42 protein-coding genes are annotated in these 57,671 nt (G+C 71.1%); 15 read left to right on the forward strand and 27 right to left on the reverse strand.

What is annotated here, in order from left to right; all coding sequences use genetic code 11:
* Positions 1-102: 102 nt before the first annotated feature.
* The 3 genes from ACFW0G_RS04690 to ACFW0G_RS04700 all read right to left on the reverse strand — a co-directional run bounded on the left by ACFW0G_RS04690 (position 103) and on the right by ACFW0G_RS04700 (position 3,900).
* Entirely contained in the window at positions 103-2,154 is a 2,052-nt protein-coding gene (locus ACFW0G_RS04690) for a M3 family metallopeptidase (protein WP_378323371.1), read from the reverse strand.
* A 93-nt stretch (positions 2,155-2,247) separates the two neighbouring features.
* Positions 2,248-2,961, reverse strand: a complete 714-nt coding sequence (locus tag ACFW0G_RS04695) for a histidine phosphatase family protein (RefSeq protein ID WP_378323372.1) — start codon at positions 2,959-2,961, stop codon at positions 2,248-2,250.
* Between the two features lie 96 nt (positions 2,962-3,057).
* On the reverse strand, positions 3,058-3,900 hold the full coding sequence (locus ACFW0G_RS04700) for an undecaprenyl-diphosphate phosphatase (RefSeq protein WP_378323374.1): 843 nt from the start codon (positions 3,898-3,900) through the stop codon (positions 3,058-3,060).
* Between the two features lie 149 nt (positions 3,901-4,049).
* Between ACFW0G_RS04700 and ACFW0G_RS04705 the strand changes: the two genes are divergently transcribed.
* The 3 genes from ACFW0G_RS04705 (at position 4,050) to ACFW0G_RS04715 (ending at position 6,373) form a co-directional block, all read left to right on the forward strand.
* On the forward strand, positions 4,050-5,018 hold the full coding sequence (locus ACFW0G_RS04705; RefSeq protein ID WP_378323376.1) for an aldo/keto reductase: 969 nt from the start codon (positions 4,050-4,052) through the stop codon (positions 5,016-5,018).
* A gap of 120 nt (positions 5,019-5,138) precedes the next feature.
* A complete protein-coding gene (locus ACFW0G_RS04710) occupies positions 5,139-6,152 on the forward strand; it encodes a YncE family protein (protein ID WP_378323377.1) in 1,014 nt (337 codons plus the stop codon).
* A complete protein-coding gene (locus tag ACFW0G_RS04715; RefSeq protein ID WP_378323378.1) occupies positions 6,149-6,373 on the forward strand; it encodes a DUF5703 family protein in 225 nt (74 codons plus the stop codon). Before ACFW0G_RS04710 ends, ACFW0G_RS04715 begins: the two co-directional genes overlap by 4 nt.
* A gap of 59 nt (positions 6,374-6,432) precedes the next feature.
* Here ACFW0G_RS04715 and ACFW0G_RS04720 read toward each other — a convergent pair whose 3' ends face one another.
* From ACFW0G_RS04720 to ACFW0G_RS04735, 4 genes are read right to left on the reverse strand one after another with little or no spacing between them, the layout of a single operon-like run.
* Positions 6,433-7,179, reverse strand: coding sequence for an SRPBCC domain-containing protein (locus ACFW0G_RS04720; RefSeq protein WP_378323380.1), 747 nt, complete (start codon positions 7,177-7,179; stop codon positions 6,433-6,435).
* The gene (locus ACFW0G_RS04725) at positions 7,179-7,787 is read right to left on the reverse strand and encodes an ArsR/SmtB family transcription factor (RefSeq protein WP_378323382.1); all 609 of its coding nucleotides are present in this window, start codon (positions 7,785-7,787) and stop codon (positions 7,179-7,181) included. The genes ACFW0G_RS04720 and ACFW0G_RS04725 overlap by 1 nt, the downstream gene beginning before the upstream one ends.
* Before the next feature lie 40 nt (positions 7,788-7,827).
* Positions 7,828-8,712 (reverse strand): alpha/beta fold hydrolase, encoded by an 885-nt coding sequence (locus ACFW0G_RS04730; RefSeq protein ID WP_378323383.1) that lies wholly within the window; start codon positions 8,710-8,712, stop codon positions 7,828-7,830.
* A 21-nt stretch (positions 8,713-8,733) separates the two neighbouring features.
* Complete coding sequence (locus tag ACFW0G_RS04735; protein ID WP_378323384.1) at positions 8,734-10,056, reverse strand: M20/M25/M40 family metallo-hydrolase; 1,323 nt, start codon at positions 10,054-10,056, stop codon at positions 8,734-8,736.
* 141 nt (positions 10,057-10,197) lie between these two features.
* Here ACFW0G_RS04735 and ACFW0G_RS04740 point away from each other — a divergent pair, with 141 nt between their 5' ends.
* Together ACFW0G_RS04740 and ACFW0G_RS04745 are read left to right on the forward strand one after the other, a co-directional pair.
* Entirely contained in the window at positions 10,198-10,953 is a 756-nt protein-coding gene (locus ACFW0G_RS04740) for a cyclase family protein (RefSeq protein WP_378323385.1), read from the forward strand.
* An 8-nt stretch (positions 10,954-10,961) separates the two neighbouring features.
* Positions 10,962-11,657: a methyltransferase gene (locus tag ACFW0G_RS04745; protein WP_378323386.1), complete on the forward strand. Its 696-nt coding sequence runs from the start codon at positions 10,962-10,964 to the stop codon at positions 11,655-11,657.
* Between the two features lie 68 nt (positions 11,658-11,725).
* Here ACFW0G_RS04745 and ACFW0G_RS04750 read toward each other — a convergent pair whose 3' ends face one another.
* Genes ACFW0G_RS04750 through ACFW0G_RS04760 form a run of 3 tightly spaced genes read right to left on the reverse strand, consistent with a single transcriptional unit; the run spans position 11,726 to position 13,103 of the window.
* Positions 11,726-12,175: a GNAT family N-acetyltransferase gene (locus ACFW0G_RS04750; protein ID WP_378323387.1), complete on the reverse strand. Its 450-nt coding sequence runs from the start codon at positions 12,173-12,175 to the stop codon at positions 11,726-11,728.
* Positions 12,172-12,726 (reverse strand): AAA family ATPase, encoded by a 555-nt coding sequence (locus tag ACFW0G_RS04755; protein WP_378323388.1) that lies wholly within the window; start codon positions 12,724-12,726, stop codon positions 12,172-12,174. Before ACFW0G_RS04755 ends, ACFW0G_RS04750 begins: the two co-directional genes overlap by 4 nt.
* Before the next feature lie 29 nt (positions 12,727-12,755).
* Positions 12,756-13,103, reverse strand: coding sequence for an ArsR/SmtB family transcription factor (locus ACFW0G_RS04760; protein ID WP_378323390.1), 348 nt, complete (start codon positions 13,101-13,103; stop codon positions 12,756-12,758).
* 293 nt (positions 13,104-13,396) lie between these two features.
* Between ACFW0G_RS04760 and mgtA the strand changes: the two genes are divergently transcribed.
* The 3 genes from mgtA to ACFW0G_RS04775 all read left to right on the forward strand — a co-directional run bounded on the left by mgtA (position 13,397) and on the right by ACFW0G_RS04775 (position 19,262).
* Positions 13,397-16,036 (forward strand): magnesium-translocating P-type ATPase, encoded by a 2,640-nt coding sequence (gene mgtA / locus ACFW0G_RS04765; RefSeq protein WP_378323391.1) that lies wholly within the window; start codon positions 13,397-13,399, stop codon positions 16,034-16,036.
* A gap of 119 nt (positions 16,037-16,155) precedes the next feature.
* Entirely contained in the window at positions 16,156-17,895 is a 1,740-nt protein-coding gene (locus ACFW0G_RS04770; RefSeq protein WP_378323392.1) for an ABC transporter permease, read from the forward strand.
* Positions 17,896-17,921: 26 nt separating this feature from the next.
* Entirely contained in the window at positions 17,922-19,262 is a 1,341-nt protein-coding gene (locus ACFW0G_RS04775) for a nitrate/sulfonate/bicarbonate ABC transporter ATP-binding protein (RefSeq protein WP_378323393.1), read from the forward strand.
* A gap of 121 nt (positions 19,263-19,383) precedes the next feature.
* Here ACFW0G_RS04775 and ACFW0G_RS04780 read toward each other — a convergent pair whose 3' ends face one another.
* The gene (locus tag ACFW0G_RS04780) at positions 19,384-20,952 is read right to left on the reverse strand and encodes a Na+/H+ antiporter (RefSeq protein ID WP_378323394.1); all 1,569 of its coding nucleotides are present in this window, start codon (positions 20,950-20,952) and stop codon (positions 19,384-19,386) included.
* Positions 20,953-21,151: 199 nt separating this feature from the next.
* Between ACFW0G_RS04780 and ACFW0G_RS04785 the strand changes: the two genes are divergently transcribed.
* Positions 21,152-22,009 (forward strand): class I SAM-dependent methyltransferase, encoded by an 858-nt coding sequence (locus ACFW0G_RS04785; protein ID WP_378323395.1) that lies wholly within the window; start codon positions 21,152-21,154, stop codon positions 22,007-22,009.
* Here ACFW0G_RS04785 and ACFW0G_RS04790 read toward each other — a convergent pair.
* Both ACFW0G_RS04790 and ACFW0G_RS04795 read right to left on the reverse strand, forming a co-directional pair.
* The gene (locus tag ACFW0G_RS04790) at positions 21,987-22,577 is read right to left on the reverse strand and encodes a GrpB family protein (protein WP_378323396.1); all 591 of its coding nucleotides are present in this window, start codon (positions 22,575-22,577) and stop codon (positions 21,987-21,989) included. The genes ACFW0G_RS04785 and ACFW0G_RS04790 overlap by 23 nt on opposite strands.
* A 17-nt stretch (positions 22,578-22,594) precedes the next feature.
* Complete coding sequence (locus tag ACFW0G_RS04795; protein WP_378323398.1) at positions 22,595-23,032, reverse strand: winged helix-turn-helix transcriptional regulator; 438 nt, start codon at positions 23,030-23,032, stop codon at positions 22,595-22,597.
* A 146-nt stretch (positions 23,033-23,178) separates the two neighbouring features.
* Here ACFW0G_RS04795 and ACFW0G_RS04800 point away from each other — a divergent pair, with 146 nt between their 5' ends.
* A complete protein-coding gene (locus tag ACFW0G_RS04800; protein ID WP_378323399.1) occupies positions 23,179-24,372 on the forward strand; it encodes a thiolase family protein in 1,194 nt (397 codons plus the stop codon).
* A gap of 106 nt (positions 24,373-24,478) precedes the next feature.
* On the opposite strand, the gene ACFW0G_RS04805 is transcribed toward ACFW0G_RS04800, so the two are convergent.
* Positions 24,479-24,940 carry a cobalamin-dependent protein gene (locus ACFW0G_RS04805; protein ID WP_378323401.1) on the reverse strand — a complete coding sequence of 154 codons (462 nt, stop codon included), beginning with the start codon at positions 24,938-24,940 and terminating at the stop codon, positions 24,479-24,481.
* A 335-nt stretch (positions 24,941-25,275) separates the two neighbouring features.
* Here ACFW0G_RS04805 and ACFW0G_RS04810 point away from each other — a divergent pair, with 335 nt between their 5' ends.
* From ACFW0G_RS04810 to ACFW0G_RS04825, 4 genes are all read left to right on the forward strand, one after another.
* Entirely contained in the window at positions 25,276-28,176 is a 2,901-nt protein-coding gene (locus ACFW0G_RS04810) for a type 2 lanthipeptide synthetase LanM family protein (RefSeq protein ID WP_378323402.1), read from the forward strand.
* Positions 28,151-28,333: a hypothetical protein gene (locus tag ACFW0G_RS04815; RefSeq protein WP_378323404.1), complete on the forward strand. Its 183-nt coding sequence runs from the start codon at positions 28,151-28,153 to the stop codon at positions 28,331-28,333. Before ACFW0G_RS04810 ends, ACFW0G_RS04815 begins: the two co-directional genes overlap by 26 nt.
* Positions 28,334-28,365: 32 nt before the next feature.
* Positions 28,366-28,563 carry a hypothetical protein gene (locus tag ACFW0G_RS04820; protein ID WP_378323406.1) on the forward strand — a complete coding sequence of 66 codons (198 nt, stop codon included), beginning with the start codon at positions 28,366-28,368 and terminating at the stop codon, positions 28,561-28,563.
* 286 nt (positions 28,564-28,849) lie between these two features.
* Positions 28,850-29,896: a hypothetical protein gene (locus tag ACFW0G_RS04825; protein WP_378323407.1), complete on the forward strand. Its 1,047-nt coding sequence runs from the start codon at positions 28,850-28,852 to the stop codon at positions 29,894-29,896.
* 8 nt (positions 29,897-29,904) lie between these two features.
* Here ACFW0G_RS04825 and ACFW0G_RS04830 read toward each other — a convergent pair whose 3' ends face one another.
* The 4 genes from ACFW0G_RS04830 to ACFW0G_RS04845 form a co-directional block, all read right to left on the reverse strand.
* A complete protein-coding gene (locus ACFW0G_RS04830) occupies positions 29,905-30,906 on the reverse strand; it encodes an agmatine/peptidylarginine deiminase (RefSeq protein WP_378323409.1) in 1,002 nt (333 codons plus the stop codon).
* On the reverse strand, positions 30,903-32,723 hold the full coding sequence (locus tag ACFW0G_RS04835) for an ABC transporter ATP-binding protein (protein WP_378323410.1): 1,821 nt from the start codon (positions 32,721-32,723) through the stop codon (positions 30,903-30,905). Before ACFW0G_RS04835 ends, ACFW0G_RS04830 begins: the two co-directional genes overlap by 4 nt.
* Before the next feature lie 140 nt (positions 32,724-32,863).
* Entirely contained in the window at positions 32,864-33,844 is a 981-nt protein-coding gene (locus tag ACFW0G_RS04840) for a dimethylarginine dimethylaminohydrolase family protein (RefSeq protein ID WP_378323412.1), read from the reverse strand.
* On the reverse strand, positions 33,841-34,590 hold the full coding sequence (locus ACFW0G_RS04845) for a phosphatidylserine decarboxylase (RefSeq protein WP_378323413.1): 750 nt from the start codon (positions 34,588-34,590) through the stop codon (positions 33,841-33,843). Before ACFW0G_RS04845 ends, ACFW0G_RS04840 begins: the two co-directional genes overlap by 4 nt.
* 598 nt (positions 34,591-35,188) lie before the next feature.
* Here ACFW0G_RS04845 and ACFW0G_RS04850 point away from each other — a divergent pair.
* The gene (locus tag ACFW0G_RS04850; protein WP_378323414.1) at positions 35,189-38,086 is read left to right on the forward strand and encodes an ATP-binding protein; all 2,898 of its coding nucleotides are present in this window, start codon (positions 35,189-35,191) and stop codon (positions 38,084-38,086) included.
* 90 nt (positions 38,087-38,176) lie between these two features.
* Here the strand turns inward: ACFW0G_RS04850 and ACFW0G_RS04855 are convergent, their stop codons facing one another.
* The 9 genes from ACFW0G_RS04855 to ACFW0G_RS04895 all read right to left on the reverse strand — a co-directional run bounded on the left by ACFW0G_RS04855 (position 38,177) and on the right by ACFW0G_RS04895 (position 56,968).
* A complete protein-coding gene (locus ACFW0G_RS04855; RefSeq protein ID WP_378323416.1) occupies positions 38,177-39,397 on the reverse strand; it encodes a sulfite oxidase in 1,221 nt (406 codons plus the stop codon).
* 63 nt (positions 39,398-39,460) lie between these two features.
* Positions 39,461-40,405, reverse strand: a complete 945-nt coding sequence (gene ligD / locus ACFW0G_RS04860; protein ID WP_378323417.1) for a non-homologous end-joining DNA ligase — start codon at positions 40,403-40,405, stop codon at positions 39,461-39,463.
* Between the two features lie 44 nt (positions 40,406-40,449).
* Entirely contained in the window at positions 40,450-42,495 is a 2,046-nt protein-coding gene (locus ACFW0G_RS04865) for an MDR family MFS transporter (protein WP_378323418.1), read from the reverse strand.
* Positions 42,496-42,536: 41 nt separating this feature from the next.
* The gene (locus ACFW0G_RS04870) at positions 42,537-43,433 is read right to left on the reverse strand and encodes an SDR family NAD(P)-dependent oxidoreductase (protein WP_378323419.1); all 897 of its coding nucleotides are present in this window, start codon (positions 43,431-43,433) and stop codon (positions 42,537-42,539) included.
* Positions 43,434-43,449: 16 nt separating this feature from the next.
* Entirely contained in the window at positions 43,450-44,640 is a 1,191-nt protein-coding gene (locus tag ACFW0G_RS04875) for a glycosyltransferase (protein WP_378323420.1), read from the reverse strand.
* Positions 44,640-45,434, reverse strand: coding sequence for an alpha/beta fold hydrolase (locus tag ACFW0G_RS04880; protein ID WP_378323421.1), 795 nt, complete (start codon positions 45,432-45,434; stop codon positions 44,640-44,642). The genes ACFW0G_RS04875 and ACFW0G_RS04880 overlap by 1 nt, the downstream gene beginning before the upstream one ends.
* Complete coding sequence (locus ACFW0G_RS04885; RefSeq protein WP_378323422.1) at positions 45,431-45,754, reverse strand: acyl carrier protein; 324 nt, start codon at positions 45,752-45,754, stop codon at positions 45,431-45,433. Before ACFW0G_RS04885 ends, ACFW0G_RS04880 begins: the two co-directional genes overlap by 4 nt.
* Entirely contained in the window at positions 45,751-50,058 is a 4,308-nt protein-coding gene (locus tag ACFW0G_RS04890; RefSeq protein ID WP_378323438.1) for a beta-ketoacyl synthase N-terminal-like domain-containing protein, read from the reverse strand. Before ACFW0G_RS04890 ends, ACFW0G_RS04885 begins: the two co-directional genes overlap by 4 nt.
* A gap of 28 nt (positions 50,059-50,086) precedes the next feature.
* Entirely contained in the window at positions 50,087-56,968 is a 6,882-nt protein-coding gene (locus ACFW0G_RS04895; RefSeq protein ID WP_378323423.1) for an SDR family NAD(P)-dependent oxidoreductase, read from the reverse strand.
* Positions 56,969-57,671: the final 703 nt, after the last annotated feature.

A 57,671-nucleotide genomic window follows, 5' to 3' on the forward strand; every position in this document is an offset into this window, starting at 1 on the left:
CGCTTGTGGGCGCTCTGTTTATGTGCAAGTGGGTCGGGATCTCTGGGGCGCGGTCCCGTTGGTGCGGCACGCTCCTTTGGGGGCAACCACAACGGGACGTGCTCAGGCGCCGGTCAGGCCACGGCGCTTCAGCAGCGGCTCGATCTCCGGATCGCGGCCGCGGAACGCGCGGAAGGCGGCCATCGGGTCGACGCTGCCGCCACGGCCCAGCAGCTCACGCCGGAAGTGGTCGCCGTTCGCCCTGCTCAGGCCGCCGTTCTCGGTGAACCACTGGACGGTGTCGGCGTCCAGCACCTCGCTCCAGATGTAGGAGTAGTACCCGGCGCTGTAGCCGCCGCCGAACACGTGGTTGAAGTACGTGGTGCGATACCGCGGCGGCACGCTCTCCAGCGCCACGCCCGCCTTCACCAGCGCGTCGGTCTCGAACCGCTGGACGTCCTCGACCTGATCGTCGACGCCGAGCCCGTGCCACGCCTGGTCGAGCAGCGACGCGGCCAGGTACTCGGTGGTCGCGAAGCCCTCGCCGTACTGCTGCGAGGCGAGCAGCTTTTCCACCTGCTCGCTGGGCAGGGCCTCACCGGTCTCGTAGTGCTTGGCGTAGTTCGCCAGCACCTCGGGCCACAGCATCCACATCTCGTTGACCTGCGAGGGATATTCGACGAAGTCGCGCGGCACGTTCGTCCCGGAGAACGTCGGGTAGGTCACCGACGACAGCAGCGAATGCAGCGCGTGGCCGAACTCGTGGAACGCCGTCACGACCTCGTCGAAGGTGAGCAGCGTCGGCTCCCCCGCCGGCGGCTTGCCGACGTTGAGCACGTTCACCACGACCGTCTTGCGTTCCAGCAGCCCCGACTGGTCGACGAAGTTGTTCATCCAGGCGCCACCGCGTTTGGACTCGCGCGTGTAGTAGTCCATCAGGAACAGGCCGAGCGCGCTGCCGTCGGCGTCGAAGACCTCGAAGATCCGGACCTCCGGGTGGTACTTCGGCAGGTCTTCCCGCTCGGTGAAGCTCAGGCCGTACAGCTTGCCCGCGGCGTGGAAGACGCCGTCGATCAGCACCCGGTTCAGCTCGAAGTACGGGCGCAGCGCCTCGGTGTCGACCTGGAACCGGCTCCGCCGCACCTTCGCGGCGTAGAACGCCCAATCCCAGGGCCGCAACGTCGCGCCCGGCTCGTCGGCCTCCAGCAGTTCCTGGAGTTCGGCCGCTTCGGTGCGGGCGTTGGCCACGGCCACCGGCGCCAGCCGTTCGAGCAGGCCCACCGCAGCCTCGGCCGTCTTCGCGGTTTCGTCGGCGATGATGTACGCCGCGTGGTTCGGATACCCCAGCAGCGCGGCCTTTTCCGCGCGCAGCCGGACCACCTCCGCGACGACGGCGTTGTTGTCGAACTCGTTGCCCCGGTTGCCGCGCGAGACCGACGCGGTGAAGATCCGCTCTCGCACCGCGCGGTTCTCCAGTGATTCCAGCGCGGCCTGCGCCGTCGGCAGGGTCAGGGTGAGGACGTACTTGCCGTCCTCACCCCGCGCCGTCGCGGCCTCGGCCGCCGTCGCGATCGCGCCCTCGCCGAGCCCGGCCAGCTCGGCGACGTCGTCGATGACGACCGCGAGTTCGTTGGTGTCCTTGAGCAAATGCTGCTGGAACCGCGTCTGCAGCGTCGACAGCTGTTCGTTCAGCTCGCGCAGCCGGGCCTGCTCGGCCTCCGGCAGCCCGGCGCCCGCGCGGGTGAAGTCGGTGTGCCGTCGTTCGAGCAACCGGACGGACTCAGCGTCGAGCCCGAGGTCGTCACGGTGCTCGTGGAGCGCGTTGATCCGCGCGAACAGGCGCGGATCGAGGTGGATCGCGTCGGCGTGCGCGGCGAGCTTCGGCGCCATCTCCGCCTGGATGGCCTGGATCTCGTCGGTGGCGTTCGACCCGGCCAGGTTGTAGAACACGCTCGACACGCGGTTCAGCAACTCCCCCGCGCGTTCGAGGGCGACGATCGTGTTCTCGAAGGTCGGTTCGTCCGGATTGCCCGCGATCGCGGCGATCTCCGCGGTGTGCTCGGCCAGCCCCTCCTCGAACGCGGGGCGGTAGTGCTCGTCCGTGATGCGGTCGAACGGCGGCAGGGCGTAGGGCAGTTCGCTCGCGGTGGCGAACGGATTGTCCGGCGAAATCATCGGGTGCGCTCCTGGTCGAATCGGCGTTGCCGCCACCCTACGGGGTTTCCGGCACCCACCGGCACGGCTTTCCGTAGGGGATCACGCGATCCGTCACCGTCCGGTGGAACCCCCGACGACGGCGTCACTGGCCCCGGACGCCCGCTTCGCCTTGCCCTTCTTGGCCTTCGGCGCGGGCGGCACGATGCCCGTGAGGTCGCTGCCGTGCTCGTTGACGCGGAGCACGAACGGGCGTGTCTCGGTGTAGCTGATCGCCGAAACGGACGCCGGGTCCACGACGATCCGCTGGAACGCGTCGAGGTGCTGGCCGAGCGCGTCGGCGAGGATCGCCTTGATCACGTCGGCGTGACTGCACAGCAGCCAGACCGCGTGCTCGCCGTGCGCCGCGGTGATCCGCGCGTCGTGTGCCCGGACCGCGGCGACCGCGCGGGCCTGCATCGCGGCGAGCCCCTCCCCGCCCGGGAACACCGCTGCCGAGGCGTGCGCCTGCACGACCCGCCACAGCGGTTCCTTGTACAGGGTCTTCAGCTCGCGGCCGGTCCACTCGCCGTAGTCCACTTCGGACAGACCGGGCTCGACGTTCCTGGTCAGGTCCCGCGCGGCGGCCAGCGGCGCCAGCGTCTGCTTGCAGCGCAGCATCGGCGAGGTCACCAGCTCGGCCAGCGGCACGCCGTCGAGCCGCTCGACCAGCTTGTCCGCCTGCGACCGTCCGGTCTCGTCGAGCCCGACCTTCGGCGTCCGCCCGGCCAGGATGCCCGAGCCGTTCGCCGTCGACCGGCCGTGCCGCACCAATATCACCGTACCCACGAGCCCTACCCTACGTGCCGATCACAGGGACGTACGCCGTGAAGGCCTCCTTACCGGCCCCCAGCGCCGGTAAGGAGGCCTTCACGGACCATCGGATCAGGTGTGGGCGGGACCGGCGTTCGGGTCGAGGACGCCGGTGAAGATCAGCAGGAACAGGATGAGGCCGAGCGCGACGCGGTACACCACGAAGGGCACGAAGCTGCGCTTCTTGATGTAGGCCATCAGCCAGGCGATCACGAGGTACCCCACGCCGAACGCGACCAGTGTCGCGAGGATCGTCGGCCCCCACTGCGCCGTCTCGCCGTTCTTGCCGATGTCGGTCAGCTTGTACAGCCCCGAGCCGAACACCGCGGGCACCGCGAGCAGGAACGAGTACTCGGCGGCGTCCGCGCGGGTGTAGCCCATCAACAGTCCGGCGCTGGTCGTCCCACCGGAGCGCGACACGCCGGGGATCAGCGCCAGCGCCTGCGCGAACCCGAAGCCGAGGCCGTGCGGCACGGTGAGGTGGTCGAGGTTCCGCCGCTGTTTCGCCACCCGGTCGGCGACCAGCAGGATGAGGCCGAACACGATCAGTGTCGTCGCGGTGATGCGCAGGTCGCGGAACGAGCGGTCGATGGCGTCCTGCAGCAGCAGGCCGAGCACCACGATCGGCAGCGAGCCCACGATGATCAGCCAGCCCAGCCGCGCGTCCGGGTCCTGCCGCCATTCCTTCTTGTACAGCGAGAAGAACCAGGCCATCAGGATCCGGCCGATCTTCTTCCCGAAGTACAGGATGACCGCGAGCTCCGTGCCGATCTGGGTGACCGCGGTGAACGCCGCGCCGGGGTCGTCCCAGCCCGCGAGCGCCGCGGTGATGCGCAGGTGCGCGCTGGAGGAGATCGGCAGGAACTCGGTCAGCCCCTGGACGAGGCCGAGTACGAGCGCCTCGAACCACCCCATCAGCCCACCCCCGCCAGTTCGATCGCCTGTTCCGCCGGTGCCAGGTTTCGTCCGATTCGCACGAGCGCAGACCCTAACGGGCGCACGTGGGGCGACACGTGCTCACCTTGGTCAAGTAACGGGAGGCCCTGCGGCTAGGCTCGCGGGTCGTGGAAAAGCGACAGCTCGGCCGTTCGGGACTGCGTGTCTCGCGGATGGCCCTCGGCACGATGACCTGGGGCGGTGACACCGACGCCGAGGAGGCGGCCAGCCAGCTGGTGGCCTTCGTCGACGCGGGCGGCACGCTGGTGGACACCGCGGACATCTACAGCGAGGGCGAGGGCGAACGGATACTCGGTTCGCTGCTGGGCGATCTCGTCCCGCGTGAGGACGTCGTCGTGGCCACGAAGGCCGTCGCCCGGCGCACCGAAGGCCCGTTCGGCGGCGGCGCGTCCCGTGGCGCGCTGCTGACCGCGCTCGACGGTTCGCTGCGCCGCCTCGGCACCGACCACCTCGACCTGTGGCAGCTCCACGCCTGGGACGCCACGGTCCCGATCGAGGAGACCCTCGCGGCCCTCGAGTACGCCGTCACCAGCGGCAAGGCCCGCTACGTCGGGGTCTCGAACTACGCGGGCTGGCAGCTGGCCACCGCCGCGGCGCGGGCGGGCACGATCGCGCCGATCGTGTCCACCCAGGTGGAGTACTCGCTGCTGGAACGCGGTGTCGAGCGCGAGGTCGTGCCCGCCGCCGAGCACCACGGCATCGGGCTGCTCGCCTGGGCCCCGCTGGGCCGTGGCGTGCTGACCGGCAAGTACCGCACCGGCACGCCCGCCGACTCGCGCGGGGCGTCCAGCGTTTTCGCCGGGTATGTCGAGCACCACCGGACCGACCGCGCGGCGCGGATCGTGCAGGCGGTCGCCACCGCGGCGGACGGGCTCGGGACGTCTCCGCTGGCCGTCGCGCTGGCCTGGGTCCGCGACCGGCCCGGCATGGTCGCGCCGGTCGTCGGCGCCCGCGACACCGGGCAGCTCACCGGCTCGCTCGCGGCCGAGGAGATCACCCTGCCGCCCGCGATCCGGTCGGCGCTCGACGACGTCAGCACGCTCGAATTCGGTTACCCGGAGCGCTGGCCGCGGTGACCCCGGGTGTCGATCAGGTTGTGGCTTGGATGACCGTTGGGTGACGCGCACGTGACGCACAGGGCAAGGTGGAGCATGCTGGACGGAACCGTCCGCCGAGGAACAGCTGGAGGCACCAACGTGAGTCGGCGCGCCGCCGTGTCACGGATCGCGATCCCGCTCGCCGGTGTCCTCGTGCTGACCGGATGTTCCTCGGGCAAGCAGCAGGCCGACAGCCTCCAGGTCGTCGCGAACCCGGTGGCCGCCACGGCCGCGCCGTCCCCGGCGGTGACCGCCAAACCCGCGGGTCAGGTCCTGGCGGCGCCGGCGGTCTCGGCCATGGCCGCCGACGCGTCCAGCCACAGCCTGGTCGTCGCGTTCGCGCAGCCGCCCTCGCTGAAGATCTTCGACGTCGGCGCTGCGCCGGTCGAGAAGGCCACGATCGCGCTGCCCGGGCCCGCCGAGCGGCTCACCACCTCGCCCGGTCAGGTCCTGGCGAGCATTCCGGCGAAGGGCCTGCTCGCCCGTGTCGCGCTGCCCAGCGGACAGCTGACCACGACGCCGATCACCGGGCAGCCCGCCGCGGGCGTCGCCGACGGGCCGCAGACGCTGGTCGCGGTGCGTGATCGCAAGGCGATCGACGTGCTCGTCGACGGCAAGGTCACCAAGACCATCACCGGCGACCTCTACAGCGCCGACGACGTCGTGCCCACCGGCACCGGCGTCGTCGTGCTGGACCGCCTGCGGACCGCGCTGCTCTCGGTCGACGTCGGCGCGGGCAAGCTCGGTGCCGGCCTGCGGGCCGGGGACGGCGCCGCCAACGCCGTCGCCGACGACTACGGCCGCGTGCTGGTCACCGACGCGCGGGCCGGGGCGCTGCTCGCGTTCTCGGCGGACCCGCTGCTGCTGCGGCAGCGCTATCCGGTGCCCGGCGGGATCTACGGCATCACTTACGACGGCAAGCGTCACCTCGCATGGGTCACGCTCACCGGCCGCAACGAGGTGGTCGGGTTCGACGTCCGCGGCGGCGAACCGGTGGAGAAGTTCCGGTTCCCGACCGTGCGCCAGCCCGACTCGGTCAGTGTCGACGACCAGGACGGCCGTGTGTTCGTCGGTTCGGCCGCCGGAGAAGGGATACAGGTGATCCAGCCATGACGACGGTCGACGAGGCGGTGGTCGAAGGGGACTGGGAGTACCGCCGCCTGCGCCTGCCCCCCGGGGTCTCCCGGCGCGCGGCGGCTACCCAGCTCTCGATCCACGCGGAGTTCGCCGGGTGGGAGCTGTCCACGGTCCGGCTCTACGCCGACGGCTCCCGCCGCATCTGGCTCCGGCGCAAGCGCCAGCCCGCGCTGGCCGGACTCCCCCTGATCACGTGACCTGGGCTGAAGGGGACTTTCCTCGCATCGGATGCGACGAAAGCGCCCTTCAGCGCGTGTTACGAGAGGAAAGTCCCCTTCAGCCAGTCCTGCCAGAGCGTCTCGGCGGCTGAGGCGTCCGTACCGGGTGCGAACACGTGGTGCGAGGCGACCATCGGGCCCCGAAAGCCTTCCAGGAAGCGGTAAAGCGCGTCGGAGGTCCGGACGCCGACGTTGTGCGTGTCCACCGCGTAGACGACGCCCTCGACCGGTTTCCCGCCGATCTCGAACCGCACGGCGTCCCCGGCCGACGGCCGCGTGGCGAGCCCGAGCGCCGCGCCCAGCCTCGTCCACGCGGCTTCCCAGTCCGGCACCGGTGGCCCGAAAGCCGTGACCGGCACGGCATGCCGTCCGGCGAAGTGCGTGAGGTATTCGGCCAGCGTGCGGAAGAAGAACGCCCCGCCCACCGACATCATCTCGAACTCGTCCTCCCAGTCGTCGCCCGGCAGGAACCCGCTCGTGACACAGCGGACGACCGAGCTGCCGCCCTCGCGCCCCTCGATCAGGAACTCGTAGGCGACGAACCGGCCGTCCGGAGCGGGTTCTCCGCCGTAGACCAGCCTTTCCAGCGGGTCCCAGCCGGTGATGCGGTGCTCGGGCCGGTACGCCGCGAACGCCGTCCGGACCGTGCCGCCCTCCCCCGCGTCGACCTCGTTGCGGCCCATGAACCACGAGTCGATCCCCGGCCCGGTCGCGATCGCGTCCCACACCTGCTCGGGGGTCGCGTCGACCTCGGCCTGTTCGGTCAGCTCGAATTCGTGGCCCATCAGGATTCCTCACCCGTGGTCTCGGGAGCATCGGGGACGCTGGGATGCACCGCGACGACGACGCGGTGACTCCGGCCCTTCTCGGCCTTTTCGTCGTGGTATTTGCTCACCAGTGCGGTGACGGCGGTGGTGAGCTCCTCGGCGAACGCCGCGCGGTCGGCCGCCGAAGCGAAGCGGACTTCGCCGTCCAGCGCGAAAGTCGCGACACGTTTGCGGGCCTTCGCCGCCCCGGTGATCAGGATCCCGACGTCGCGTACCAGGCGTCCGGCCACGGCCAGTAGCCAGCGCGCGGAAAGCCGGTCCGGGGACTGCGCCGGGTCCGGCTGGACGGCGGCCAGCGCGGTCGGCGAAATGACGTACGAGGACGCCGTCGCGCGCATCATCCGCTCGGTGACGTTGCCCTTGCGCCGCTCCTCCACCAGCTCGACGAGCCCGTGCTTTTCAAGCGCGCGCAGGTGGTAGTTGACCTTCTGGCGGGGCAGGTCGACCCGCGCCGCCAGCATCGTCGCCGACGCGGGCTGGGCCAGTTCGGCCAGCAGCCGCGCACGCACCGGGTCCAGCGACACCTCGGCCGCCGCCGCGTCTTCGATCACCGCCACGGGAAACATGGCACCATCGTCGAGCCGAACAGAGAAGTTGTCAAGAAGGCTAGAGTTGTCGGTAGGTCTCGTGCACCAGCGCGGCGATCCGGGGCAGCACCTGCGCCGACGCCTCCAGCGGGAGGACGTGCCCCGCGCCGGGAAGCACGATCGCCGAGCCGTTTTCCAAGCCCCGCACCAGATCCTCGACATCGGAAGCGGACACGATCCGGTCCCGCTCGCCCACCATCGCGATCACCGGGAGGTCGCCGACGAGCGCGAGCGCCGCTTCCCGCGCGTACGCGTCGAGCGCCGGCCGGAACAGCGACACGGTGTGCGGCCAGTTGCCGCGGATCATCTTCACGGTCAGCTCGACCTGTTCCGGGTCGGGGTCGTCGCCGAACAGCCACCAGCGCAGCCCGGCACTGACCGCGCGGCTGGTGTGGTCCCGGACCAGCCCGAAGATCTTCGAACCCAGCACCATTTCCAGATCACGCGCGAGCCTGCCCAGCGCGTTCGGCCAGGCGGCGGACGCCTCCGTCGCCAGCCCGCCCGACGAGGTGCCCAGCAGCACCACTCCCGCCACGCGTTCGGCGAACAGGGCGTGGTGGCGCTGGGTCAGCGACATGATCGCCAGCCCGCCCATGTCGTGCCCGGCCAGGATCACCCTGCCCTCGGGCACGGCCCGTTCGACGATCTCGGCCAGATCGTCGCCGAGCTGCGCCATCGTGGCGGTCGCGCGCGTCGCGCGGCCCGATTCGCCGTGGCCGCGGTGGTCGTAGGTCAGCACCGCGACCGGCTGCTCGACGGCGTCCGGGAGCACCGGCGCGATCCGGCCCCAGCACCGCTGGTCCAGCGCGTACCCGTGCGCCAGCACGACGGTGACCGGCGCGACGGGATCGCCCCTGCGCACGAGGCTCAGCGGCGTCCCGTCGGCCAGCACGAAATCGGCCATCGCGGCGGTTTCCCGTGTCCCTCAGGAAGAACGGAGGAACCGGTCGAGCACGCGCGTGCCGAACTTCAGCGCGTCCACCGGCACCCGCTCGTCGACACCGTGGAACAGCGCCGAGAAGTCCAGATCGGCGGGCAGCTGCAGCGGCGCGAACCCGAAGTTCCGGATCCCCAGCTTCTGGAACGACTTCGCGTCCGTACCGCCGGAAAGCATGTACGGCAGCGTGCGCGCGCCGGGGTCCTCGGCCAGCACCGCGGCGGTCATCGCGTCGACCAGCGCGCCGTCGAACGTCGTCTCGACCGGCGGCAGCTCCAGCCACTCCTTCTCGATGTCCGGGCCGAGGATCTCGTCGAGCTCACGATTGAACGCGTCCAGCCTGCCGGGCAGGATCCGGCAGTCCACCGCTGCCTCGGCGACCGACGGGATGACGTTCGACTTGTAGCCCGCGGTGAGCATGGTCGGGTTCGCCGTGTCCCGCAGGGTCGCGCCGATCATGCGGGAGATGTTGCCCAGCTTCGCCACCGAGCCCTCGAGGTCGTCCTCGGGGAAGTCCCAGCCGGTGATCTCGGTGACGCCCGCCAGGAACTCCTTCACGGAATCGGTGAGCACCAACGGGAACCGGTGGTTGCCCAGCCGCGCGACCGCCTCCGACAACTTCGTGACGGCGTTGTCGCGGTGGATCATCGAGCCGTGCCCCGCCGTGCCACGCACCCGCAGCTTCATCCAGCGGATGCCCTTTTCCGCGGTCTCGATCAGGTAGGTGCGGACGTTGTCCTTGAGCGTGATGGAGAACCCGCCGACCTCGCTGATCGCCTCCGTGACGCCCTCGAACAGCTCCGGCCGGTTGTCCACCAGCCACTGCGCGCCGTAGGTGCCGCCCGCCTCCTCGTCGGCGAGGAACGCGAACACGAGGTCACGCGGCGGCACGATGTTGTTGATCTTGTAGTGCCGGGCGAGCGCGAGGGACATGCCGACCATGTCCTTCATGTCGACCGCGCCGCGGCCCCAGACGTAGTCGTCCTGCACCGCGCCGGAGAACGGGTGGACCGACCATTCCGACGGATCGGCGGGCACGACGTCGAGGTGCCCGTGGATGAGCAGCGCGCCGCGGCTCGGGTCCGCGCCGGGCAGCCGGACGAAGACGTTGTGCCGGTTCTTGCCGCCGGACTCGACGTAGGTGATCTCGTATCCGGCGTCGGTGAGCTTCTCCGCGACGTACTCGGCGGCGGCGCGCTCGCCGACCAGGGTCTCCGGGTCGCCGGTGTTGGTGGTGTCGATGCGGAGGAGCTCGCTGGTCAGCGTGACGGCCTCGTCCGCGGCGGCTTCGATCAGATTCGGTTCACTCACCTCGCATTCCTATCATTCCCGCAGGGGTGCGGCGCGGCGGTCGCACCGGCCGGGACACCCGCCCCGAACGCCACCCCTCCGGCCCTGGACCACGCGGGGAGTTCCCGACATGCTCGGTGCGGGCGAGCGAAGGGGCGGCGGATGGCGATACTCGGCGAACTGGTGGCGGGACTGGCGAGCGGGACGGTCGAGGTGGTCGATCTCACCACCCCGCTGTCCGAACGGACACCGGTCATCCAGCTGCCACCCGAATGGGGGCAGCCGTGGTCGTTCAGCCGCGAGGTCATCAGCCGCTACGACGAGGCGGGCCCCGCGTTCTACTGGAACAACCTGCGGCTGTCCGAACACACCGGCACGCATTTCGACGCCCCGGCGCACTGGCTGTCCGGCAAGGATCTCGACGACGTCGCCAGTGTCCCGCCCGGTCGGCTCGCCGGTCCCGCCGTGGTGCTCGACTTCACCTCGCAGGTGGCGGCCGATCCCGATTTCCTGCTCCGGCGCGAAGACGTCGAAGACTGGATGGACGAACACGGACCGCTGCCGGAGAACGGCTGGCTGCTGTACCGGACAGGCTGGGCGGAACGCGCACCCGAGGAGTTCCACAACGACGGCAGCTCGCCCGGCGTCGACGTCGACTGCGCGAAATGGCTTGCCGAGGAAACGCCGGTGCTCGGCATCGGCGTCGAGACCATCGGCACCGACGCGGGCGCCGCCGCGCTGTTCGAGCCGCCGTTCCCGTGTCACTGGTACTTCCACGGCGCCGGGAAGTACGGCCTGACCCAGCTGCGCAATCTCGACCGCCTGCCCGCGACGGGTGCGGTCGTGGTGGCCGCGCCGCTGCCGATCGTGGGCGGCTCGGGCAGCCCGGCTCGGGTTCTCGCGCTGATCGAACGCTAATGTGCATTGTGGACGATTTCGAGACGGAGCGGACGCGCCGGCGCGTCGAGGAACTCTTCCGGCGCAACACCGAGGACCCCGACAGGCAGGGTTCCTTCACCCTGTTGGAAAAGGAATGGGTGCTGCTGGACGGCGTCTTCTCCCCCGCCGTCACGCCGGCCACGCGGATTTTCACGACGTGGCTCCCCTACCCCGCGGGCGGTCGTTTCCTGGAAATCGGTTGCGGCGCCGGAGTCACCGCCGTCCTCGCGGCACGTTCGGGCTGCGCGTCGGTGACCGCCGTCGACATCTCTCGCGCCGCCGTGGAAAACACCCGCCGCAACGCCGAACTCCACGGTGTCGCCGGGATCGTCACCGCCCGCCACGGGGACCTGTTCGACGCGCTGGACGAATCCGACCGGTTCGACCTGATCTTCTGGAACTCCAATTTCGTGGAGACCGCGCCCGACGCGGTGAATGAGACCGAACTGCACCACGCGTTCTACGATCCGGGTTTCCGGGCACACCGGCGTTTCCTGGCCGAAGCGCCCGGCAGGCTCGCCGCGGGTGGACGTCTCCTGCTCGGCTTCAGCGACATCGGCAGCTGGAAGTCGTTGCGGCGCCTGTGTTCGGAACTCGGCCTCGCCATCGAAGTCCTGCGCACCGAACGCCTGGATCTCGACGACCCGGTGACCCTCCAGCTCCTGGAGCTGCACCCCGCCTGATCACGCGAGATCTCCTTCCCATCACACGAGATCTCCCGCTGATCACGCGAGATCTTCCGCCGCGCACGTCAGCCGTGGCGCAAGCGGATCTTGTGCTCAGCAGGCCGTCCGATCTCGACGAAGCCGAGCCGCTCGTAGAACGCCTTCGCCCGGACGTTGACCGCCAGCACATCGAGGACGACCGGAAGGCCACGCTCCGTCGCCTGCGCCACCAGCGTCCGGACGACGTGCCCGCCGATTCCCCGCGACTGGTAGTCCGGATGGATCTCGATCCGTCCGAGGTAGATCTCCTCCGGCCGGGTTTCGACGATCAACGAACCGGCGTCGATCCCGTCCGCGGTGATGATCTGCGTCCTCGCCGCGCTGAACGCGAACCGGGCGCGCTGCTCGGCCTCGTCCCAGCCCCAGATCCGGTCAACGTACGGGCCGAGTGTGTCCTCGTGCAGGCGAAAACAGTATTCGGCGTCGGCGACGGTGGTCTGCCGCAGCGCGACCCGCACTCCCCCGGCGTCGCTCACGACACCCTCGCCTCCGTCCACGCTCGACCCAGAATCTCGTCCACGGTCTCCTCCGGGGTCTGGTCCGAGGTGTCCAGCCACAGCCCGAGCCGCGGCGTCTCGTCCCGCAAAGCCTTGTCCAGCGCGACAATCGACCATTCGTCGTAGGCGTCCTTCGACCGGGCCCGCTCGCGCGCGGCGACCGCCTCGACGGCCGGGGCGAGCACCACGACCAGCAACGGCCGCGCGGTGATCAGGGCCGCGGTCTCCGCGAGGTGCTCGCCGAGGACCACGTCCTGGGCGACGACGGTGAACCCGTCGCGGAAGTACTCGTCGCAGGCCATGGCCGTCAGCCGATGACGAAGCCGCAGCTGCCGCACCGCTTCCCCGGACGGCTCGGGCGTCATCTCGGCGCGCCCGCCGACCACCATGCGCCGGAACAGATCACCCCGTACGTGCGCGGACCGCGTCAGCCGTTCGGCGAGCAGCTGGGCCACGGTCGACTTCCCCGAGGCCTGAATCCCGGTCAGGAGCACGACGGCTTGCTCGTGGGGAGAACGCGAGGAACTCACGCGTTAGCAGTACCACATCCGGGAAACGCTCAGCCCAGCGCTCCGAGCCCGCCGTCCGCCTCCACGCCGTGGTGCGCCACGGCGAGCTTCACCAACTCGACGACGCGGGGATCGTCGACGAGGTAGACCTGCCGCTTGCCTTCCCGCCGCGACCGCACGAGGCCGGCGAGCTTGAGTTTCGCGAGGTGGTGGCTGACCGTCGGCACGCTCTGCCCGACCTCCCCGGCCAGCGTCCCGACGTCGCGCTCTCCCGAGGCCAGCAGCCACACCAGCTGCAGGCGTACGGTCGCCGAGAGCAGGCCGAACGTGGCCGCGGCGTCCTGGAGTACCCCGGGCGGCAGCGCGCCCGGCGGGTCGGGCAGGGATCGGACTGGCAAAGGACATCCTTTCGAGTGACGCTCCCAGGGTGACCTAGCACCCAACACTTGCGCAAGTGTTTGACTGAGAGGTCGTGGTCCGGTCTACTGTTACCGGTCGCGCCCACCGGGGCCGCGATCGGGTTGCGCGTCGAGCGCGGAAGGAGGTGAGCCGGGTGACCGGCGAAGGAAGTAGTCCCAGCGGCCACGCGGAACACCGGCCGGAACCGGGAGCATCCCGGTAACCGCACACGGTCCGCGTGGAAGACAACGTTGTCAGCACGGCAGCCACCTCCACCGACAGGACCGTTCTCATGGTGCGTACCTCCCCCGCCCCCGTGACCCGCCCCCACGGCGACGCGCGGCTGGCCGACCTCGCCGACGCACCGGTGCTGACCGTGTTCCAGAGCCTCGAAAGCTCTCCGAAGGGTCTCACCGAAACCGAAGCCGAGGAACGGCTGAGCCGCCACGGTGACAACACCGAGCCCACGACCGCAGGACACGGTCTCGCCGCGCACGTGCTCGACGCCGTCCGCAGCCCGTTCGTCGCACTGCTGACCGGACTTGGCGTCGTCTTCGTCGTCCTCGGCGACCTGCGCGGCACGATCACCGTCGCGATCATGGTCACGCTCAGCGTGGTGCTGCGGTTCTGGCAGCACACCCGCTCCGACCGCGCCGTCCGCGCGCTGCTCGGGCAGGTCGGCACCACCGTCACCGTCCGCCGCCGCGGTGACGCGACGCTCCCGCCCCTCGACCGCGAGGTACCGCCGTCGGACCTCGTTCCCGGCGACGTCGTCCGGCTCGGCCCCGGCGACATCGTGCCGGCCGACCTGCGTGTCGTGGCGGCATCCGACCTCGTCGTGGACCAGTCCGCGCTCTCCGGCGAGGGCCTGCCGGTCGCCAAGCGTGTCCCCTCACCGCGTCCGCGCCGGCTCCGCGCGGTGGACCGGCCCGGCCTCGTCGACGCGCCGTCGCTGTGCTTCGCCGGGACGTCGGTGGTGTCCGGCAGCGCCACCGCCGTCGTGATCGCCACCGGGGCGCACACCTACTCCGGCTCACTCGCCCGCGCGACGGCGACACCGCGCGCGGTGTCGAGCTTCGACCTCGGCGTCCGCGCGGTCGGGTGGACGCTGATCCGCTTCATGCTCGTCATGGTCCCGATCGTGCTGGTGATCAGCGGGACGGTCTCCGGGGACTGGCCGCAGGCCGTGATGTTCGCCGCCGCGGTCGCGGTCGGCCTCACCCCGGAGATGCTGCCGGTCATCGTCACCACGAACCTCGCGCGCGGCGCGTCCCGGCTGTCCCGGCGCAAGGTCATCGTCAAGCGGCTCAACGCCATCCAGGACCTCGGCGCGATGGACGTGCTGTGCGTCGACAAGACCGGAACCCTCACCGAGGACCGCGTCGCCTACGCACACAGCGTCGATCTCGCCGGGCGGCCGGACGGCGAGGCCGCCGAGTACGCCTGCCTTGCCGTGCAGTTCCAGGACTTCCCGCACAACCGCCTCGACGAGGCCATCCTCGAACAGCTCGCCGATCCCGAGGACGCCCTGCTCGCCGACGCGATGTTCTCGCCCGTCGACGAGATCGCGTTCGACCCGGCCCGGCGCCGCTCCACGGTCATCCTGCGCGGCCCGGAGGACGGGCACCTGCTGATCACCAAGGGCGACCCCGACGACGTCCTGTCCCGCTGCACGCACGCGCGGGAATCGGGCGCGATCGTGGAACTCGGCAAGGCCGAACGCGCGCAGGCCGCCGACGTCGTCCGCGGTTACGCCCAGAACGGGATGCGCGTCCTCGCGGTCGCCGCGAAACAGGGCGAGGCCCGGTTCGTCCCGTACACCGAGGAGGACGAACAGAACCTCGTCCTCGTCGGGTTCGTGGGGTTCGTCGACCCGGTCCGTGACGACGCCGCCGACGCGGTGCGTTCGCTCCAGCGGCACGGCGTCGCGCTCAAGCTCCTCACCGGGGACAACCGGTACGTCGCCGCGCAGGTGGCGGCGCTGGCCGGGATCCCGGTCGGGGAAATCGTGCTGGGCCACGAGATCGACGAGGCCGACGACGCCGCGCTGCGCGAACTCGTCGCGAAGACCACGGTGTTCGCGAAGCTCACCCCGGCGCACAAGGCCAGGATCGTGGCCGCGCTCAAGACCGCCGGGCACGCCGTCGGCTTCCTCGGCGACGGCGTCAACGACGGGCCCGCACTGCGCACCGCCGACGTCGGCATCGCCCCGGACACCGCCACCGCGGTGGCGAAGGACGCCGCCGACCTGATCCTGCTCGACCGCGATCTCGGCGTGCTCGCGCGCGGTGTGGTCGAGGGCAGGCGGACGCTCGGCAACACGCTCAAGTACGTCCACATCACCGCCGGGCAGAACTTCGGCAACGTGCTGACCGTCGTCCTGGCCGCGTTGTTCCTGCCGTTCCTGCCCATCCTGCCGATCCAGCTCGTGGTGCAGAACCTGCTCTACGACGGGGCGCAGCTCGCGCTGCCGTGGGACCGCGTCGATCGCGGGTACCTCGCGAAGCCCCGTCGCTGGGACGCCAAGGGCATGGTCCGGTTCATGCTGGTGTTCGGTCCGCTCAGCTCGCTGTTCGACCTCACCACGTTCGCCGTGCTGTGGTGGGTGTTCGACGCGGGCGGGCATCCGGCGGTGTTCCAGACCGGCTGGTTCGTCGAGGGCCTGCTCACCCAGCTGCTCGTGGTCCTCGTGCTCCGGACCGCGGCCCCGCTGCGCGGCACGCCGCCCGCCACCGCCGTGGTGTGGGCGACCGCGGCCGCCGCACTGACCGGGATCGCGCTCACCCTGCCGCCGCTCGCCGACGCGCTGCGCCTGACCCCGCCACCCGCCGGGTACCTGCTCTGGCTGTTCCCGCTGGTTCTCGGCTACCTGCTCGCCGCGCACCTGGTCAAACGGATCTGGCTGCGCCGATCGTCGGGCACGTGGTGGTAACGCCGCCCGGCTGACCACTCCCTCCACACCGAACAGTCCACATCGGATCGTCCATACCGGACGATTCGCGGCCTGACGCTGCCCTTTCACGCCCTCTGAAGAGAAGAACGAGTTCTCCCATGTCCCTGCTTCGCACCTTTCCCAGCCGTGGCGCGCTGACCCGGCCACGCCGCCGTACCGCCGCCGATGTCGTCGTGTTCCTCGGCGCGGCCGTCCTGTTGTGGGCCCTGATCCGGCTCACCCACGGCGCCGCCGTGCCGTGGGACCAGGCGACCGCACCGTCCACTGTGTCCACCGATCCCGCCGAACTCCCTTACTACGCGGCACGTTCGCTGCTGCGGATGTTCCTCGCCCTCGCCGCATCGACGGTGTTCACCTTCGTCTACGCCACCGCCGCCGCCCGCTCACGCCGCGCGGCGAAGGTACTCCTCCCACTGCTCGACATCCTCCAGTCGGTGCCGATCCTCGGGTTCCTCTCGGTGACGATCACCGGGTTCATCGCACTGTTCCCCGGTTCGCAGCTGGGTTTGGAAGGCGCGGCGGTGTTCGCGATCTTCACCTCGCAGGCGTGGAACATGACGTTCTCCTTCTATCACTCGCTCGTCACCCAGCCCCGCGAGCTGGACGAGGCCGCACGGCTGCTCCGGCTCTCGCGCTGGCAGCGGTTCTGGCGGCTCGACGCGCCCAGCGGGATGATCGGACTGGTCTGGAACGGGATGATGAGCTTCGGCGGCGGGTGGTTCTTCCTGGTCGCGGCGGAGGCGCTCAGCGTCGACAACCACACCTACGCACTGCCCGGTATCGGCGCCTACGTGAAGACCGCGAGCGACGCCGGGGAGCTGGACCACGTCCTGCTCTCGATCGTGGCCATGATCGTCATGGTCGTCGGCGTCAACGTGCTCTTCTGGCGGCCGCTCACCGCGTGGGCCGAGCGGTTCCGCAACGAGGAGGCCGAGGCCGCCGAGGCGCCGCGCAGCCTGGTGCTGATGCTGCTGCGCCGGTCCCGCGTCCCCGCGTTCCTCTCCCGGTTCCTCGGCAAGCTCGTGTTCCCGCTGGACCGGGCCATGGCGGTGTTCGGGCTGGGCGAGCATCCGCTGCGGACCTCGGCGTTCCGGCGGCGGATCGGCGACGTCGTGTTCGCGGTCATCGTCACCGCGGCGATCGCCTGCGGCCTGTTCTTCATGATCGGCTTCATCGACCGCACGGCGGGTTTCGGCGAGATCGGCCACGCGCTGCTGCTCGGCCTCGTCACCTTCGGCAGGGTCGTGCTGCTCGTCGTGGTGGCGACGGTGATCTGGGTGCCGGTCGGAGTCTGGATCGGGATGAACCCGAAGGTGTCGCGGCTGGCGCAGCCGCTGGTCCAGATCCTCGCCAGCTTCCCGGCCAACTTCCTGTTCCCGCTCGTCACCGCGGTGCTCGTGGCGACCGGGATCAGCCTGAACTGGGGCGGGATCCTGCTGATGGCGCTCGGCGCGCAGTGGTACATCCTCTTCAACGTCATCGCCGGGGCGTCGGCGATCCCGCACGACCTGCGTGAGGCCTCGGCCAACCTGCGGCTGCCGTGCGCGTTGTGGTGGCGGCGGCTCGTGCTGCCCGGGATCTTCCCCAGCTACGTCACCGGCGGGATCACCGCGGCGGGCGGCGCGTGGAACGCCTCCATCGTCTCCGAGATCGTGAGCTACAACGGCACCACGCTGCACGCCACCGGGCTCGGCGCGTACATCAAGGACGCCACCGAGTCCGGTGACTACGGGCGCCTGCTCATCGGCGTCGTCGTGATGAGCGTCTTCGTCGTCAGCCTCAACCGCTTGTTCTGGCGCAGGCTTTCCACCCTCGCCGAGCAGCGCTACTCGCTCTGACCATCCACTGTAGACGGAGGTTTCCCATGACCACGACCACCACCCCGGCCACCCGCACCGGTGAAGTCCTGATCAGCGTCGACGCGGTGAGCAAGAGCTTCACCGGCGCGGCGGGCGACGAGTTGCGGGTGCTCGAGGACATCCGGCTCGACCTGCGCGCGGGCGAGATCGTCGCGCTGCTGGGCCGCTCCGGCTCCGGCAAGTCGACGCTGCTGCGGACCATCGCCGGGCTCATCGCCCCGACCCGCGGCGGCGTCCGGTATCGCGGTGACGAACTACGCGGCGCCAATCCCGGGACCGCCATGGTGTTCCAGTCCTTCGCGCTGATGCCGTGGCTGACCGTCCAGGACAACGTCGAACTGGGTCTCGCGGCACAGGGCGTCCCGCCACGGGAACGTCGTGAGCGCGCGTTGGCGGCTATCGACCTCATCGGCCTCGACGGCTTCCAGTCGGCGTACCCCAAGGAACTCTCCGGCGGGATGCGGCAGCGCGTCGGTTTCGCGCGGGCCCTGGTGCTCGAACCGGACGTGCTGCTGATGGACGAGCCGTTCTCGGCGCTCGACGTGCTCACCGCGGAGAACCTGCGCGGCGAGCTGATGGACCTGTGGGAGACCACGAACTTCCCGACGAAGGCCATCTGCATCGTCACGCACAACATCGAGGAGGCGGTCCAACTCGCCGACCGCGTCATCGTGCTGGGCGCGAACCCCGGCCACATCCGGGCCGAGGTGGACGTCACGCTCGCCCGGCCCCGGGATCGCCGCACGCCGAAGTTCGCCGCCGTCGTCGACCACCTCTACGGCCTGCTCACCGGCCGCGATCCGAACAACCTGGCCGCGGAACCCGCCGAAGCGACGCCGATTTCGCAGCCGCTGCCCTCGGCGTCGGTCGGCGGGCTCGCCGGGCTGGTCGAGATCGTCCACGCCCGCGGCGGCCGTGTCGACCTGCCCGACGTCGCGGCCGAGCTCACCTTCGAGATCGACGACCTGCTCCCCCTCGTCGACGCCGCCGCGATGCTGGACCTGCTGCTCGTGGTCGGCGCCGACCTGTGCTGCACGCCGGTGGGCGATGCGTTCACGACCGCGGACATCCTGCGCAGCAAGGAGATCTTCGCCGAGCAGGTCCGGCAACGGGCGCCGCTGGTCCGCACGATCTCGACGGCGCTGGCGGCCAGCTCGACCGGGAAGATGCGTGCCGACTTCTTCCTCGACCTGTTGCGGCGCGGCTTCTCCGCCGAGGACGCCGAACAGCAGCTCGACATCGCCGTCGACTGGGGCCGCTACGCCGAGCTGTTCGACTACAACACCGACGACCGCCAACTGGTCACGATCCCGGCGCCCTCCATCGTCCACAGTGGATCCCGCTGACGGAGATCTCGCGTGATCAGCCGGAGATCTCGCGTGATTGGGCGGTGCTCCCCGTCAATCACGCGAGATCTCCCCTCAATCACGCCGATGCGCCGTTCGGTCACGCGGACGTGCCGCTGGATCACGCGGCCGGGTCGTCGCCGAGGCCTGCTGTTTCGAGGTCGAGGAGGCGCTGGATCCGGCGGCGGGTCGAGTCGGTGATCACGCCCTGCTCGAACAGGCGCGTCAGCTCGGCGCCTTCCACCGCGAGGACTTCGCGGCGCAGCACCCGGTACGCGGCGAAGCGGGACATCCCGTCCGGGTCCTCGCTGTCGTCGGTCCGGATGCGGTCGATGCGGGCCCGCCAGCTCTGCCGGAGCTGATCGACCACGAACTCCGGCGCCGATTCGGTTTCCGCGAGGTGCTCCAGGTGCGAGAGCCCGGCTTCGGCGATCCGCAGGCGGGCGTCGAAGTGCTCGTGGCGGATGTCGGCCGGGTCGAGCGCGATGCCGGTGCGCCGGACCAGCGGCGCGAGCGTGAAGCCCTGCACCACCAGCGTCACCACGATGACCGCGGTCGTCAGCAGCAGCACCAGGTCGCGGGAGGGCAGCGGTGTCCCGTCGAGCGCGGTGAGCGGCAGCGACAACGCGGCGGCCAGCGGCACGACCCCGCGCGCCCCCGCCCACGAGATCACCGCCGGCGCCTGCCACGACACGCGCCCGCCGCCCCGGCGCTGCCGGATCGTGCTCAGCACGAACACCAGCAGCAGCCGTGCCAGCACCAGGGTCACGGCGATCGCGAGGGCCTGCAGCGGCCACCACGCGGTGGTCCCGGTGAGCCGCCGCACCAGCGTCGGCAACTGCAGCCCGATCAGGCCGAAAACCACGCTTTCCAGGAGGAACACCACGGTCTGGTACACCGCGCCGACCTGCAACCGGATGCGGGCGGTGGTCAGCCGCTCCGCCTGCGTCCCGAGGATCACGCTCGCCACGACCACCGCGGTCACCCCGGAGGCACCGACCGACTCGGCCAGCACGTATCCGGCGTACGGCGTCACCAGCGCCACGACGGTCTCCACCATCGGATCCTCGGTGTGCCGCCGGATCACGAAGGCACCCGCCGCGATGATCGCGCCGACGAGCAGACCACCGCCCGCGAGCACGGCGAACTCCGACAGCGTCCGTCCCCACGACGCCGCACCGCCCGCGATGGCGAGGAACAGCGCGACGCGGAACAGCAGGAGGCTCGTCGCGTCGTTGAACAGGCTCTCGGCCTGGATCAGCGCCTGGACCCGGGGCGGCAGCGAAAGACGGCGCGCCAGCGCGGTGACCGCGACCGGGTCGGTGCTCGCCAGCACGGCACCGAGCACGAACGCCATCCCGACCGGCATCGGCGTCACCGCGACCGCGACCCCCACGACCGCCGCCGCCGAAAGCAGCACCAGCCCGACGGCCAGCGTCGCCACCGGCCTGGCGACCGCGTGCAGATCCCGCCACGGCAGTTCCTCGCCCGCGGCGAACAGCAGCGGGGGCAGCACGACGAGGCTGATGATCTCCGGGGTGATCTCGACCGAGGGCACGCCCGGCAGCAGCCCGACGACCACGCCCGCGACGACGAGCAGCGACGGCGCCGGGACCCGCAGGCGATTCGCGAAGGTGGCCACCACCGTCGCGACCACCACGAGGAACAGCACCGTCTCGACACCGCGCATGACCGGGTCCTTTCGTCGTCCAGTCCCGAATGCCGACCAGACTTCCCGGCGCGCCGGGACCACCCTACGTCAAGAACACGTCAAGACCGGACGCAGGTGCGGCCGTCATGTCAGCACGAAACCGCCCGGCACACCCGTCGGCGGATCACCCGAACGGAGACCCGCCGCTGCCGTACGGTGAGGACCGGGAGGTGGATCAATGACCGCGTCACCGGACTCGCTGCCCGCCGTCAGCAGGACCGCCCTCGGGGTGGCCGGCCTGCGCGCGCTCGAAAGCAACCGGCCGGACAAGCTGTTCGACGATCCCTACGCGCGAGCGTTCTTCGAAGCGGGCCGGGCCCTGTTCCCCGAGGCACCGGATTCCGCCGAGGAGCTGACCCCGTCGAATCCGACGAACCGGCTGGGCACGGTGTTCTACGCGCACGTGGTCGTCCGTACCCGGTTCTACGACGAGTACCTGCTCGCCGCCACGGCCGCCGGGTGCGCGCAGGTCGTGCTCCTCGCGGCGGGGCTCGACACCCGTGCGTACCGGCTCGGCTGGCCCGACGGGCTGCGACTGTTCGAACTGGACCTGCCCGACGTCCTCGCGTTCAAGGACGACGTGCTGGCGCGGGAGTCCGCGGCCCCGCGGTGCGCCAGGACCGTGGTCCCGGCCGACCTGCGCGAGGACTGGCCGAGCGAACTCCGCGCGGCGGGTTTCGATCCCACGCTCCCCACCGCCTGGCTTGCCGAAGGGCTGCTGGTCTACCTGTCCTACGACGAGGCCACCCGAATGCTCACGACCGTCGGCGAGCTGTCCGCGGCGGGCAGCAGACTGGCCTGTGAGCACCGTCCCGACGGCGACCAGGACGGGCTCCTCACCCAGGCCCGGGCGCTCCGCGGCGCCGAGAACGTGACCGCGTTGTGGAAGGGCGGGCTCGGCACCCGCGCGACGGACTGGTTCTCCGATCACGGCTGGCAACCGCAGACCTACAGCCGTTCCTCCCTCGCCGTCGCGTACGGCCGCGAAGCCGACGAGACCACCGGCGGCTTCCTCATCGCCGTCCGGGAGCGCTGAAGGGCGACCGCCAGCCGGTGTCCGCGGCCCATCGTTCGGCCGCGGCCATCAGGACCTCGGTGGCGGGCGCCTTGATCTGGCCGTAGTCCGCCCAGTCCGGCACGCTCTCCGCCAGCCGCAGCTTGAACGCTCCCCACGCGTCGCGCGCGGTTTTGTCGGCCCGCAGGTAATCCCGGAACAGCAGCGCGAAGCGCGCGTTGGGACCGGAGTGCTCCCGGATGTGGACGTTGCACCGGCGCGCACCGGGCGGCGGCGCGAAGACGAGTTTCCGGCACCGCGTCCCGGCCGAGGTCTCGACGCGGTTCCACGGCTCCGGGCGGCACCGGAAACCGATGGCACCGAACAGGGAAACCAGGCGTTCCTCGTCGATCGCCGCGACCCGGACCTGGATGTCGACGCAGTCCTTGGCCGCGAGGCCGGGCACCGAGGTCGAGCCGACGTGGTCGATCGCGACGGCGACCTCGCCGAGCGCGTCCCCGACCAGCTTCGCCAGCCGGTCGAACTCGCGGGGCCATTCCGGCCGGTGGCCGACCACCGCCACGGGCGCGATCTCGTCGGGAAACGGCACGGACACGACGGTACCGGTCAGCGCACGGCGCCGATCCGCAGCGGCTTCGTCCCAGGCGCGTCGATCGGCTCGCCGCACGACGCGCACACCGTCTCCGGCTTCAGTTCGGCGCCGCACGCGTGCTGCCACACGGTCGGCGGAGGTCCATTGTGGACGTACTGGTCGCCCCAGGCCATCAGCCCGAGCAGGATCGGCTGGAGCGCGCGGCCCGCCTCGGTCGGCAGGTAGTCATAGCGGGGCGGATGGTCCTCGTACTGGCGCTTTTCGAGCACGCCCGCCTCGACGAGCTTGCGCAGCCGGGCGGCGAGGATGTCGCGGCTCGCGCCGGTGTTCTCGGCGATCTGGTTGAAGCGCCGCTCCCCCAGCATGATCTCCCGCAGCGCGAGCAGGCTCCAGCGTTCGCCGATCACCTCCAGCGCGTCCGCGATCGAGCAGTCCCGCCCGCGCGCCGCCATCCCGGACCTCCTTCGGTCGTCAAATCCAACCTAGCACGTGGACCCGCTGTTGTGACTCCGGCAACACGGGAACCTTCAGCGGGTTGTGGAATCCAACTCACTGGGCGTATACCGGATTTCCTCAGGCACAGAAGGAGGAACGGGCCATGACGGACGCAGTGATCATCGACGCGGTACGCACCCCGATCGGCAAGGGCAAGCCGAACGGCACCCTCGCCGGGGTGCATCCGGTCGACCTGCACGCGCACGCGATCCGGTCGCTGGTGGAGCGGACCGGGATCGACCCCGCGCGGGTCGACGACGTCATCAGCGGCGCGGTCGGCCAGATCGGCGAGCAGAGCATGAACACCGCGCGCTGGGCCGCGCTCGCCGCCGGGCTGCCCGAATCGGTGCCGGCGGTGACGGTCGACCGCCAGTGCGGCAGCAGCCAGCAGGCCGTGCACTTCGCCGCGCAGGGCGTCATCAGCGGGGCCTACGACGTCGTGATCGCCTCGGGCGTCGAGTCGATGAGCCGGGTGCCGATGGGCAGCCAGTCCGCCGGGCAGGACCCGTTCGGCAGCGGTGTCGCGGCGCGGTACCCGGAAGGGCTGGTACCGCAGGGAATCAGCGCCGAGCTGATCGCCGCGAAATGGGGGTTCTCGCGTGAACGCCTCGACGTGTACGCCACCGAAAGCCACCGCCGCGCCGCCGCGGCGTGGGCCGAAGGGCGCTTCGCCCGCGAGGTCGCCCCGCTCAAGGCGCCCCGCCCGGACGGGACGCTCGCCGACGTCACCACCGACGAGACCGTCCGCCCCGGCACGACCCCGGAGATCCTCGCCGGGCTGCGGCCCGCCTACCGCGCGGACGTCTGGGAACAGCGGTTCCCCGAACTCGACTGGCGGGTCACCGCGGGCAACGCGTCGCCGATCAACGACGGCGCCGCCGCCGTGCTGATCACCAGCAGCGAGACCGCGGCGAAGCTCGGGCTGCGTCCCCGCGCGCGGCTGCACAGCTTCGCCGTCGCGGGCGACGACCCGATCTACATGCTCACCGGGATCATCCCGGCCACCCGCAAGGTGCTCGACCGGGCCGGACTGTCCCTTTCGGACATCGACGCCTTCGAGGTGAACGAGGCGTTCGCGAGCGTCGTGCTGGCGTGGCAGGCCGAGCTCGGCGCCGACCTGGCGAAGGTGAACGTCAACGGCGGCGCGATCGCGCTCGGCCACCCGCTCGGCGGCAGCGGCGCGCGGCTGCTCACCACGCTGCTGTCCGTGCTGGAGCAGACCGGCGGCCGCTACGGCCTGCAGACGATGTGCGAGGCGGGCGGACTGGCCAACGCGACCATCGTCGAACGCCTCTGATCATCCGCAGGGGCCTCGTTGAGCGACTCTGCGTCCCTCAACGAGGCCCCTGCGGGCCGCTGCCGAGACGCACCGGGGGCGTCCCCTCGGTGCGTACCCCCAATTCTCAGCACGCGCGCGTGGAAACGAACTCCCGCAACGAGGCCACCGCCTTCCCGGTGTCGGCGGAATCGACATGGAACACCTCGTCGAAGCCGAGCCCCAGCAGCTCGGCGCGGGGATCGCCGCCCGCACCGAGCCTGCCGCCGAGCACGGCGGTGAGACCGCTGAGCGCGGGATCGGCCCGTACCTTCGAGATCACCCGCGCGGCCTCCGCCTGGCCCCGGCCGGTGACCGTGCTCAGTACCAGGCAGTCCGGCCGTTCCCGGCGGCAGGCGGCGAGGACCCGCGCCACGTCCGCACCGGCGCCGAGGTTCACCACCTCGTGCCCCATGCCCTCCATGATCAGCTGCAGTGCCACCAGGTTCCACGCGTGTGTTTCCGACGGAAGACCGGAGAGCACGATCTTCAGCGAGCGGCAGGCCCGCGGGCGGCGCCGCGTGGCGCGGGAGTATCGGAACGTGGTCATGGTTCGTTGCGCCCCCTGAGTTCGACGCGGCGAAGAACGTGCACCGGCACCTCCCTGCCACCAGCGGCCCCCCAGCCGACCACCAGATCGTGACGCCTTCCCCACGCGCGCACATGGGGGCGCGGACCCCAAATTCCGCTCCCGCCCCCGGCCCGCCGCGTACCGGGCGCGCGCGGAACGCGGGCGGACACCCCCGCGTTCGCTGCCCCAACGGGCGGACCTGGCGCCGCTAGCCGACGATCCTCGCAGGTCAGGACGTCGTGGCGGACGCGAGCCGGAAAATACGCGTCTCGCCCCCATGTGCCCGCCCTGTCCCCGCTGGCACCATCATCGGAGTGATTCCCGAGCGGCCCACCACGGCCCTGCCACCGGGCTGGTGGACCCCCGGCCACACGGCGCGCGAACGGCGCGCCGACGAAACCCGCCCGGACTGGGCGGCCTTCATCGCCGAAGCCCTCAGCACGAACGTGACGAGTGCTCCTCAGGCGCCCGAGGACTGGCGGGCGACGTTCGCCGGTGTGTTCCACCCGCTCGTCGACGTCGTCCGCCACCGCCTCGGCCAGGCCGCCGCGGATCTGGCGCGCGTCGACGAGAGCACCCTCACCGAGCGGGTGGCGGCCGAGGTCGGGGACCGGCTCGTCACGATCGCCGTACGGACACTGGTGCGTGAGCTCAACCGGGCCAGGACGGCGGGCACGCTCGACGGCTCGACCCCCGAGGAACGGTTCGCCGACTTCGCCCGCCGCACCGGCACCCGGGAGGGGCTCACCGGCCTCTTCACGACGTATCCCGTGCTCGCCCGGCTGCTCGGGCAGCTGTGCCTCCAGGCTGTCGAGTCCACTGTGGAGCTTCTCGACCGCTTCACCACCGATCGCGCGCGCATCGCCGAAAGCTTCGCCGACGGCGATCTCGGGACCTTGCTGCGGGTGTATGGCGGCGCCGGGGACTCGCACCAGCGCGGCCGGTCCGTCCGGCTGCTCGAATTCTCCAGCGGGCACAAGGTGATCTACAAACCGCGTCCGCTGAGCCTGCACACCCGGTTCTCCGGCATCGTGGGCTGGCTCAACGCGCGGGTTCCCGGCCTCGAACTCCGCACCGTGGACGCGCTGGCGCGGCCGGGTTACGGCTGGCTCCGGTTCGTCGAGCACCGGCCGTGCGCGTCCCTCGACGACGTCGACCGGTTCTACCGGCGGCAAGGGGTCCTGCTGGCCCTGCTGCACGCGCTCGACGCCACCGACGTCCACTACGAGAACGTCATCGCCTGCGGAGACCAGCCCGTGCTCGTCGACGTCGAAACGTTGCTCCAACCGGCGCTGCCCACGCCGGGGCGCCAGCCGGATCCCGCCGCGGACGTGCTTTCCCGCTCCGTGCAGCGCACCATGCTGCTCCCCCAGCTCCTCGTCGGCGAACGGGGCGCCATCGACGTCTCCGGGCTCGGCGGGCGCGGCGGTCAGCTGCCGAGCGACCAGGTCCGCTGGCTCGACGCGGGCACCGACCGGATGCGGCTCGGGCGGATCCCCGGGATCCTGCCCGGCGCGCTCAACCGGCCCCGCCTCGACGGGCGCGACGTCGATCCCGCCGAGCACACCGCCGCCCTGTTGAGCGGATTCCGGACCGGTTACGACACGATCGCGGACGCCCACGACGAGCTGGCCCGGCTGGTGCGCGAGGGCGGGGGCGACACGATCCGCGTGCTGATCCGGCCGACCAACTTCTACGCCCGGATCCTCGACGAAACCACCCATCCTGACCTGCTGCGCGATGCGCAGGACCGGGACGGCGCCTTCGATCTGCTGGCCACCGACTCTGCGGGCGACCTCGTCCGCGAGCAGCTGGTCCCGGCCGAACGCGAAGATCTCTGGGCCGGGGACGTGCCGATGTTCACCACGCGCCCGACGTCGTCCGCGCTCTGGGATTCGGGAGGGAACCGGATCGACGGCATGCTCGCCTCGCCCGCGCTCGACGCCGTGCTCGGGAAGCTCGGCGCGATGAGCACGGTGGACCAGCGCGATCAGGAATGGCTGATCTCCGCCGCGGTCGCGAGCGGCGCGGCCGAGGTCACGCATCGCTGCGCGGACATCGTCGCCGACGCCGCGCCCAGCAACGCGCCGGGCACCGCGCAGCTGCTCGTCACCGCGTGCGGGATCGCCGACCGGATCCTCGCCCGCGCCTTCGGCGACGAGCGGCGCGCGAACTGGCTCGGGCTCGAGGTGATCGACGAGCGGTACTGGGCCGTGCTGCCCATGGGCGCGGGCCTCGGCGAGGGCTACACCGGCGTCGCGCTCTTCCTCGCCCAGCTCGCCGAGCTGTCCGGGATCGCGCGCTACCGCGATCTCGCGGCCCAGGCCGTGCGACCGCTCCCGGCACTGCTCGAAAAGATGCGGGCCGACCGGGAACTCGCCGACGCCGCGGGCTGCGGCGGGCCGCTCGGGCTCGGCGGCGTCGCCTACGCCGCCACCCGGCTGACGGCCCTGCTCGGCGACGACGTGCCCGCTGGACTCGTGGAACAGGCCGTGGCCGCGATGCCCGCGGCGGGCCCGGACACCCCGGCGGAGTACATGACCGGGCTCGCCGGCGGGCTCGCCGCGATGCGGGCCGTCCACGCGGCAACCGGTCTCGACCAGGCCGACCGGCTCGCGCAGCGGTACGCCGAGTTGCTGCTCGACCGCGGACCGTCCGCGGACGCCGGCTTCGCGACCGGTGCGGCGGGCATCGCGTGGGCGCTCGCCGGGGCACACCACCGGGTGGACTTCCGGACGTCGGGACGGGCCGGGTTCGCCGCCTTTTGGGGCGCCGGCCGCGGCTGGTGCGGCGGCCTCGCCGGCGCCACGCTGGCCCACGCGCAGGTCGGCGCCGACAACGCCGTTCTGGACGAGGCCGTCGCCGTGTTGGCCGATCAGGCACCCCTCAAGGACATGAGCCTCTGCCACGGCGAAGCGGGGATCGTCGAAGCCTTGTGCGTGCTGGCCGAAGATGGTCACACTGGCGCCGCCGCCGCGGTCCGATGCCGTGTCGGCACGCTGCTGGCGGCTCTGGATCGCCACGGCCCGCGGTGTGGCACACCAGGCGCCGTGCCGTCCCCGGGGCTGCTGACCGGCCTGGCCGGGATCGGCTACGGGCTGCTGCGGCTGGGATTCGCCGAGCGGGTCCCGTCCGCACTGCTGTTGCGGCCGGGGGCGGCGAACAGCACCACGGAGAGGGGAACCATCGATGCTGGAGAACAGCCTGTCGGGTAACGACGACGCGATCGGCGAGATCGTGCTGCCCACGCCCACGACGTCGGCACGGCGCAACAACGCGCTCGCGGGTGCCTTGCCGCACGCCAGCGCGGACACCGTGCACACGATTCACAGCACGCCGGTCTGCACGGTCGCCACCACGCATCCGTTCTGATCGGTACACAGGCTCACCACAGGGGAAAACGCATGTACGACAAGGAAGAACCCGGCGCCGAGGACCCGCTCGGCGCCGTGCTGCTGCCGCGTCCGAGCGGCATCGGGAAGCGTAACCAGGCGCTGGCGGGCGGCGGGACCGCGATGAGCGCCAACCCGCTGGTCACGCTGCAGGGCGACCCCGGCTCGCCCTCGGTCGCCACCGCGCTCACGGTGCTGATCGGATCGTAGGCGAGGCGGAATTCCCGGGGTGGCGGGACCGGCCGGTGCCGCCACCCCGGCTTCGCCGGGAAATCGGCTGAGCGCTCACTCGAAATCGCGTAGCCTTCTCGCGCGGCAATCACTGCGGCTGTCGGCCTAATGCGCTGAGCCGACGGGTTCCCTTGTGCGCACCGGGTCCGTTCCGATACTGTCATCAGGTCGATAAGCAAATGTCCGGGTCAATTTCGACGATGGAAGTGGCCTGATGATCAACGGCTTTCGCAGAAAAAAACTCTCCCGTCATCGGGAAATCAGTGTGCCGGTCGCACTCGGTGCCGCCGACGACCGGCTCACGCTTTGGGCATCGCCGGGCGAGTACCCCGTCTACGATTCCTACGACTACGACTACATGGCCGAAGACAAAGTATGCGAGGCCGCCTACGAATCCGCGTTGCGCGCGGTGTCGGCCGGCCGCACCGTGCTGGACATCGGCACCGGACGTGACCTGGACTGGGCCACGCTGGCGCTGGAGTACGGCGCACGCCACGCCACCGCTGTGGAAGGCTTGGAAAGCACGGCCGTGCTCGCGCGGAAAACACTGGAGAAATCCCCGTATCGCGACCGGCTCACCCTGGTCCGGTCCTGGTCGACCGAACTGGAAACCGATCGGCGTTTCGACCTCTGCGTATCCGAGATCATCGGTTCGATCGGCGGATCGGAGGGAGCGGCGGCCGCACTCGCCGACGCGCACGCCCGGTTGCTGGCACCGGGCGGGGTCATGGTGCCGGACCGGTGCGTGACGATGGCGGGCGGTATCTGTGTGCGGGATATCGTGCCGGATCTGGCTTTCCATCCCGAATCGCTGCCTTATCTCGATCGGATTTTCACCAGTACCGGTCATCCGTTCGACGTGCGGCTGCTGCTCAGTCATCCCACGCCCGAAGCGCTATTGACCGACCACGCCCCGGTGGAAACGCTCGAATTCGCGGCGGGTGTGACCGTCGAGGCGGTCGAGACCGCCGAACTCACCGTCCACACGGCGGGCCGCATCGACGGGCTGCTGCTGTGGATCAACCTCTGGGCCCTCCCGCAGGATCCGCCGATCGACGCTCTTGCCACCGAAACGGCGTGGGGCACCACCTATCTCCCCTGTTTCGACGAGCCCGTCGACGTGCGGCCCGGCGACCGGTTGTCCGTCCGATTCGGACGGACGCTGAGCGATAACGGCAGGCATCCGGACTACCACCTGCGGGCCCGGCTGGAAACGGTGACGGGTACCCACCACGGTGCGTTCCTGTCCACCCACCACGGCCGGGTCTTCCGGAGCAATCCCCTGTACCAGGAGATCTTCTCCGTTCGGTGAACGGCTTTTCACCCCGGCACCGGCAGGTGCGCGGGGATCGGCTGGGTCAGGCAGCGGATGCCGCCCCCGCCCCAGGCGAGGGTGCGGGCGGGAACGCCGACGACCTCGCGGCCGGGAAACTCCGTCTCGAACATCGCGAGCGCGGCCTCGTCCTCGGGGACACCGCCCACCGGCACCACGACGGCGCCGGTGGGCAGGGCGAAGTTCACGTAGTTCAACGCGATGGCCTCGTCCCCCAGGTAGATCTCCGGGTACTGGGGGATCTCCACGACCTCCAGCCGGCGCCCGCGCGCGTCGGTGCTCGCGCGCAGCACGTCGAGATTGCGCGCCAGCCGTCCCTCGTCCGGCTCACCGCAGTCCTTCCCGGTCTGCGCGAGCACCCGCCCCGGTGCGAGGAACGCCGCCACACCGTCGACATGCCCGTCCGTCTCGTCCCCGAAAAGGCCGTGTGGCAGCCATATCACCACCTCGGCGCCGTAGGCCTCCGCCACGATCCGGGTCAGTTCTTCCTTGCCCCGTCCCGGGTTCCGGCGGAGCAGGCACTCCTCGCCGGCGATCAGCGTGCCCTCGCCGTCGGTGAGCACCGCCCCGGCGTCCACCACCGCCGTCATCCGCCGGGACGGGACGCCGAGCAGCGCACACAGTTTGCGCGCCACCGCCGCATCCCGCCGCCACGCGACGGCCTTCCGCCCCCAGCCGTCGAATCCGGGATCCAGCCCGGCCACCGCGCCGTGCTCGCCCACCCCGAACACCGGGCAGGTGTCCCGGGCCCACAGGTCGTCGCAGGCGAGTTCGGCAACCCGCACCGCGAGGCCGCAGCGTTCGCGCGCTTCCGCCGCGACCGCGGGATGCGCGAGGACGAGCACGGGTTCGAACCGGGCGATCGTGCGTGCGACGGTGACGAACTCGCGCTGCACATCGGCCAGATGCCGTCCCCACACCCGGTGCAGCCAGGGCCACACCAGCACATACGCGCTGTGCGGCTCCCATTCGGCCGGGACCCGGGTCATCGGGGCGGCCGGTCGCCGTTGACCCGGGTTCCGGAGGCGTCGACCAGTTCGCGGTACACCGGATCCGAGCGCAGCAGTTCCTCGTGCCTGCCGACCGCACGCACCTCGCCGTCCTCCAGAAACACGAGGCGGTCCGCCTCCACGGCGACCGAGAGCCGGTGCGTCACCGCGAGCACGATCCGGTCGCGTGCCTCGTGGGCAAGGGAATCCAGCAGCACCCGCTCGCTGATCGCATCCAGCTGCGACGTCGCCTCGTCCAGCAGCAGCACGTCCGCGCCTCGCAGCAGGGCCCGCGCGACGGCCAGCCGCTGCCGCTGCCCACCCGAGATCGCCACCCCGCGCTCCCCGACTCGCGTGTCGAGGCCCTCGGGCAGCGAATCCACCCAATTCGTCAAGGCCACCGAACGCAACGCCCGCCGGAGTTCCGCCTCGGACCCTTCGGCGCCGTACAACGCCGCCTCGCGCACGGTTTCGCCCAGCAGCGGCGCTTCCTGCTGGACGTAGGCCATCCGATGGCGCAGCTCGGCGCGGTCCAGCTCCCGCACGTCCACGCCGTTGAGCAGCACCCTGCCCTTGTCCACGTCGGCGAACCGCTCCATCAGGCTCAGCAGCGTCGTCTTGCCCGCGCCGGAGGTACCCACGAGCACCGTGAGCCCGACCGGAGCGACGAACCCGACATCGCGGAGCACGGGCTGGTCCCGGTACCCGAACCACACCCCTTCGCAGCGCACCTCCGGCGGGCCGTCCGGTATCCGCACCAAAGCGGTCGACGCGGGCCGGGGACGCTCGGTCGGCAGGTCCCGGAGTTCCTCCACCCGGCGCACGGCCGCCAGTCCCTCGGAGATCTCCGACGCGGCGTGGAACACGGACTCGACAGGCTCGTGCAGATACATCAGATACAGCAGGAAGGCGACCAGATCGCCGACGCCGAGGGTGCCGTCGGCCACCCGCGTGGCGCCGACGGCGAGCACGATCAGGAAGGTCAGGTCCACCGACGCGCCCGCGATCACCTCGACCCAGGCCTCCGCGCGCACCGACCGCACCCCGGCGCGATAGGCGGCGTCGGCCTCCGACCCGATCCGGTGTTCCTCCGCCCGCTCGGTGCCGGACGCCTTGACCGTGCGGAAGGCGATCAGTACCCGTTGCAGCGCCGAGGTCATCGACGCGACCCTGGCCTGTTCCTGCTCGACGGCCTCGCCCACCCGCCGCAGCGCGAACTTCTCGCCGAAGGTCGTGACCGCGAACAGCCCGACGACCAGGCCGAGCATACCGAGGTCGATCGTGCCCATCAGGACGATCGCGGCGAGCACCGCCACCGGCGCGGCCGCGGCGTTGATGACCGCGCCGCCGACGGTCTCCTGCAACAACGTGGTGTCGCTGCCGACCCGCGAAAGGAAGTCGCCCACCGGGCGGCGTTCCACCGCGGCGACGGTCCCGGCCAGCACCCGCCGGGTCAGCCGGCGGCGCATGTCCCGGACGAGTCCCATGCCCGTCCGCCCGAGGAGGAAGGTGCAGACCCAGGACAGCACCATGCCGACGAGCGCGATCCCGGCGAGCATCACCACGGGCCCGATCAGCCCGCGGCTGCCCTCCTCCAGATGCTCCATCACCCAGCGGGCGACCAGCGGTTGCACCAGGGTGGCGCCGTGCGCGACCAGTTCCAGGAACAACAGGCCGATGAGCAGGGGGCGAACGGGTTTCAGATAATGCCAGAGCACCCGCAGCGCCTTGCGGTGCGTACCGGGTTCCGCGGTGGTTTCGGATTCGGATTCCGTTTCGGGGTGCGGCGGTGCCTGCACGACGATCTCCTCGATCACACGAAGTCCGCGCGCGAAACGCACGGAGGAGCCGGGAAAGGGCACCACAAGGTTTCGTCCCGCGAACGCGATTCCCCGTTCGGCACGTCGGCCGTGCCGCCGGGCCGATTCCGGCCGGGCGGCACGATCGGCGCGCGTCTTCAGATCAGCTGGAACGCGTAGGAATAGCGGTTGAGGTGCAGCACCATGCACGAGAGCAGCGCGCCGCCCTTGTGGTACTCACTGAGGTTGATCAAACTCAGCTCGAAGGCCAGGTTTCCGGCGATATCCTCCAGTGCGCGGTTCTTGCCGATCTCGGACTGGTAGTCCTCGGTCCCCACCTTCAGATCGTGGATGTGCGAGGCGTTGAGGATCGTGTTGTGCAGCCGCACCGAGTTGCAGATACCGGCATAGCACAGATCCGCGCTGACGTCGATGATCTCGGTGTACTGTTCGAGTTCGGCGATCTCGTCCTCCTCGTACATTTCGGTGCACACCAGTGTCTGTTCCCTGGTGATCGGGAATACGGTGCAGTCGAGGTGGTAGAGATACCGGTCGGTCGATTCGAGTTTGACGACCTTCATGTCGAACTCGCGTTCCATCCAGTCGTAGGTCTCCCGCTGGGAACGCTGTCCGTACCCGCCGACGTAGACGTTGTCGTGGAGGTGCTTCAGCTCGGCCTCCCCCTCGAACCAGGTCTCCGGCACGAAGGTCCGGTACCCCATCGACTCGAAGAACGGGACGCCGACCGCGGTCTCCCCACGCCGCGGCACCGAGGCGAAATTCGACACGACCACGGTGTCCTTGTCCGGCAGGTGTTCCAGCACGATCCCGAGGTTCGCGGTGAACACCAGGTCCTGCAGGCCGTCGGTCCGCGGGGTCGGCAGGACGTAGACCAGCGCGTCGCCGGCGAGGAAGCCGTACAGTTCGAGGAACTGGGTCATCGCCTTCCTGGTGTCCGGAACCCGTTCGGCCTCCGCCAGCTCCTCCATCCAGATGTTGTTCGCCACCTCGGTCCGGTAGGAGAAGGGCGCGTTGAGCAGGAACGCCGGACGCTGCAGCTGGGTCGGGTTGGCCGCGGGCCGGTCCGGCCCGGTTCCCGTGGCGGGTCCCGCGGGGGCCGGGGTGGTCGTCGACGTCATCTCGCCGCTCCTTCCGCTTCGGAGGTGTCCCGGTCCGTGATCCGAACCAGCGGGTCGACGCCGCCCTCGACGTGGTCACCCGTCCGCTGCAGCGGCGTGAGGTCGTAGCGATCCGACACGGGGATCACCAGGTCCACCTGGGAGCCGTACCGGATCTGCGAAAAGCGATCTCCCTGGGAGACCGGCTGATTCTGTTTCAGTTCGAAGGGAGTGATCGAGTCGACGTCGTAGTCGGCGATCTGCAGGACGTAGTACGGCCCGTTCAGATCCGCGTTGTCGAACCTGTTGACCACGCGCTGGTTGTTGTGCAGGTACTCGGCGTCCCCCGTCGCGATCCGGAGCTCCTCCACCAGTTCCTTCTCCACCGCGAGCATCGGGAGGTTCAACGTGTCGATCGAGTCGAGCTCCCGGTAGGAGAGCCGCCCGGAGTAGGGCACCCGGTTGACGTGCACGTCGAAGAAGGTCATGAAGATGCCGATGACCAGGCTCGTCCTGTCGTAGGAGGGATCGCGCAGCGCGTCCCGCAGGGAATACGGCTTCCCCTTGATGTCGACCAGGCAGTCGCCCGGCTCGACGACCTCCTGATAGAGGATGACCCCGTCGGCGGGCGAGAAGAAATAATAGGGGTCGATGTAGGCGGGCCGGGTCGGATCACGAAAGAAGTAGTACTGGGACAGCCAGGACAACGATTTGTCCTGTACCGCGCGCACATCTGTTTCGATCCATTCTTCCAGAGACTTCGCCATATTTTCGCAACTCCATCACGTGGCTCTCGCCGCCACGGGGACGTACTCGTTCGAAAGCCCGCGCGGCGACGGTGAACAGAGGACGAAGAAAGACGAGGCCCGGCAAGACCTGATGCGTACCAAGGCGAAACGTGGCCATGCGCCCCGGATGGCCGGATCCGGCCCCCGCCGCCGATCACCCTACTGCATCGCGAAGATGAGCGGAAAGGGTCCATTCGTCTGATCACACCGCCGTCCCACAGACCTCATCGCACACACCGTCGATCCGCGTACCGGCAAAAACACCCTGACGCCCCTGTCCGGGACAGGGACACACCATACGTGTACATCACGCGAACATTTCGTGCCGCCGCGCACGAAACGCGTCGTGAACTGGGCAAAAGGCGTCGACGTCACTCCTCGGATACGCGCATGCGATTTCGTTACACATATCCGGAAGATTTTCCGCGAAGTGCGAAAGCGGCGGTACCGGACGAAACCCGCGCCGATACCGGGGACGCCACCACGACGGCCGTACGTGCTGTCCGGCTGTCCTGTCCGGCGGCGACGGCACCCTGCGTCACCGTCGCCACGGCCGATGATCGCTATAGTCGCTCCCGTGGCGCTTCGTTCATCGCGGGTGATCGGCCGGGAGAGCGAACTCGGCGACCTCGCCCATGCGCTGGACTCCGCCGGGTCCGGGCACGGGGGCGCGATCTTCCTGACCGGGGAAGGCGGGATCGGCAAGTCCCGGCTCGCCGCCGAAACCGCCGCTCGCGCGCTCGCCGCGGAGATGCCGGTACTGCGCGGGCGGGCCAGCTCGATCGGCCCGATGGTGCCCTTCCGCCCGCTGACCGAGGCCCTGCTCTCCTGCTTCCGCGGCGGCTGCCCGCCCCCTGACCCGGAGCTCGGCCCGTTCATCCCGGTGCTCGCCCAGCTCGTCCCCGACTGGCGGGACGGCGACCGCCCGCACGACAACGGTTCGCTCGTCGTCCTCGCCGAGGCCGTGTACCGGCTCCTCGCCGTCACCGGGCGCGAGCGCGGTTGCCTCGTCGTGCTCGACGACCTCCAGGACGCCGACGCCGAAACGCTGTTCATCCTCGAATACCTCGTCGACAACTTGGCTTCCAGCCCGGTCCTGCTGGTCGGCACGCTGCGCAGTGACCCGTCGGACGCCCTCGGGCTGGTGACCTCCGCGGCCCGGCGCCGGAGCTGCGTCCTGCTCGAACTCGACCGGCTCGGCCCCGAGGACACCAGGCGGCTCGCGGCCGCCTGTCTGGAGACCGAGCCGGCGAAACTGCCCGACGCCGCGACCGAACTGCTGTGGCGCAACAGCGCGGGAATCCCCTTCGTGGTCGAGGAACTCCTGCACGGGATGCTCACCGACGGGGTCCTCGTCGCGGGCAAGGACGGCTGGCGCACCAGCGGCGAGCTGCGCGCCAGGGTGCCCGCGGCGCTGGTGAACAGTGTCGGTTCCCGCGTCGACCAGCTGGGCGGCGACGCCGAGACGCTGCTGTCGGTCGCGGCCGTCCTCGGGCACCGTTTCCCGCTTTCGGTGGTCCAGGCCGTGACCGGAATGGACGATCGGACCCTCCACAATCACCTCGGCGCCGCGGTGTCGGCGCATCTGGTCACCACCGACGAAAGCAGTCCCGGCTGGTACGCCTTCCGGCATCCGCTCACCACCGAAGCGCTGCTCGCCCGCCTCGTCCCCGCCACCAAGGCCCGGCTCGCCCGCTCCGCGGCCGAAGTGCTCGAGGAGCAGTTTCCCGGGTTGCCCGGCGAACTCTGCGCGCTGGCCGGCTCACTCCGGCTGACCGCGATGGACGAACCGGGCGCCGGGGCGCTGTTCACCGAAGCCGGGCGGCGCGCGCTCGAAGCCGGGGCGGCGGATTCGGCGGTGTCCTTGCTGTCCAAGGCGCTGGACCTGCTCGGCACCGCCGGCGCGGCCGCCAGGGCGGACGTCCTCGAAACCCTGTTGCGCGCGCTGGGCCAGACCGGGCAGTTCGATCGCGCGGTCCGGCTGGCCGACCGGTTCGCCGAGGTCGGCACCCTCGACCAGGTGGCGCACCTGCACACCCAGCTCGCCTGGGCCGCCTACGTCGCCGGGCGGCACGACGAATGCCTCGGCCAGCTCGACCGTGCCCGTGCCCCGCTGGGCCCGGACATGCGCGATGAGCAGTGTGCGGCGATCGACGCGGTGGAGGCCAATCTGTGGCTCGACGTCCCGGGGCGCGATCACACGCTCCGTGCCGAGCGGCTCGCGGCGCAGGCGTGGCGGATCGCCGAACGCGCCGATTCGCCGTTCGTCGCCTGCCAGGCGCTCCAGGTGCTCGGCATGATCACGATCGAGCGCGACACCGAGGAGGCCTTCCGGTACCTGCGGCGGGCCCGGCGCGTCGCCGAGGAACACGGGCTGCACCATCTGCGGGTCCAGGTCCTCGTCCGGCACGGCGGGCAGGGCATGATCGCGGACGGCGACGAGACCATCCTCGAACTCGCCGGGGCCGAGGCCGCCCGCACCGGCGCGATCACCCTGAGCTGCGCGGTCGCCGTCGTCCGCGCCATCCACGCCGTGATGCGCACCGACTTCGCCCGGGCGCGGGAGCTGCTGGAAGCGAACCAGCCGGTGATCGCCCGGCTCAAGCTCACCGCGCTGCTGCAGTACGCCCTGATGGTGCGTGCCGTGCTCGCCGCCCACCAGGCCGACCGGGCGGGCATGGAGCGGGCCCTCGACGACTTCCGCGCCGCGGGCGGCGAAGACGCGCAGGAGCGGGTGCTCAGCATCGGGATGGGACGGGTGCTCTGCTCGCTGCTGGAGGAGGACTTCGACCGCGCCCGCGACGAGCTGCGTCAGGTGTCCACTTTGGAGGAACACAAGCCCAGCCGGTTCCACCTCGCGGGCCAGCACGGCCTGCGACTGCTGGTCGAAGCGGTGGCGGACGCGGCTCCGTCCGAAGTGGACTCCGGCTCGGCGGCGGGCGGGCTGCGCTGGAACCGTCAGTTCGCGCAGCTCGCCGAAGCGGTCCGGCTCGGACGGCTCGGCCGCGCCGAGGACGCGAACGCCGCCGCGGCCCGCGCGCTGGAAGCCGCCGAGCTGTACCCGGTGGCCCGGCATCTCGCACTGCGCCTGGTGGCCGCCTGCGCCGCCGCCGACGGCTGGGGCGAGCCCGTGACCTGGCTCAAGGAAGCCGAGGAATACTTCCACACCGCCGGAATCCCCGCCGTCGCCAGCGCCTGCCGCGGCCTGCTGCGCGGCATCGGCGCCCGGGTCCGGCAACGCCGTACGGGCATCGACCGGGTGCCCGACGATCTGCGCGCCGCGGGGATCACCGTCCGGGAGTACGAGGTCCTGGTGCTGGTCGCCGACCGGCTGGGCAACAAGGACATCGCGAAACGCCTGCACATCTCGCCCCGCACGGTCGAGAAACACGTCGCGAGCCTGATGGCCAAGGCCCAGCGTGCCGACCGCGCCGCCCTCGTCGACTACGCCGCGGGCCTGCCCGGCCTGCGGTAACCACTCCCCGGTCCGTCACGCCGTGAAGGCCTCCTTACCGGCGCTCAGCGCTGTGAAGGAGGCCTTCACGGCACCGGGACCCCGAGGCGATCACGTGACCGTGACCGGATGCGCGACGACCGCGCCGAACAGGTAGCCCTGGGTGTTGTACGGCGCGACGTCGGGCTGGGTGACGCCGCTCGAATCCGTGGCCCGCGCGCGGACGTTGTAGGAGCCCGGCCCCGGCGGGCGCCACGGAACCGCCCAGCGCTGCCACCCGTGTCCGGCGCCCACCGGGGTAGTGTGCCGCCAGGTCCGCCCGCCGTCGGTGCTGACCTCCACGCGCCGCACCCGCCCGGTCCCCGACCACGACCGGCCGCGCAGCAGATGCTCACGGCCGCCGTCGAGGATCGCCGCCCACGGCAGCTCGAACGCGCTCTTGGTGTTCTGCCGGGTGACCAGTTCGCCGTCGGCCGGATAGCCGGGGCCGACGAGCCGGTAGTACTGGGTGTTCCACGGCGAGTACAGCGGCCGGTCCGCCACCTCGATCCGGCCGAGCCATTTGATCGACGAGATGCCGATCCAGTCCGGGACCACCAGCCGCACCGGGAAACCGTGGTCCGGCGGCAGGGGCTCGCCGTTCATCTCGTACGCGAGCAGAACGTCCGACAACGCCTTGCGCACCGGCAGCGGGCGCCGGACCCGGCCGAGGTTCACGCCGCCCGTGACGTATTCGCGGTCAAGGCCCTCCGGCAGGATGTCCACCGCGGACGTGGTCAGGCCGGCGCGGCGCAGCACTGTCCCGAGTGGCACGCCCCGCCAGCGCGCGACGCCGACCGCGCCGAGGCCCCACGCCGTGCCCTCGACCCGTTGCCCCTGCTGGCTGGTGAAGAAGCTCCGGCCGTTCCCCGCGCATTCGATGCGCGCGGTGACCGTTCGCGAGGGCAGCCGCCGCAGATCGTCGTAGCCGAACTCGACCGGCCGATCCTCCGGCGGCGCGCCACGCAGCCCGCTGCCCCACAGTTTCAGCCGCCAGCCCGCCGCGTCGATGATCGGCGTCTCGGTGTGATCGCGGACGAAGAACCGGTCGATCGGGACGAGGTCGCCCTGCCCGCTCATCGACGCCCAGCGCATCTCGGCGTTACCGCCGTAGACGACGAACTTGTCCGCGGGCAGCGGTTTCACGATCGGGCTCGCCGCCGAGGCCCGCCCTGTCCACAGTGGACCCGCCGCGACGGCCGCGCCCACCACCCCGGCCAGCCGCAACGCGGTACGCCGCGACAGCCCGGCCAAGCGGCTCCGGTCGTACTCGGTTTCCTCGGTCTCCCGCATGGCACGTCACGATGCCCTTGGCTCCACCCCGCTGTCGTCTCCGTCCATCTGGCGAGACAGCACTCAGGAGTCTTGCTGCTCGTCGAGACCGTCGCGATCGGCCCACTCCAGGAGGGTGTCCAGCGAATAGGCCGTGTCGTCGATCCCCGCGTGGAGGTCGCCCAGCTCGGCGAAGCGCGCGGGCACGGTCGCGATGGTGCAGTCGCCGGGTTCGACGTCGTCGATCTCGTCCCAGCGGATCGGGGTGGACACCGTGCCCTCGGGCACGCCGCGGACCGAATAGGCGCTGGCGATCGTGTGATCCCTGGCGTTCTGGTTGTAGTCGACGAACAGCATCGCCGGGTCACGATCCTTACGCCACCACGTCGTGGTCACGTCGTCCGGCGCACGGCGTTCGACCTCCTTGGCGAAGGCCAGGGCCGCTCGCCGGACGTCGGCGAATCCCCAGCGCGGCTCGATGCGGACGTAGATGTGCAAGCCGCTGCCGCCCGAGGTCTTGGGCCAGCCGGCCACGCCCAGCTCGTCGAGCACCTCGTGGGCGACGTGCGCGACGCGCCGGACCCGGTCGAAGCCGCAGTCCGGCATCGGGTCGAGGTCGATCCGCCACTCGTCGGGCCGCTCCGTGTCGGCGCGTCGCGAGTTCCACGGGTGAAACTCCACAGTGGACATCTGGACCGCCCACACGACGCTCGCCAGCTCCGTCACGCACAGTTCGTAGGCGTGCCGCCCGTAGCGCGGGAAGTCCACCCGCACCGTCTCCAGCCACGGCGGCGCGCCGTGCGGGACGCGCTTCTGGTGCACCTTCTCCCCCGCCACGCCGGACGGGAACCGATGCAGCATGCACGGCCGCTCGCGCAGCGCGCGCACGATCCCGTCCCCGACCGACAGGTAGTAGTTGACCAGGTCGAGCTTGGTTTCCCCGCGTGCGGGGAAGTAGACCCGGTCCGGATTCGAGACCCGCACCGTCCGGTGCCCGACCTCGATCTCCACCGCGGAATCCTTCGCCATGAAAGAGAACGTAACCGCAAACCGGCCGATGTGCCGTGCCCGTTTCAGACGGCGACCGCGTGTTTGCCGTGCGGGCGGTCGTCGGCCGCCTGGTCGAGGATGCGGTTGGCGACCCGGCCGAGTGCCGCGTGCAGTTCGTCGTGTCCCTCGGGGCCCCAGTCCTCGAGCCGCTCGGCCAGCCAGTCCTTCCAGGCCCCGATGAGCTTGTCGAGTTCGGCGAGCCCGAGTTCGGTGGTCGACCACTGGCCGCCGCGATAGGTCAGGTGCCCGGTCAGCTCCAGCCTCGCGAACGCGGGCTCGAACACCTCCGGCGGGACGCCGTAGCGTTCGCCGATGACCGTCAGCGACGTCGGCTTCTCGCGGCGTTCCCGTAGCCGTACCTGCCCCACGCACCACAGTCCGCCGCGGTCCAGTTCGCAGCCCGAACGCGCGACGACCCCGGCGGACGCCGCCCGTCCCTCGCGCGCGAGGATCCGGCCGACCGCGCGTTCCAGATCCTGGTCCCGGTCGCTCGGGTCCGGCATCGCGAACCCGTCGCCGATGTCCTGGGCGCCGGCGCGCGCGGTGTCGCGCAGCGGGACTTCCTTGAGGAAGAAGGCCAGCACCAGCGCCACAAGACCGACGGGCGCGGCATAGAGGAACACCGAGTGGATCGAATCGCTGTAGGCCTGGATGTAGGGCGCCGCCACCGGCTCCGGCAGCTTGTGCAGCGCGATCGGGACCTGCACGGCCTGCGGGTTGATCCCCGGCGGCAGCGGGTGTTCCGCTGACGCCTTCGCCATGTTCGGGGCCAGCTGGTTGGCGTAGATCGTGCCGAAGATGGCCGCGCCGAACGAGGATCCCATGGACCGCAGGAACGTCACCCCGGACGTCGCGACGCCCAGATCCCGGTATTCGGCGGTGTTCTGCACGACGATGACCAGCACCTGCATGCTCAGCCCGATTCCGAGGCCCAGCACCGCGAAGTAGGCCGACATCTCCCAGAACCCACTCTCCGGGGTCAGCCGGGAAAGCAGGTACAGCCCGGCCGTCAGGCCGACGCCGCCGAGGATCGGGAAGATCTTGTACCGCCCTGTCTTGCCGACCAGGTTTCCCGCGAAGACGCCCGCGATCAGCAGCGCGATCACCATCGGCAGCATCCGCACGCCGGAACTCGTCGCCGAGATGCCGTGCACGTACTGCAGATACGTCGGCAGGTAGGACAGCGCGCCGAGCATCGCGAACCCGACGACGAAACTCAGGATCGCCGCCACGGTGAACACCGGGTTCCGGAACAAGCGCATCGGCAGGGTCGGTTCCGTCGCCCGTTTCTCCGCGAAGACGAACAGCACCAGCAGGATCACCGAGCCGACGGCCATGCCGATGATCGTCGGCGAGTCCCACGCGTACTGCGTCCCGCCCCAGCTGGTCACCAGCGTCAGCCCGGTCGCGGCGAGGCCGACGAGCAGGATGCCCAGGTAGTCGATCACCGGCTTCGCCGCGGCCTTCACGCTCGGCATCGCGCTCGCCGCGACGATCAGCACGATCACCGCCACCGGGACGTTGACGTAGAACGCCCACCGCCACGAAAGGTGATCGACGAACAGGCCGCCCAGCATCGGCCCGAGCACCGTGACGACGCCGAACACCGAGCCGAGGACACCCTGGTACTTGCCGCGGTCACGCAGCGGGACGACGTCGGCCACCAGCGCCGTCGCGGTGACCATCAGCCCGCCCGCGCCCAGCCCCTGCACCGCCCGCGCCACGATCAGCCAGATCATGTCGTTCGCGAACCCGCAGAAGAACGAGCCGCCGGTGAACACGATCACCGACAGCTGGAACATCAGCTTGCGGCCGAACAGGTCGCCGAGCTTCCCGACGACCGCGGTCATGATCGTCTCGGCGAGCAGGTACGAGGTGATCACCCAGGACAGGTGCCCGGCGCCGCCGAGATCGCCGACGATCGTGGGCAGTGCCGTGCCCACGATCGTCTGGTCCAGCGCCGCGAGCAGCATGCCGAGCATGACCGCGGCGAACACCGCGTTGACCCGCTTGCGGCTCAGCTCCGGCGGCGCGGTGTCCTGCCGTCCGCTGTCCACGGTCGTCGTCATCGCACCCTCCTGGCTGTCCGGCCTTCAACGTATTGGCCGGATCAGCTCCGCTCCACTGTGGATTGATCACCTGATGCGGTGAACCCGCCGAGGAACCAGCGCTCCGGCGGCGGTGGTTCGAGCGCCACCGCGAGTTCCCCCACCACCGCGTCCGCGATGCCCCCGACGTCCCAGACTTCCCGGCGCAGCACCGGCGGTTTGACCGCGGGCTGCCGGACGACGTGCAGATGCCCGTCGGCGAGCCGGAGCACCTGACCGTTCAGCGCCGCCGAAAGGTCGCTGAGCAGGTACGTGACCAGCGGCGCGACGAGGTCCGGTGTCAGCGCGGGATTTCCGTGCAGGTGCGCATTGCGGCTCTCCCGCATCATCCGCGTCCACGCGATCGGGCACACCGCGTTCACGCGGACGCCGTGCTCGCCGACGTCGGCCGCCCAGGAGTAGGTCAGCGAGGCGACCGCGCCCTTCGACGCCGAGTACGCGGCGGCCCCGCGCTGGCCGATCATCGATCCGGATGTCAGGTTCACGATCGCCCCGGACCGCTGGGCGACCATCCGCTTCAACGCGGCGGACCCGCAGTGGAGCGGCCCGAGGACGTTCGTCTCGACGAGTGCGCGGGTCCGCTCCGCGTCGTCGTCCTCCCACGGCTCGACGTGGTAGTTCACCGCCGCGTTGTTGACCAGGCCGCCGATCCCGCCGAACTCGCTGACACAGCGTTGGATCAGTGAAGACGCATACGCGGCATCGGACACATCTCCGGCATACGCGACCGCCTGTCCCCCGGCCGCCCTGATGTCCTCGGCGGTCTCCTCGGCCGTCTCCGCGTCGATGTCGTTGACGACGACCGCGGCCCCGGCCGCCGCCGCGTGCCGCGCGAACGCCTGCCCCAGTCCCTGCCCCGCTCCGGTGACCACCACGGATCGTCCGTCCAGAACTCCCATGGTCCCAGTGTGGCGCTCAGCGCACGGGGCTGCCGGATTCCCGCGCCGGACGGCTGAGCCGCTCCAACGCCAGCTGTTCGAGGTGCCCCGCCGCGGCGCGGATACCCCCGGCGGTGCGGAAGGACCGCCCGATCGCCTCGGCGGCCCGCCGGTAGCCGGGCTCGGTCAGGACCTTGCCGACGGCGGCCGCGATGCGCCCGGCGTCCGAGCGGCCGAACCGCAACCGGACGCCCGCACCGGCGTCGGCGACCTGCCCGGCGACGATCGGCTGGTCGTCGCGGATCGGGGCGACCACCAGCGGGACGCCGTGCCACAGCGCTTCGCAGACGGTGTTGTGCCCGGCGTGGCACACCACGGCGTCGACGCGAGACAGCAACGGAAGCTGCGGAACTTCCCCGCGTACCAGCACATTCTCCGGTGTCGGGCCCAGTACGCCGCCGGGGTCCACGAGCACCGCCCGGCGGTCCATGCCGTCGAACGCGTCGGCGGCCGCGGTGAGGAATCCCGCCGCGGCGTCGGCGTTCGCGGTCCCGAGGGTGACGAGCACGGTGGGCGTCGCCGGGTCGAGCCACTCCCATGGGAAGTCCGTTGTGGACGGACGGGCGGTGATCGACGGCCCGACCAGCCACACCGCGGGCGGCAGCTCGGCCGCGCCGAGCAGCCGCCGGGTGGTGAACGCGAGGACGCCGTGCGGGGAGAACCGCGGGTCCGCCGCACCCCTGCCGCCCGCGATACGGGCCCGCAGCCCGGTGAGCAGTTCGTCGACCCACGCGGCGACCTTGGGCATCCCGGCGAGCGGGTCGATCAGCTCGGCCGACGTCGTCGCCGAGGTCGCCCACGCCAGCCCGCACGCGTCGGCGATGAGCCCGCCCGCGAGCGCCTGCTGATCGGCGACCACGACGTGCGGGCCGAAGGCGTCGATCGCGGCGTGCACGCCGGGCGCCATCGCGTCGGCCAGCGGGATCAGGAAGTCCTCCCACAGGAACCGCAGCGCGGCCGGGCCTTTGAGATCCGGGGCCCGCACGGGTTCGGTCTCGGGGATCGCGCAGCCGAAGATCTCCGCGCCGTGCCCGGTGAGCTTGCGCAGCACCGTTTCGTGCCCCGCCCAGGCCACGTGATGGCCGCGCGCGGCCAGTTCGGCCGCGACTCCCACGGCCGGGTTGACGTGTCCGGTCAGGGGCGGGACGACGAAGAGGAACCGGGCCACTACGCTTCCACCGCTGCCCGGCTGGTCTCGTGGACCCAGTCGAGGATCGCGTCGATCGTCTCCGCGGTGCGTTCCACGAGCACCGAATGCCCCTGGTCCGGCAGCACCAGCGTCCGGCAGTGCGTCAGGCTCGCTTCGAGCTGCGGGACTTGGTCCGACAACCCCGAGTCGCCGCCGAACACCGCCAGCACCGGGCAGCGCACCGCCGAAAGGTCCGGGTCGATGGTACGGCTGAGCGGGATGTCCTCGGCGATCGTCGTGGCCTGGAGGATCTTGTTCGCCGACTTCGAAAGCCGGGCGGTGTGGGCGCCGTGGTTCGCCGCGATCCACTCGAACGCGCCGTCGATGGCGAGCCGGTTCTTCGCGTCCGCCAGGCCGTCGGCCATGTGCCGGGTCCACAATGGAGTGGGCGGTTCGGCCTCGATCGCGATGACGCTGGCGACGCGGTCCGGGCGCGCGGCGGCGAGTCCGAACGCGACCGAACCACCGAAGGAGTTGCCCACGACGTGCACCGGGCGGGTGATACCGAGCGCGTCGAGCAGCGCGTCCAGATCCTCGACGAACCGTTCGAGCCGGTAACCGGAGCCGAGCCGGGTCGTGCGGCCGTGCCCGCGCAGGTCGTACATCACGACGTCGATCCCCCGCTCCGCGAACGCGGGCCCGAGGGTGAAGTAGTAGCTGGCGAGGCTGTCGGTCAGCAATCCGTGGACGCACACCAGGATCGGCGCGTCCGGATCGGGTGGGGAAAGCCGCTGGACATGGACGTCCAGTTCGCCCGCGCGGACCTTGCTCACGGCGTTCCCGCGACACGCAGCGACGTGACGATGTACCGGACGAGTTCGCCCACGGTCAGCGCGATGATCTCCTCCAGATCGCGTTCGGCGATGAACGTCGCGAAGTTGACCCGCTCGCCGTAGTGCTCGCGCAGCTGGCCGGACAGCGCGACTAGGTCGACGCTTTCCAGTTCGAGGTCGTCGTGGAACGTCGTGTCCATCGTGATCTCGGCGTCGTCCAGCCCGTACTCGTCCAGCAGCCCGCGCAGCATGGTGGCGAGGTCCGCCAGCACGGTCACCTCGTCCGCGACCGTGTCCGGACGCGCCGTCTCGATGCTCACAGCTCTGTCTCCTTTTCTTCTTCCGTCCAAGCCACGACGTACGCGCGCGGCGCGTGTTCGACGTCGCGGCAGCGCACCGGGTAGTCCCGCCCGCCCGCACGGACCGTCAACCGTTCCGGCGCCGCTTCGACGACCTCGAAGTCCCGTGGTTCGCCCCGCAATCCGGTACCGCGGAGCTTCGCGACGGCTTCCTTCGCGGTCCAGAACCGGGCGAACCAGCGGTCGGGATCGTCCGCGGACACCTCGTCGAAGAGCGCCCGCTCCGCCTCGCCGAACGCCACCGCCAGTGTGGACGCGGCCTTCGGCGCGACCTCTTCGACGTCGATCCCGCACGGCCACGGCCGCGCGATCGCCACGCCGACGTCGCCGCGATGCGCCAGCGACACCGTGAGTTCCGGCAGCGTCCGCCCGTAGGCACCGGTGACGAACGGGCGTCCCGCGCTGTCGTTGCCGACCCGCAGTTCCGCCGGGAAGATCTCGCCTTCGCCGGAGTCCCACAAGCTGTTGTCCCACAAGAAGTGCCGGACGGCGTCCTTCACCGCGATGCGCCCGAGCAGCCACTGCCGCCTGCCGCGCGGCGGATGCGCGTCGTAGGCCTCGCGTTCCGCGCCCGCCAGCATGTTGCGCATGATCAGGTCGCGGGTGGCCAGGTCCGGCCACTGCTCGCGGACCAGCGCCCAGCCCTCCGGCCGCGCCTGCGAGAGCGTGTACCGCTCCGGCCGGCGATCGACCCGGCGGATCGCCGGATTGCTGTCGAAGCGCCGGTCGCGCCAGCCGGTGAACTCGGCCCACACCTGTCCTTTGTGGACGAGCTGCATCTCGGCCTCGAGTTCGGCGTCGGTGACGTTCGTGATGCGCACCAGGCAGTCCAGCCGTTCCCCCGGCACGGGATGCGGACCGTGGAACCGGATCTCGCGCATGCCGACCGGGAACACCGTGTTCCGTTCGGGCAGCCGCGACATGATCCAGTAGCCGAGGACCTGGCCGACGTTGTCCAGCAAGGCGCCGGGCGCCGCCGGTGTCGTCAGCACCGCGCGGACGTGCCGCTTCCCCACCGCGACCAGCTCCTGCACGCCTTGGAACCCGGGGCCGTGGAACATCCAGCGTTCGCTGTACAGCTCGGCCGCGGTCAGCTCGGGCTCGCTCTCCTCGGACGCCGGGAACCGCCACGGCTCCGGCGCGCTCCGCGCGTAGTCCGGCGCGAGTTCGACAACAGCTTGCGAGTATCCCTCCAAGGACGCGAGCACCCGGTCGCGTCCTTGCGGCACCACGCGGACCGGGACCGTCACGGCGGGGATCGCGGTGATCCACTGGGTGAGCCGTACGTCGTGCACGGCCACGGCGTGCCGTCCGGGCATGGCCTGTTCTGCGAAGCCCATGAGGTGCTCGATCACCGTCGTCGCCGGGACCACCGGCCACCGATCGGCGGGCTCGGCCCGCTCGGGCTGCCGGAAGAAGCAGTGGTCGAGCAGGTAAGGCATGGTCTCGATCGACACGGTCAGCGTCGTCCGCAGTTCCCGGGGCGCGACGACGCGGCGGGGTGCCGGCCGCCTGCCACGCTGCGCGAGGACGTCCGTCGCGAGCGCGGCGGTGTCCTTGAGCAGCGCGGAGAACTCGGCGGCGAGCGGGCCGTGCGAGGCCAGCGCGTCGAGTCCATCCACAGTGGACTCGGTACGCGCGGGCATGGTGAACCGGGCCCGGGTCCGTTCGTCCAGTGAGACCAGCTTGCCGCCGAGGTCCAGTTTTACCGCCCGGCCTCGTCGAGCGACCGCCTCGCCGCCGGGCAACGCCGCTGTGTCGACGTCCAGACCGTCGGCCCACAAGGCGGTGGCCACGCGTCGCAGCTGCGCGAGCCCGTCACGCTGCGGCGAATGTGCCGGCACCGCAAGGTGTTCGCGCCCGTGCAAGGTGTCGTCGATCAGGGAACCGAGCTGCCCGGCGCCGAGCTGGACGAACCCGCGGAAGCCCGCCGCGTACATGGCCTCGACCAACGGCCGGAACCGCACGGGTTCCAGCAGGTGCCGGACGAACAGGTCCCGCACCGCCGCCGCGTCCGCCGGGTATGGCGACACCGTGGTGGCCGACCACACCGGCAGCCGGGCCGGGTTGAGGCTCAGCCGTTCCGCGCCCTCCCGGATCGGGCCGAGGTACGGCCGCAGCATCGGGGTGTGGAACCCGGACCGGAACGGCAGCACCTGCGCGAGCACGCCCTGGTCCCGGAACCGGCCGACCAGCTCGCCGACCTCGTCCGCGGGCCCGCAGAGCATCGCCTGGTTCGGCGCGTTGTCGTGGGACAGCACGACGTCCTCGCGCCCGGCGAGTTCGGCCAGCACCCGGGACGCGGACGCGCCGATCGCGGCGAACGAGAGACCGGGGACCACCAGCGCGTCCGGGTCGAACCCGGCGAGGAACGCGTCGACCTCGTCCTCGGCGTGGATCCCGGCCGCCGCCATCGCCGTCCATTCGCCGAGGCTGTGCCCGGCCAGCGCGTCCGGGGTCACGCCGAGCCGTCCCAGCGCGGCGTGCAGCAGCCTGCCGAGCCCGAACACCGCGGCGCCGTGCCTGCCGATGTCGCCGACCTCGACGTCCGCCTGCTGCCATGGCAGCCCGAAGTGCCGCGCGACGTCGGCACAGTTCGGCGTGAACTCGGCCTCCAGCCCCGGAAAGACGAACGCGAGTTTTCCGCTGCGCAGCAAGGGTTCCGGTGCGAACCAGACGTCGTTGCGACCGCGGAGGCCCTTGCCTCGCGCCACCGCTTTCCTCGCCAGGGCAAGGCGCTTGGCCGTCGGGGCGACGATGCCGAGCCGGACCGGCCCCTCCCCGCCTTCGCGGGCGAGGACGTCCTGATCGGCGCCGTCCAGAAGCGCGGCCATTTCGTCCACTGTGGACACGGCGAGCCGCAGAACCCGCTCCGGTTCACTCACCGAGACGACGGGAGCCCCGCGGTCCGGTGCCTGTTCGAGCACGACGTGCGCGTTGATCCCGCCGAACCCGAACGCGTTGACGCCCGCGCGGCGCACGCCGTCGCCCTCCCACGGACGCGCCGCGTCGAGCGGGATGAACCGGGTCCGCGCGAGCTCCGGACGCGGATCGTCGCAGTGCAGCGTCGGCGGCAGGACCCCGTGGTGCACGGCCAGCGCGGCCTTGATCAGCCCGGCGATCCCGGCCGCGGGCATGGTGTGCCCGATCATCGACTTGACCGACCCGATCACCGCGGTGTCCCCCGGCTTGCCGAAAACCTCGGCCAGGGTGGCTAGTTCGGCCGCGTCGCCCGCAGGGGTCGCGGTGCCGTGTGCCTCCAGCAGGCCCAGGGCGCCCGGCCGGGCCGGGTCGAGACCGGCGGCTTCCCACGCCTGCCGGACCGCGCGGACCTGACCGCCGGTGTCGGGGTTGGCCAGACTCGCGGTGCGGCCGTCGCTCGCCACCCCGGTCCCGGTGATCACCGCGTACACCCGGTCGCCGTCGCGCTCGGCGTCGGCGAGCCGCTTGAGGACGACGACGCCGGTGCCCTCGCCGATCAGCACACCGTCCGCGTCGCGGTGGAACGGCCGGATCCGCTCGCTCGGCGACAGCGCGCCTAGCTGGTTGAACACACTCCAGAACGTGACGTCGTGGCAATGGTGCACCCCACCGGCCAGCACGACGTCGCACCGTCCACTGTGGAGTTCCCGGATCGCGTGATCGACGGCGATGAGCGACGACGCGCACGCGGCGTCCACCGTGTACGCCGGGCCGCGCAGGTCGAGCCGGTTCGCCAGCCGCGACGCGGCCAGGTTCGGCACGAGCCCGATCGCGGACTCCGGCGCCTCCGGTCCGAGCCGGGCGGTGAACGCTTCCCGTACCTCGTCGAGCCGATCGGCGCCGAGATCGGGCAGCAGCTCGCTCAGCGTGTGGACCAGCTGGGTGGCCGTGCGGACGCGCTGGTCGAGCCGCACCAGGCCGGGAGTGAGGTAGCCGCCGCGGCCGAGGATCACCCCGGCCTTCGCCCGTTGCGCGGGCAGCCGCTCCGGACCGCCCGCGTCGGCGATGGCCTCCGCGGCGACCCGCAACGCGATCAGCTGGTCGGGCTCGGTCGCGGGCACGGAGTTCGGCATGATCCCGAATCCCGTGACGTCCACTTCGGCCAGTTCGCCGACGAAACCACCGCGCCTGCAGTAGATCCGGTCCGCCCGCGACGGCTCGTCCGGGGCGTAGTGGACCGCGTCCCAGCGATCGGGCGGCACGGTGGTGATGGCGTCGACACCGCCGGCGAGGTTCCGCCAGTACGTGCCGAGGTCGGGGGCGCCGGGCAGTAGCACCGACATCCCCACGATCGCGACCGGGTCCGGCACGTCACCACCCCGAGGCGGTGTAGACGACCGACGCGGCGTCGGCATGGCCCCACGCCAGCTCGCGCAGGAGGCTCATGGTGCCTTCCTCCGGATCGATCAGCTCGATCCCGCGCCGGGCGTAGTCCCGCATCAGTTCCGGTGTGACCATGCCGTCGTGGGTGCCGGTCGGCGCCCACGGTCCCCAGTGGACGGTCACCGCCCTGCCGGACACCGGCCAGCGGCGGCCGAAACTCTCCAGCGCGTCGTTCGCGGCGGCGTAGTCGGACTGGCCCCGGTTGCCCAGGGTTGCCGCGATACTCCCGAACAACGCCACGAACCGCGGCGGGGCGGGGAGTTCGGCGGTCGCGTCGAGCAACGCCTGCGCGCCGTCGACCTTCGTGCCGAACACCCGCTGGAACGACTCCGGCGCCTTCTCGGCGATGAGCTTGTCCTCGATGACGCCCGCCGCGTACACGATGCCGTCGAGCCTGCCGTGCTCGGCGTGGATCTCCTTGATCGCGCGGTGCACGGCCTCGGTGTCCCGCATGTCGACCGACTGGTAGCGCACCGACGCGCCCAGCTCGGTCAACGTCCGCAGTGTGCTCCGCACCTCGCGCTCACCGAGAATCCGCGACACGGAACGCTCGATTTCCGCGGGCACCCGCTGTCCACCCGCGATCAGCGCGGTACGGATTTCCTTGGCGTCACGAGCGTTCGCGAACGCAGGGTCCTCTTCGGCAGGCGGTACCGGGGTACGGCCGAGCAGTTCGAACCGGCACCGGGCCGCCGCGGCCAGCGTCGTCGCGAACCGGGCCGTGATGCCCTTGGCCCCGCCGACGAGCAGCACCACGGAGTCCCGGCCGAGGCCGATCGCCTCGGCCTCCGCCGCGCCGTCGCCGGCCGGACCGGCGCCGGTGCTGCCGAGCAGGCCGAGCGGCTCCTCGGTCATCCGGAGGCCGCGGCGGGTGTCGCCGTCCCGCAGCACCACCGGCTCACGGTCCACAGTGGTCAGTTCCGCGACCAGCCCTGCCGCGACCTCGTCGACGCCCGTGCCCGCCGCATGCTCGACCACCCTGGCGACAATGTCCGGGTACTCCCGCGACACCGACCGGAAGAATCCGCGCAGGCCCGGCCGGGGCCCGGCGGCGAGCAGCCAGCGCGGTCCGGCCGCGAGCACGGCGCGGTAGGGCTCGAACGCCTCCGGGAGCATCGGATCGGTGTGCACCACCCCATCGAACGATTCCCCGGCAGGCACCGCGGTGGCCGGGACCGCATCGGCCCCGAGCCCGGTGAGGCGAGCGGCCATCGCGTCGGCCAGCTCACCGTCGCCCAGCACCAGGAAGCGGCACCCTGCCACGTCCACGACGGCGGGTGCCAGCTCGAACGGCGTCATCACCAGGCGTTTCGGCGCGACGACGACCGGTTGCTGTTCGCCGGGCTTCCCGGGTTCCGCGGACTCCGCGGGCTGCTCGCCGTCGATCAGGCCCGCGATGCCCGCCGCCGTCCGTACCCTGGCCAGCTCTTCGACGTCGAAGTCCGCAGTGGACAGTCCCAGCCTGCTCGCCAGTTCTCCGGCGATCTCGGCGCGCTTGATCGAATCCACGCTCAAGTCGGCTTCGAGATCCAAGCCCGGCTCGATCATCTCCGCCGGATACCCCGTCCGCTCCCCGATCACCTCGACCACCACCGACAGCACGGACCTGCCCGGCTCGGCAGCCGGAACCGATGGCGCGGCAGGCGCGCGGCCGCCGATCAGTTCGGCGATCCCCGCCGCGGTCCGCGCCTTCGACAACTCCTCGACGTCCAGATCCGCACCGGACAGCCCCAGCCGCGACGCCAGCTCCCCCGCGATTTCCGCGCGCTTGATCGAATCCACGCTCAGATCGGCTTCCAGATCCAAGCCCGGCTCGATCATCTCCGCCGGATAGCCCGTCCGCTCCCCGATCACCTCGACCACCACCGCCAGCACCGGCCGGTCCGGCTCGGGCGCCGAAGGCGTGGGAGCGGGAGGCGTGGGAGCCGGTTCGCCGAGCACGACCGTCGACGGAACGACTGGGCTCAACGCGGTTTCCGCCTGGCCGAACGCCGGAGCCGCCGAAGGTTCGGCGCCGAGGTAGCCGAGCATCACGTCACGCTGGGCCGCGACCATCTCCCGGCTCGTGCGCAGGAAGTCGGCGATCAACGCCTCCGCCCCCTGTTCGGGCTGAGGAGTGGCCACGAGTCCCTCCGAGATACGTTGGGCAGGGTGCAGGGCCGCGTCCGGAACTGTCCCGTCGGCAGTACGGAGCAGCTGCCCGTCCACCGTCCACCCCGGGCGACGGGGCCTGGCGGTGGCCGCCGCGTCGACGGCGTCGCGCCCGCGGAACAGCCAGCCGGTCTCGACCGCGGCACCGCACACGGCCAGCTCGGCGAGCGCGGTCAGAAACCCCGGTAGCCCGCGGCGGCCGGGCCGTTCGAGTGCGACCGTCCGGTGTGGACGGTCCTCGAGCACGGCCGAGACCAGTTTGGACAGTACCGCGCCCGGCCCGGCTTCGACGAACACCCGTGCCCCTGCGGCATACATCGCCTCCACCTGCTCGACGAACCGCACCGGCGAGCCCAGCTGGGCGGCCAGTTCCGCCCGGATGCCCTCGACGTCGGCAGGATAGACATCGGCCGCGCGGTTGCCGTAGACCGGCACCTCGGGCGCGGCGAAGTCCACCTCGGCGAGGGTCTCCCCGAACGTTTCGCCGGCAGCCGCGACCAGCGGGCTGTGGAACGCGCAGGCGACCGGAAGCCGCTTCGCGCCGAGCCCGGCTTCGCGCAGACGCCCGACAGCTTGGCCGATGTCGTCGGTCGGGCCGGAGATCACCGTCTGCTTCGGCGCGTTGTGATTGGCGACGACCACCGCGGCGAGTCCCGCGTCGGCCAGCACCTTGCCGACGTCGACAGCCGGCCCGGCCACTGCCGCCATCGCCCCCGCGTCACCCGAGCCGGTTGCGCCGAGGATCGCCTCGGCCCTCGCCCGGCTGCACCGCAGCAACGCGTCCGGCCGCACCGACCCCGCCGCGGCGAGCGCCACCAGCTCGCCGTAGCTGTGCCCGGCCAGCATCGCCGGGCGCACCCCGGCCCTGGTCAGCAGGCGATGCGCCGCGAGACCGGTGATCCCCAGCGCGGGCTGCGCGACCCGCGTATCGGTGACTCGCGCGGCCTGCTCCCGGCGCCCCGCCTCGTCGAACACGGCGGGCGGGAACACCGCCGCGGCCGTCTCCGGGTCCAGCCGGAGGTAGCGGTGCAGTTCCGGGAAGGCGACGAACAACTCGGCGAACATGCCCGGCCGCTGGCTGCCCTGCCCGGGGAACACCATCGCGACGTCGCCGCCCACCGCGTCGGCGGCGAAGAAGATCCCCTCGGCCCGCTCGCCGGTGATCGCCTTGCTCAGCAGAGCGGTCAGTTCGTCCACAGTGGACGCCACCAGCGCGACCTCGGTCGTGCCACCGGCCGCCCGCGCGGCCTCCGCGCGTCCGGAGGCGGCGCGCGCGAGATCCCGCAACCGCCACGGCCGGTACCCGGCGGGTACGTCCGCCAGCGCGAGCAGGTCCTTCAGCGCGGTCTCGTATCCCTTGCCCGCGAAGGTGAACAGCTCGGCGGGCCATTCGTCGGCGGTCCGCGCGGGCGGGATGTCCTCGTGCGCGGCCAGTACGACGTGGAAGTTCGTGCCCCCGAAGCCGAACGCGCTGACCCCGGCGATCCGTTCCGCCGGTGGAGCCGCCCACGGCTGGGCAGAGGACTGGAACACGAACGGGCTGCGGCCGGCCTCCCAGGCCGGGTTCGGCGTTTCGACGTGCAGCGTCGGCGGCTTGACCCCGGTGTGCACGGCGAGCGCCGTCTTGACCAGCCCCGCCAGCCCGGCCGCGCACTTCGTGTGGCCGATCTGGGACTTCACCGAACCGACCACGCACGCGCCCGGCGCCGCGCCCGCTTCGGTGAACACCTTCGTCAGGGTGCCCAGCTCGGTCCGGTCGCCCACGACGGTCCCGGTCCCGTGCGCTTCGACCAACCCCACTCGCGACGGGGAGATCCCGGCGTTGCGGTACGCGCGAGTGAGCGCCGCGTGCTGGCCTTCCGGCCGGGGCGCGGTCAGCCCCAGCGCGCGGCCGTCACTCGCCGCGCCGACACCCTTGATCACCGCGTAGACCCGGTCGCCGTCGCGTTCCGCGTCCCCGAGCCGTTTCAGCGCGATGCACGCGACGCCCTCGCCGAGCGCGATGCCGTCGGCCGCGCTGTCGAACGTCGCCGAGCGCCCGGTGGGCGAAAGGGCGTGCGCCGAGGCGAAGAGCAGGTAGTCGTTGATGCCGTTGTGCAGGTCCGCACCCCCGCACAGCACGAGATCGCTCGTGCCCGCGGTGAGTTCCTTGCAGGCGACGTCCACCGCGGTGAGCGAGGACGCGCACGCCGCGTCGACGGTGTAGTTCGCCCCGCCGAGATCGAGCCGGTTCGCGATCCGCCCGGCGATGACGTTCGCCAGCACACCGGGGAACGAGTCCTCGGTCAGCCTTGGCAGCTGTTCGTCCAAAGCGGACGGAAGCTCGCCGAGGTAGGAGGGCAGCACGGTGCGCAGCGTCATCGCGTTGGACAGGTCGCTGCCCGCCTCGGCGCCGAACACCACCGACGTCCGCGTACGGTCGAACGCCCGGTCCGCGTATCCGGCGTCGGCCAGCGCGCGGTGCGCGGCCTCCAATGCCAGCAACTGCACGGGTTCGATGCTCGCCAGCGACGACGGCGGAATGCCGTAGGCCAGCGGGTCGAACGGGATCTCGGGCAGGAATCCGCCCCAGCGCGACGGCGTCCGCTCCCCGGCGCCGTCCTTGCCGTAGTAGAGGGCGGTGTCCCAGCGCTGCGCCGGGACCTCGGTGACCGCGTCGTGTCCGGAAAGGACGTTCGCCCAGAAGGACGCCAGATCCGGGGCGCCGGGGAACATGCAGGCCATCCCGACGATCGCGACGTCCAATGGTTCCGGCACCGGCCCGGCGGTGTCCGCGGCCAGTCCCCGGCTCTCGGCCCGGTCGCGGAGGAACGCGTCGGCGCCCGGGCCGACGTCGGCGTGCAGGTCGGCGACCGTGGTGATCGCCGCCCGCAGCACCGCGACCTCACCCGCCATGAACATGCCCTCGGCGAGCTGGCGGTCCTCGCCGACCTCGCGCAGTTCGTCCCCGATCCGCTCGATGCCCTTGCTGGCGAGCCGGAGCCTGCCGACGTTGAGCTGTTCCAGCCGTTCCCAGGCGTCGCGGCTCGGCACGCCGCGCTCGGCCAGGTCCCGCTTGATCCGCTCGTACTCCTCGGTGAACGGGCTGCGCACACACCGCGTCGCGTGGCCCGGCGCGGTTTCGAGCAGGTCGGTGTGCGCGGCGGTGAGCAGCTGGCGCTGGAACAGCGGCAGCACGGCACCCGCGTCGACGGCCTCGCGGGTGAAGAGGTACGCGGTGCCCATCAGGACCCCGATCGCCGCACCGCGCGCGGTGAGCGGCGCCGCCAGCGCGCTGACCATCGCGCCCGATCGGGCGTCGTGGATACCGCCCGCGAACAGCACCTGCAGCTCCGCCGCCGCACCCGGTGTCGTCGTGAGGAAGTCGTCGAGCACGCCGAGCTGGGCTTCCCACAACGGAAAGCTCGTGCGCGGGCCGACGTGTCCCCCGCATTCGGACCCTTCGAAGACGAACTTCCGCGCCCCCGCTTCGAGGAACTGCTTGAGCAGCCCGGGCGAGGGGACGTGCAGGAAGGTCGAGATCCCCGCCTCCTCCAAGGCCGCGGCCTGCGCCGGGCGCCCGCCCGCGATGATCGCGTGCGAGGGCCGGATCTCGCGGATCACCTGGAGCTGCGCGACCTTCACGTGGTCCGGCGCGAACCCGAGCACGCCGACGCCCCATGGCGCCGCACCGACCGTGTCCCTGGTGCGTTCGAGCACCTCCCTGGTCTGTTCGGGGCCGGACAGGGCGAGCGCGATGAACGGCAACGCTCCCGCGGCCGCGACCTCGGCGGCGAACGCGGCCTGGTCGCTCACCCGGGTCATCGGCCCCTGCACCACCGGCAGCGCCGTGCCGAGCGCCCGCGCGCCGGGTGACTCCGGGCCGAGCACCGGGCCGTCCGCGCCCAGCGCCGCGGCGATCGCGTCCCGGATCCCGCGGACGGTGGCGGTCACCGTACCCCAGCGGTCGCGGAACCGCGTGGCGAGGAAGACGTCCTGTCCCGCTTCCAGCCGTTCACCGGTCGATCGCCTGGTCAGGCCCCGGACACCGTCGGCGACCGTCGTCTCGGAGCCGTCGAGCCCGGTGAGCGCGACCGTAGTAGACGGCGGCAGCTCCGGCTCGGCGAGCAGGGCCAGCTGCGTGTCGAGCACCACCCCGGCCGCTCCGCCGGCGACGGCCGCCGCCGCGGTGTGCGGGCCGATCCCGCCCGAGGCCCACACCGGGAGGTCGATCGCCTCGTCCGTGAGCAACGCCTGGAGCAGGACGAACGTGCTCAGTTCGCCGACCGGGCCGCCACATTCGTGGCCGCGGGCGATCAGGCCGTGGGCACCGTCGGCGACGGCTCGCCGGGCCTGCGCGCGCGTGGTCACTTCGACCAGCACCCGGCGCCCGGGGAAGTCCCGTGCCGTACAAGGCGAATCCGAGGTCAGGAGCACGGTGTGCGCGGCCTCGGGTACCTCCCCCAGGTGAGTGAGGCGCACCCCGAAGCCGGGCACCGGCCACTCCGCCAGCAACGCCAGTTCGTCGGCGGCCGAGGAGCCGGGCGTGGTCAGGTCGAGCACGCCGAGCCCACCGCCCCGCGCGGCGGCCGCGGTGGCCCGCGCCGACGGCCTGTTCAGCGGATTCACGGCGATGACCGTGTCGGCGCTCTGCCGGGGATCGCCTTCCGACACACGCATGGGAACTCCCCAACGCACCAAAGAGTGAAGCAGTAACGGGGAGTACTTAAGCGTCTCGACCGGGACACGTCAACAACTCGCCCTGTTTTCTTCGCGCAGCTTCAAAAAGTCGTCGGGCCACCTGGGTCAGGACTCAAGAATTTAACGTCACCGTCATCCGCCCACGACACGGGACCGACTTGCGCCCCCACCGTAATGCATAGTAGTACCCGCTCGATCGGGCGACACCCACCCAGACAGGGCAACCCTTCCCGGCCATCGGCGCAGTCCGAAAGGACTCGGTCTCCTACCCTACGCCTTTTGGCGACGGCCCCTCGGGGCGCCATCGGAAACAAAAGCCATTCGATCACGCCACACGAAATGAGATTCGACACGAATAAACGATACCGTTTCGTCGACGGCTCTCTTTTTCTTCGCCCGCCCACAAGGGACGCGATCAACCATTTCGTCCCGCAATCGCTTACCTTCACCTAACCCGGCCGACTACCCCCATCGGATTTGCCCCGACCCAGCATTCACCGTGGTCGCACGCCCACACCGGCGCCACGGCACAGGCCCATCCACGAACCCCGCCTGCCACGGGGAGCATCCGAGCCGATACACCTCGTACCACACACCCTTTCGGTGAAAAATTCACCGAAAGGAACGTGAACCGATTTTCACAATTGACCGATGTTGACCCCTGCTACCGAATCAAGAGCCT

The sequence above is a fragment of the Amycolatopsis sp. NPDC058986 genome (assembly GCF_042741125.1).
Classification (GTDB): Bacteria; Actinomycetota; Actinomycetes; order Mycobacteriales; family Pseudonocardiaceae; genus Amycolatopsis.

What these genes read in the sequence shown, in the direction of transcription:
- ACFW0G_RS04740 (WP_378323385.1), top strand. Translation starts at nt 10,198, where the DNA reads ATGGCGATACTCGGCGAACTGGTGGCGGGACTGGCGAGCGGGACGGTC.
- ACFW0G_RS04865 (WP_378323418.1), bottom strand. Translation starts at nt 42,495, where the DNA reads ATGACGACGACCGTGGACAGCGGACGGCAGGACACCGCGCCGCCGGAG.
- ACFW0G_RS04895 (WP_378323423.1), bottom strand. Translation starts at nt 56,968, where the DNA reads ATGCGTGTGTCGGAAGGCGATCCCCGGCAGAGCGCCGACACGGTCATC.
- ACFW0G_RS04720 (WP_378323380.1), bottom strand. Translation starts at nt 7,179, where the DNA reads ATGGGCCACGAATTCGAGCTGACCGAACAGGCCGAGGTCGACGCGACC.
- ACFW0G_RS04770 (WP_378323392.1), top strand. Translation starts at nt 16,156, where the DNA reads ATGTCCCTGCTTCGCACCTTTCCCAGCCGTGGCGCGCTGACCCGGCCA.
- ACFW0G_RS04890 (WP_378323438.1), bottom strand. Translation starts at nt 50,058, where the DNA reads ATGTCGGTGCTACTGCCCGGCGCCCCCGACCTCGGCACGTACTGGCGG.
- ACFW0G_RS04830 (WP_378323409.1), bottom strand. Translation starts at nt 30,906, where the DNA reads ATGACCCGGGTCCCGGCCGAATGGGAGCCGCACAGCGCGTATGTGCTG.
- ACFW0G_RS04715 (WP_378323378.1), top strand. Translation starts at nt 6,149, where the DNA reads ATGACGACGGTCGACGAGGCGGTGGTCGAAGGGGACTGGGAGTACCGC.
- ACFW0G_RS04690 (WP_378323371.1), bottom strand. Translation starts at nt 2,154, where the DNA reads ATGATTTCGCCGGACAATCCGTTCGCCACCGCGAGCGAACTGCCCTAC.
- ACFW0G_RS04840 (WP_378323412.1), bottom strand. Translation starts at nt 33,844, where the DNA reads ATGACGTCGACGACCACCCCGGCCCCCGCGGGACCCGCCACGGGAACC.
- ACFW0G_RS04730 (WP_378323383.1), bottom strand. Translation starts at nt 8,712, where the DNA reads ATGGCCGATTTCGTGCTGGCCGACGGGACGCCGCTGAGCCTCGTGCGC.
- ACFW0G_RS04805 (WP_378323401.1), bottom strand. Translation starts at nt 24,940, where the DNA reads ATGACCACGTTCCGATACTCCCGCGCCACGCGGCGCCGCCCGCGGGCC.
- ACFW0G_RS04725 (WP_378323382.1), bottom strand. Translation starts at nt 7,787, where the DNA reads ATGTTTCCCGTGGCGGTGATCGAAGACGCGGCGGCGGCCGAGGTGTCG.
- ACFW0G_RS04800 (WP_378323399.1), top strand. Translation starts at nt 23,179, where the DNA reads ATGACGGACGCAGTGATCATCGACGCGGTACGCACCCCGATCGGCAAG.
- ACFW0G_RS04795 (WP_378323398.1), bottom strand. Translation starts at nt 23,032, where the DNA reads ATGGCGGCGCGCGGGCGGGACTGCTCGATCGCGGACGCGCTGGAGGTG.
- ACFW0G_RS04870 (WP_378323419.1), bottom strand. Translation starts at nt 43,433, where the DNA reads ATGGGAGTTCTGGACGGACGATCCGTGGTGGTCACCGGAGCGGGGCAG.
- mgtA (WP_378323391.1), top strand. Translation starts at nt 13,397, where the DNA reads ATGGTGCGTACCTCCCCCGCCCCCGTGACCCGCCCCCACGGCGACGCG.
- ACFW0G_RS04820 (WP_378323406.1), top strand. Translation starts at nt 28,366, where the DNA reads ATGTACGACAAGGAAGAACCCGGCGCCGAGGACCCGCTCGGCGCCGTG.
- ACFW0G_RS04785 (WP_378323395.1), top strand. Translation starts at nt 21,152, where the DNA reads ATGACCGCGTCACCGGACTCGCTGCCCGCCGTCAGCAGGACCGCCCTC.
- ACFW0G_RS04855 (WP_378323416.1), bottom strand. Translation starts at nt 39,397, where the DNA reads ATGCGGGAGACCGAGGAAACCGAGTACGACCGGAGCCGCTTGGCCGGG.
- ACFW0G_RS04780 (WP_378323394.1), bottom strand. Translation starts at nt 20,952, where the DNA reads ATGCGCGGTGTCGAGACGGTGCTGTTCCTCGTGGTGGTCGCGACGGTG.
- ligD (WP_378323417.1), bottom strand. Translation starts at nt 40,405, where the DNA reads ATGGCGAAGGATTCCGCGGTGGAGATCGAGGTCGGGCACCGGACGGTG.
- ACFW0G_RS04845 (WP_378323413.1), bottom strand. Translation starts at nt 34,590, where the DNA reads ATGGCGAAGTCTCTGGAAGAATGGATCGAAACAGATGTGCGCGCGGTA.
- ACFW0G_RS04815 (WP_378323404.1), top strand. Translation starts at nt 28,151, where the DNA reads ATGCTGGAGAACAGCCTGTCGGGTAACGACGACGCGATCGGCGAGATC.
- ACFW0G_RS04700 (WP_378323374.1), bottom strand. Translation starts at nt 3,900, where the DNA reads ATGGGGTGGTTCGAGGCGCTCGTACTCGGCCTCGTCCAGGGGCTGACC.
- ACFW0G_RS04775 (WP_378323393.1), top strand. Translation starts at nt 17,922, where the DNA reads ATGACCACGACCACCACCCCGGCCACCCGCACCGGTGAAGTCCTGATC.